General features: G+C 59.7%; 53 protein-coding genes and 1 rRNA gene (1 of these 54 running past the window's edge). 24 read left to right on the top strand and 30 right to left on the bottom strand.

Annotation, left to right across the window (positions count from 1 at the left end; translation table 11 throughout):
• Both NAT23_RS00270 and NAT23_RS00265 read left to right on the top strand, forming a co-directional pair.
• A protein-coding gene (locus NAT23_RS00270) for a multidrug efflux RND transporter permease subunit (protein WP_251924580.1) crosses the window boundary here: on the top strand, positions 1-431 show its final stretch. It extends 2686 nt beyond the left edge of the window; 431 of the gene's 3117 nt are visible here — the last part of the coding sequence; the start codon falls outside the window, past its left edge; the stop codon is at positions 429-431.
• Positions 428-3505 (top strand): efflux RND transporter permease subunit, encoded by a 3078-nt coding sequence (locus NAT23_RS00265; protein ID WP_251924579.1) that lies wholly within the window; start codon positions 428-430, stop codon positions 3503-3505. Before NAT23_RS00270 ends, NAT23_RS00265 begins: the two co-directional genes overlap by 4 nt.
• Before the next feature lie 153 nt (positions 3506-3658).
• Here NAT23_RS00265 and NAT23_RS00260 read toward each other — a convergent pair whose 3' ends face one another.
• On the bottom strand, positions 3659-4198 hold the full coding sequence (locus tag NAT23_RS00260) for a GNAT family N-acetyltransferase (RefSeq protein WP_251589446.1): 540 nt from the start codon (positions 4196-4198) through the stop codon (positions 3659-3661).
• 219 nt (positions 4199-4417) lie between these two features.
• On the opposite strand from NAT23_RS00260, the gene NAT23_RS00255 reads away from it, so the two are divergent.
• Positions 4418-5152, top strand: coding sequence for a glycerophosphodiester phosphodiesterase family protein (locus NAT23_RS00255; RefSeq protein WP_251924578.1), 735 nt, complete (start codon positions 4418-4420; stop codon positions 5150-5152).
• A gap of 95 nt (positions 5153-5247) precedes the next feature.
• On the opposite strand, the gene trpC is transcribed toward NAT23_RS00255, so the two are convergent.
• From trpC to NAT23_RS00230, 5 genes are all read right to left on the bottom strand, one after another.
• Positions 5248-6045 carry an indole-3-glycerol phosphate synthase TrpC gene (gene trpC, locus NAT23_RS00250; protein ID WP_433962185.1) on the bottom strand — a complete coding sequence of 266 codons (798 nt, stop codon included), beginning with the start codon at positions 6043-6045 and terminating at the stop codon, positions 5248-5250.
• The gene (gene trpD / locus NAT23_RS00245; protein ID WP_251589443.1) at positions 6038-7069 is read right to left on the bottom strand and encodes an anthranilate phosphoribosyltransferase; all 1032 of its coding nucleotides are present in this window, start codon (positions 7067-7069) and stop codon (positions 6038-6040) included. The genes trpC and trpD overlap by 8 nt, the downstream gene beginning before the upstream one ends.
• A gap of 35 nt (positions 7070-7104) precedes the next feature.
• Complete coding sequence (locus tag NAT23_RS00240; protein ID WP_491015945.1) at positions 7105-7737, bottom strand: anthranilate synthase component II; 633 nt, start codon at positions 7735-7737, stop codon at positions 7105-7107.
• Between the two features lie 235 nt (positions 7738-7972).
• A complete protein-coding gene (gene trpE, locus NAT23_RS00235; RefSeq protein ID WP_251924576.1) occupies positions 7973-9457 on the bottom strand; it encodes an anthranilate synthase component I in 1485 nt (494 codons plus the stop codon).
• A 194-nt stretch (positions 9458-9651) separates the two neighbouring features.
• Positions 9652-10329, bottom strand: coding sequence for a phosphoglycolate phosphatase (locus NAT23_RS00230; RefSeq protein WP_251924575.1), 678 nt, complete (start codon positions 10327-10329; stop codon positions 9652-9654).
• A 158-nt stretch (positions 10330-10487) separates the two neighbouring features.
• Between NAT23_RS00230 and NAT23_RS00225 the strand changes: the two genes are divergently transcribed.
• On the top strand, positions 10488-11789 hold the full coding sequence (locus NAT23_RS00225; RefSeq protein WP_251924574.1) for an NAD(P)/FAD-dependent oxidoreductase: 1302 nt from the start codon (positions 10488-10490) through the stop codon (positions 11787-11789).
• A 7-nt stretch (positions 11790-11796) separates the two neighbouring features.
• Here the strand turns inward: NAT23_RS00225 and NAT23_RS00220 are convergent, their stop codons facing one another.
• The 4 genes from NAT23_RS00220 to NAT23_RS00205 all read right to left on the bottom strand — a co-directional run bounded on the left by NAT23_RS00220 (position 11797) and on the right by NAT23_RS00205 (position 14096).
• Complete coding sequence (locus tag NAT23_RS00220; RefSeq protein WP_251924573.1) at positions 11797-12696, bottom strand: ketopantoate reductase family protein; 900 nt, start codon at positions 12694-12696, stop codon at positions 11797-11799.
• 170 nt (positions 12697-12866) lie between these two features.
• Positions 12867-13139: a GIY-YIG nuclease family protein gene (locus NAT23_RS00215; protein WP_350028293.1), complete on the bottom strand. Its 273-nt coding sequence runs from the start codon at positions 13137-13139 to the stop codon at positions 12867-12869.
• A complete protein-coding gene (gene rpe / locus NAT23_RS00210; protein ID WP_251924572.1) occupies positions 13136-13822 on the bottom strand; it encodes a ribulose-phosphate 3-epimerase in 687 nt (228 codons plus the stop codon). Before rpe ends, NAT23_RS00215 begins: the two co-directional genes overlap by 4 nt.
• Positions 13823-13904: 82 nt before the next feature.
• On the bottom strand, positions 13905-14096 hold the full coding sequence (locus tag NAT23_RS00205) for a hypothetical protein (protein WP_251924571.1): 192 nt from the start codon (positions 14094-14096) through the stop codon (positions 13905-13907).
• Positions 14097-14251: 155 nt separating this feature from the next.
• On the opposite strand from NAT23_RS00205, the gene ggt reads away from it, so the two are divergent.
• Positions 14252-15985, top strand: a complete 1734-nt coding sequence (gene ggt / locus NAT23_RS00200) for a gamma-glutamyltransferase (RefSeq protein WP_433962184.1) — start codon at positions 14252-14254, stop codon at positions 15983-15985.
• A 133-nt stretch (positions 15986-16118) separates the two neighbouring features.
• On the opposite strand, the gene NAT23_RS00195 is transcribed toward ggt, so the two are convergent.
• The 5 genes from NAT23_RS00195 to NAT23_RS00175 all read right to left on the bottom strand — a co-directional run bounded on the left by NAT23_RS00195 (position 16119) and on the right by NAT23_RS00175 (position 20647).
• Positions 16119-17108, bottom strand: a complete 990-nt coding sequence (locus NAT23_RS00195) for an asparaginase (RefSeq protein WP_251924570.1) — start codon at positions 17106-17108, stop codon at positions 16119-16121.
• Between the two features lie 58 nt (positions 17109-17166).
• The gene (gene aspA / locus NAT23_RS00190) at positions 17167-18585 is read right to left on the bottom strand and encodes an aspartate ammonia-lyase (RefSeq protein ID WP_251924569.1); all 1419 of its coding nucleotides are present in this window, start codon (positions 18583-18585) and stop codon (positions 17167-17169) included.
• A gap of 117 nt (positions 18586-18702) precedes the next feature.
• The gene (locus NAT23_RS00185; protein ID WP_251924561.1) at positions 18703-19362 is read right to left on the bottom strand and encodes a class I SAM-dependent methyltransferase; all 660 of its coding nucleotides are present in this window, start codon (positions 19360-19362) and stop codon (positions 18703-18705) included.
• Positions 19363-19477: 115 nt separating this feature from the next.
• Positions 19478-20053, bottom strand: a complete 576-nt coding sequence (locus NAT23_RS00180) for a TIGR04211 family SH3 domain-containing protein (RefSeq protein ID WP_251924558.1) — start codon at positions 20051-20053, stop codon at positions 19478-19480.
• 267 nt (positions 20054-20320) lie between these two features.
• The gene (locus NAT23_RS00175; RefSeq protein WP_251589427.1) at positions 20321-20647 is read right to left on the bottom strand and encodes a DUF1820 family protein; all 327 of its coding nucleotides are present in this window, start codon (positions 20645-20647) and stop codon (positions 20321-20323) included.
• A 291-nt stretch (positions 20648-20938) separates the two neighbouring features.
• Here NAT23_RS00175 and miaB point away from each other — a divergent pair, with 291 nt between their 5' ends.
• From miaB to NAT23_RS00145, 6 genes are all read left to right on the top strand, one after another.
• Positions 20939-22282, top strand: coding sequence for a tRNA (N6-isopentenyl adenosine(37)-C2)-methylthiotransferase MiaB (gene miaB, locus NAT23_RS00170; RefSeq protein ID WP_251589424.1), 1344 nt, complete (start codon positions 20939-20941; stop codon positions 22280-22282).
• A gap of 124 nt (positions 22283-22406) precedes the next feature.
• A complete protein-coding gene (locus NAT23_RS00165) occupies positions 22407-23417 on the top strand; it encodes a PhoH family protein (protein ID WP_251589422.1) in 1011 nt (336 codons plus the stop codon).
• The gene (gene ybeY, locus NAT23_RS00160; protein ID WP_251589420.1) at positions 23414-23869 is read left to right on the top strand and encodes an rRNA maturation RNase YbeY; all 456 of its coding nucleotides are present in this window, start codon (positions 23414-23416) and stop codon (positions 23867-23869) included. Before NAT23_RS00165 ends, ybeY begins: the two co-directional genes overlap by 4 nt.
• A gap of 30 nt (positions 23870-23899) precedes the next feature.
• A complete protein-coding gene (locus NAT23_RS00155) occupies positions 23900-24811 on the top strand; it encodes a CorC family transporter (protein WP_251924556.1) in 912 nt (303 codons plus the stop codon).
• 124 nt (positions 24812-24935) lie between these two features.
• Positions 24936-26444 (top strand): apolipoprotein N-acyltransferase, encoded by a 1509-nt coding sequence (gene lnt, locus NAT23_RS00150; protein WP_251924554.1) that lies wholly within the window; start codon positions 24936-24938, stop codon positions 26442-26444.
• Positions 26441-27172: a YdcF family protein gene (locus NAT23_RS00145; protein ID WP_251924552.1), complete on the top strand. Its 732-nt coding sequence runs from the start codon at positions 26441-26443 to the stop codon at positions 27170-27172. Before lnt ends, NAT23_RS00145 begins: the two co-directional genes overlap by 4 nt.
• A 20-nt stretch (positions 27173-27192) precedes the next feature.
• Here NAT23_RS00145 and NAT23_RS00140 read toward each other — a convergent pair whose 3' ends face one another.
• Positions 27193-27699, bottom strand: a complete 507-nt coding sequence (locus NAT23_RS00140) for a zinc ribbon-containing protein (RefSeq protein WP_251589414.1) — start codon at positions 27697-27699, stop codon at positions 27193-27195.
• 206 nt (positions 27700-27905) lie between these two features.
• Between NAT23_RS00140 and leuS the strand changes: the two genes are divergently transcribed.
• The 3 genes from leuS to holA all read left to right on the top strand — a co-directional run bounded on the left by leuS (position 27906) and on the right by holA (position 32192).
• Complete coding sequence (gene leuS / locus NAT23_RS00135; protein ID WP_251924549.1) at positions 27906-30485, top strand: leucine--tRNA ligase; 2580 nt, start codon at positions 27906-27908, stop codon at positions 30483-30485.
• 77 nt (positions 30486-30562) lie between these two features.
• Positions 30563-31156: an LPS-assembly lipoprotein LptE gene (locus NAT23_RS00130; protein ID WP_251924548.1), complete on the top strand. Its 594-nt coding sequence runs from the start codon at positions 30563-30565 to the stop codon at positions 31154-31156.
• Positions 31137-32192: a DNA polymerase III subunit delta gene (gene holA, locus NAT23_RS00125; RefSeq protein ID WP_251924546.1), complete on the top strand. Its 1056-nt coding sequence runs from the start codon at positions 31137-31139 to the stop codon at positions 32190-32192. Before NAT23_RS00130 ends, holA begins: the two co-directional genes overlap by 20 nt.
• A gap of 27 nt (positions 32193-32219) precedes the next feature.
• Here holA and NAT23_RS00120 read toward each other — a convergent pair whose 3' ends face one another.
• The 6 genes from NAT23_RS00120 to NAT23_RS00095 all read right to left on the bottom strand — a co-directional run bounded on the left by NAT23_RS00120 (position 32220) and on the right by NAT23_RS00095 (position 39335).
• Positions 32220-33275, bottom strand: a complete 1056-nt coding sequence (locus NAT23_RS00120; RefSeq protein ID WP_251924544.1) for a LacI family DNA-binding transcriptional regulator — start codon at positions 33273-33275, stop codon at positions 32220-32222.
• Positions 33276-33339: 64 nt separating this feature from the next.
• The gene (locus NAT23_RS00115; RefSeq protein ID WP_251924542.1) at positions 33340-34953 is read right to left on the bottom strand and encodes a glycoside hydrolase family 13 protein; all 1614 of its coding nucleotides are present in this window, start codon (positions 34951-34953) and stop codon (positions 33340-33342) included.
• A 163-nt stretch (positions 34954-35116) separates the two neighbouring features.
• A complete protein-coding gene (locus tag NAT23_RS00110; RefSeq protein WP_251924541.1) occupies positions 35117-36214 on the bottom strand; it encodes an ABC transporter ATP-binding protein in 1098 nt (365 codons plus the stop codon).
• Between the two features lie 29 nt (positions 36215-36243).
• Positions 36244-37086, bottom strand: coding sequence for a carbohydrate ABC transporter permease (locus tag NAT23_RS00105; protein ID WP_251924539.1), 843 nt, complete (start codon positions 37084-37086; stop codon positions 36244-36246).
• Positions 37083-38054, bottom strand: a complete 972-nt coding sequence (locus NAT23_RS00100; RefSeq protein WP_251924537.1) for a carbohydrate ABC transporter permease — start codon at positions 38052-38054, stop codon at positions 37083-37085. Before NAT23_RS00100 ends, NAT23_RS00105 begins: the two co-directional genes overlap by 4 nt.
• A 21-nt stretch (positions 38055-38075) precedes the next feature.
• Positions 38076-39335, bottom strand: coding sequence for an ABC transporter substrate-binding protein (locus tag NAT23_RS00095; protein WP_251924535.1), 1260 nt, complete (start codon positions 39333-39335; stop codon positions 38076-38078).
• Positions 39336-39576: 241 nt separating this feature from the next.
• Between NAT23_RS00095 and NAT23_RS00090 the strand changes: the two genes are divergently transcribed.
• Positions 39577-41166: a carbohydrate porin gene (locus tag NAT23_RS00090; protein WP_251924533.1), complete on the top strand. Its 1590-nt coding sequence runs from the start codon at positions 39577-39579 to the stop codon at positions 41164-41166.
• A gap of 144 nt (positions 41167-41310) precedes the next feature.
• On the top strand, positions 41311-41832 hold the full coding sequence (locus tag NAT23_RS00085; protein WP_251924531.1) for an anthrone oxygenase family protein: 522 nt from the start codon (positions 41311-41313) through the stop codon (positions 41830-41832).
• Positions 41833-41875: 43 nt separating this feature from the next.
• Here NAT23_RS00085 and fadA read toward each other — a convergent pair whose 3' ends face one another.
• Positions 41876-43051 (bottom strand): acetyl-CoA C-acyltransferase FadA, encoded by a 1176-nt coding sequence (fadA, locus tag NAT23_RS00080; RefSeq protein WP_251924529.1) that lies wholly within the window; start codon positions 43049-43051, stop codon positions 41876-41878.
• Positions 43051-45219, bottom strand: coding sequence for a fatty acid oxidation complex subunit alpha FadB (gene fadB, locus NAT23_RS00075; protein WP_251924527.1), 2169 nt, complete (start codon positions 45217-45219; stop codon positions 43051-43053). The genes fadA and fadB overlap by 1 nt, the downstream gene beginning before the upstream one ends.
• A 227-nt stretch (positions 45220-45446) precedes the next feature.
• Between fadB and NAT23_RS00070 the strand changes: the two genes are divergently transcribed.
• Both NAT23_RS00070 and slyA read left to right on the top strand, forming a co-directional pair.
• Positions 45447-46538, top strand: coding sequence for a DUF5924 family protein (locus tag NAT23_RS00070; RefSeq protein WP_251924526.1), 1092 nt, complete (start codon positions 45447-45449; stop codon positions 46536-46538).
• A gap of 97 nt (positions 46539-46635) precedes the next feature.
• A complete protein-coding gene (slyA, locus tag NAT23_RS00065) occupies positions 46636-47115 on the top strand; it encodes a transcriptional regulator SlyA (protein WP_251924524.1) in 480 nt (159 codons plus the stop codon).
• On the opposite strand, the gene NAT23_RS00060 is transcribed toward slyA, so the two are convergent.
• A complete protein-coding gene (locus NAT23_RS00060; RefSeq protein WP_251924522.1) occupies positions 47097-47558 on the bottom strand; it encodes a hypothetical protein in 462 nt (153 codons plus the stop codon). The two genes, slyA and NAT23_RS00060, sit on opposite strands and share 19 nt — an antisense overlap.
• Positions 47559-47677: 119 nt before the next feature.
• On the opposite strand from NAT23_RS00060, the gene NAT23_RS00055 reads away from it, so the two are divergent.
• Positions 47678-48133 carry a universal stress protein gene (locus NAT23_RS00055; protein WP_251924520.1) on the top strand — a complete coding sequence of 152 codons (456 nt, stop codon included), beginning with the start codon at positions 47678-47680 and terminating at the stop codon, positions 48131-48133.
• A 61-nt stretch (positions 48134-48194) separates the two neighbouring features.
• Here the strand turns inward: NAT23_RS00055 and NAT23_RS00050 are convergent, their stop codons facing one another.
• A complete protein-coding gene (locus NAT23_RS00050) occupies positions 48195-50114 on the bottom strand; it encodes an ATP-binding cassette domain-containing protein (RefSeq protein ID WP_251924518.1) in 1920 nt (639 codons plus the stop codon).
• Positions 50115-50227: 113 nt separating this feature from the next.
• On the opposite strand from NAT23_RS00050, the gene NAT23_RS00045 reads away from it, so the two are divergent.
• Entirely contained in the window at positions 50228-51067 is an 840-nt protein-coding gene (locus NAT23_RS00045; RefSeq protein ID WP_251924509.1) for a TatD family hydrolase, read from the top strand.
• A gap of 2 nt (positions 51068-51069) precedes the next feature.
• Positions 51070-51558 carry a hypothetical protein gene (locus NAT23_RS00040; RefSeq protein ID WP_251589385.1) on the top strand — a complete coding sequence of 163 codons (489 nt, stop codon included), beginning with the start codon at positions 51070-51072 and terminating at the stop codon, positions 51556-51558.
• A gap of 12 nt (positions 51559-51570) precedes the next feature.
• Here the strand turns inward: NAT23_RS00040 and NAT23_RS00035 are convergent, their stop codons facing one another.
• Positions 51571-52128 (bottom strand): elongation factor P hydroxylase, encoded by a 558-nt coding sequence (locus NAT23_RS00035; protein ID WP_251924507.1) that lies wholly within the window; start codon positions 52126-52128, stop codon positions 51571-51573.
• An 86-nt stretch (positions 52129-52214) separates the two neighbouring features.
• Here NAT23_RS00035 and NAT23_RS00030 point away from each other — a divergent pair, with 86 nt between their 5' ends.
• The 3 genes from NAT23_RS00030 to NAT23_RS00020 all read left to right on the top strand — a co-directional run bounded on the left by NAT23_RS00030 (position 52215) and on the right by NAT23_RS00020 (position 55949).
• The gene (locus NAT23_RS00030) at positions 52215-53612 is read left to right on the top strand and encodes an MATE family efflux transporter (RefSeq protein WP_251924505.1); all 1398 of its coding nucleotides are present in this window, start codon (positions 52215-52217) and stop codon (positions 53610-53612) included.
• 180 nt (positions 53613-53792) lie between these two features.
• A complete protein-coding gene (locus tag NAT23_RS00025; RefSeq protein WP_251924504.1) occupies positions 53793-54488 on the top strand; it encodes a hypothetical protein in 696 nt (231 codons plus the stop codon).
• 213 nt (positions 54489-54701) lie between these two features.
• A complete protein-coding gene (locus NAT23_RS00020) occupies positions 54702-55949 on the top strand; it encodes a polysaccharide pyruvyl transferase family protein (RefSeq protein WP_251924502.1) in 1248 nt (415 codons plus the stop codon).
• Positions 55950-55959: 10 nt separating this feature from the next.
• Here NAT23_RS00020 and tusA read toward each other — a convergent pair whose 3' ends face one another.
• The 3 genes from tusA to rrf all read right to left on the bottom strand — a co-directional run.
• Positions 55960-56205: a sulfurtransferase TusA gene (gene tusA, locus NAT23_RS00015; RefSeq protein ID WP_251924500.1), complete on the bottom strand. Its 246-nt coding sequence runs from the start codon at positions 56203-56205 to the stop codon at positions 55960-55962.
• A gap of 42 nt (positions 56206-56247) precedes the next feature.
• Positions 56248-57321, bottom strand: a complete 1074-nt coding sequence (gene rlmM, locus NAT23_RS00010; RefSeq protein ID WP_251924498.1) for a 23S rRNA (cytidine(2498)-2'-O)-methyltransferase RlmM — start codon at positions 57319-57321, stop codon at positions 56248-56250.
• A 238-nt stretch (positions 57322-57559) separates the two neighbouring features.
• Positions 57560-57671: ribosomal RNA gene (gene rrf, locus NAT23_RS00005) — 5S ribosomal RNA — on the bottom strand; the annotation flags it as partial.

Here is a 57671-nt window from a genome sequence, read left to right as displayed (position 1 = left end):
TCGGCGCCCTGCTGGCGCTGATGCTGTCCGGATTCGAGCTGGGCATGGTCGGTATCGTCGGTATCATATTGTTGATCGGTATCGTCAAGAAAAACGCGATCATGATGATTGACTTCGCGCTGGACGCGCAGCGCCGTGACGGCCTGAGCCCGAGCGAGGCCATCTACAAGGCCGCCTGCCTACGCTTTCGACCGATCATGATGACCACCTTTGCCGCCCTTCTCGGGGCACTGCCGTTGATGTTCGCCTCGGGCTACGGCGCCGAACTGCGCCAGCCGCTGGGCATCGCGATGGTCGGCGGGCTCCTGGTCAGCCAGCTGCTGACCCTGTTCACGACGCCTGTGATCTATCTGTTCTTCGACCGACTTTCCGGCGGCGACCCCACCGCGCGCAGGTCGAACACTGACACCACCGAGGAGGTGGCAAGGTGAGCCTGTCATCGCCCTTCATTCGGCGCCCGATCGGCACCCTGCTGCTGTCGCTTGCCGTTATCCTTGCCGGCACGCTGGCCTACTTTCGCCTGCCAGTCGCGCCGCTGCCCAACGTGTCGTTTCCGGTCATTCTGGTCAGCGCAAGCCTCTCCGGTGCAAGCCCTGAAACCATGGCCTCAACGGTGGCCACGCCGCTTGAGCGCTCACTTGGTGAAATTGCCGGCATCGATCAGATGACCTCCTCGAGCTCCCAGGGCTCGACCCGAATCATTCTTCAGTTCGATCTGGACAAGAACGTCGATGACGCCGCCCGCCAGGTGCAGGCCGCCATCAACTCCGCCCAGGCGCTTTTGCCAAGCGCCATGCGAAGCCCGCCGACCTATCGCAAGTTCAACCCGGCCTCGGCGCCGGTCTTCATTCTGGCGCTGACCTCGGACGACATCGATCAGGGCACGCTCTATTCGATCGCCGATGAGCAGGTCGCGCCCAAGATTGCTCAGGTCAACGGCGTCGGCAGCGTCTCGGTCGCCGGCAGCTCGTCACCGGCCATCCGGGTCGATCTCGACCCTGACGCGCTCGATCACTCAGGCATCGCGCTCGACGATGTCGCCACCGCCATTCAAAACGCCAACAGCAATTCCCCCAAGGGGTTTCTGCACAGCGACCGCTACCGCTGGGAAATCGACGCCGACAGTCAGATGTTCGATGTGGCGGGCTACAAAAGACTGGTGCTCAAGGACGACGGCAACGGTCAGATCACCCGGCTGGGCGATGTCGCGACCATCGAAAAAGGCGTCGAAGACCTCTATCGCACAGGCTTTGTCAACGACCGGAAAGCCATCCTGCTGATCGTCAAGACCGTCAGCGGCGCCAATGTGGTTCAGACCATCAGCGACATCAAGGCGCGCCTGCCAGGCGTCGAGCGCGCCCTGCCGCCGGGGGCGAAACTTGCCACCATCATGGACCGCTCCCCCGGCATCAAGGCCTCGCTCAACGAAACCCAGTTCACGCTGATCATCGCGGTAATTCTTGTGGTGATGGTGGTGTTCGTATTTTTAAGAAGCTTTCGCGCCACCCTGATCCCAAGCGCCACGATTCCGGTGTCGGTGCTGGGCACGTTCGGCCTGATGTACCTGCTCGGCTACTCACTCGATAGCCTCTCGCTCATGGCATTGATCGTTGCGATCGGCTTTCTGGTCGATGACGCCATCGTTGTGACCGAGAACATCGCCCGACACATCGAGCGGGGCGAGCCGCCCTTCCGCGCCGCCCTGCTTGGCGCCCGGGAAGTCGGCTTCACCGTGATGTCGATGAGCATCTCGTTGATTGCGGTGTTTATTCCGCTGCTGTTGCTCGGTGGCTTCATCGGGCGACTGTTTCACGAGTTCGCCATGACGCTCTCAATTGCGGTGCTGGTGTCGCTTCTAGTGTCGCTGACACTGACGCCGATGCTCTGCGCGCGCTGGCTTCGCCACGATCCCCAGACCGAGAATCGAGCGCGCTGGAAACGCGCCATCGAACGGCTGGGCGAGTCGATCGCGCGTGGCTATACCAGAACGCTCGATATCGCGCTCAATCATCGATGCCTGACGCTTCTTTCTCTGGTCGCGGTAATCGTTTTCAACGGCTATCTCTATACCGCGATCGACAAGGGACTGATTCCCAATCAGGACACCGGGCGGCTAATGGGCAGCGCTCAGGCCGATCAAAGCATTTCCTACGACGCGCTCACCAACAAGGTCAACGCCGTTCGAACGCGGCTGCTTGCCGACCCCGACGTCGAGCAGGTGCTCGGTATGCTCGGCGGCAGCGGAGGCCCGGGCGGTGGCGGCAGCAGCTCCGTCACGATGTTTGTGACGCTCAAGAAAGACCACGCCGCCTCGACTGACGCCGTCGCCAACCGGTTGAGCGGCATGTTCAAGGATGAACCCGGTCTCAACGTCTACTTTCGGGCCATGCAGGACCTTCAGTTCGGCGGCCGGGAAAGCAACGGCCAGTTCGAGCTGACGCTCAAGAGCGACGACCTTGATGAGCTTGGCGACTGGACCTCGACCGTAAGCGAGGCCATGCGCGAGGTTAAAAGCATCACAAGTGTCAGCAGTGACAGTCAGACGCAGGGGCTTTCAAGCGTCGTGCGCATCGACCGCGACCGCGCCAGCCAGCTCGGCGTGAATGTGGCGATGGTGGATACGCTGCTGCAAAACGCCTTCAGCCAGCATCAGGTCGCAAGCATCTACCAGGGCGTCAATCAGTATTACGTCATCATGGGGCTTGCGCCCGACCACCGGCGCTCGCCGGAGGTGCTGTCGACGCTTCACGTGATTGGCAACGACGGTCAGCGCATTCCGCTCTCGGCCTTTACCCGCATCGAGCGCGGCAACACGCCGGTAAGCGTCAGCCATCAGGGCCAGTTCGCCGCCGCCACGGTCTCATTCAACCTGCGCGAGGGAGTGCCGCTGAGTCAGGCCACGGCCGATATCAATGCACGCCTGGACCAACTGAACCTGCCCACCTCGATTCAGTCGAGCTTCGAAGGCAGCGCGGGCACCTATCAGGACAGCGCGCTGACCATGCCGCTTCTGATTCTGGGCGCGCTTTTGACGGTCTATCTGGTGCTCGGGATCTTGTACGAGAGTTACGTCCATCCGCTGACGATCCTGTCGACGCTTCCTTCCGCGGGCATCGGGGCGCTGCTGCTTTTGATGGTGTTCGGCAAGCCGTTCACCCTGATCGCCGCCATCGGCATCATTTTGTTGATCGGGGTGGTCAAGAAAAATGCCATCATGCTGGTGGACTTCGCGCTCGACGCCGAGCGTCGCCTGGGGCTTTCACCACTGGACGCCATTCGGGAGGCGGCCATCGTTCGCTTCCGACCGATCATGATGACCACGCTCGCCGCGATTCTGGGCGCCTTGCCGCTGGTGTTCGGCACTGATGAAAACGCCGACATCCGCGCACCGCTTGGCATCGCGATCGTGGGCGGGCTGATCGTGAGTCAACTGCTGACGCTCTACACCACCCCGGTGGTGTATCTCTACATGGACAAGCTGCGCCGCAAAAAAGCGAAACACTGATCGAGTGGGTGCGGATGGAGGGACTAGTGGGGATAGACGGAGGGACTAGTGGGGATAGACGGAGGGACTAGTGGGGATAGACGGAGGGACTAGTGGAGATAGATGGAGGGACTTGAGCGCGCCCTAGGCGCGCTCAAGTCATCGAGCCAAGGATCAGGCAGACGCCGGCATCAGCTCGGGGGCGCGCGCAAGCGCATCGGTGAAGCGCTGCTTGTAGGTCTCGAACAGATCGCTCTTGTGCTTGAAGCTTCGAATGATCGCGTCTTCATCAAAGCGTGAGGGCGCCGGTGCATCCCCAAGCGCCGTGACCTTGGCAAGCGCGTTGAAGCCCACGCGGGCCCCGGTGTCGGCGTAGAACCACTTGTTGAACCCAAGCCCGAACAGGAACTGCTCAAGGCGCGGGTCACGTGTTTCGACGCGAAGGCTTGTGGTCGCGGTCAAACGCTCGACCAGCTCACGGGCGTACCCCTTGCCTCGCAGCCGCTCGGGCGTGGCGAGCATCTGAAGCTCGAGCCCATCGCCTTCACTGTCGAGCGCCAGAAGGGCCATGCTCAGAATTTTCTGATCACCGTCAAGCAGCGCCACCACGCGCGCCACCTCGTTATCAATGAACGCGGCAAGCGTTCCGGTGAATACGACCAGCGGCTTGAGCCCCGCTTCCATGCCGTAGACATCAGCGCACAGCTGCGCCACACAACTTTCCCGCGCTGCAGGATCTTTTATTTCGGCCACTCTCATTCGGAGACTCATTGTTGACTGACATACGCCTGTGCCAACGGCACAATGTGGGGCGCAGACTAGCACAGCCGCAGGCCATCGCGCAGTAGCCAGCGAGGGCATATCCGACCAGAACAACTATACTTTGAGCGCGACACCCGTCGTGTCATACACGTTTTCGCAGGACCCCAAATCATGCTCGCTAAATTTATCGCACACCGTGGCTTAAGCGCTCAGGCGCCGGAAAATACCCGAGCCGCCCTCCACGCCGCCGCCGATGCCGGAATAAAATGGGTTGAACTCGATGTACAGTGCCTCGGCGACGGCACACCGGTGATCTGGCATGACAGCCACGTTCGCCGCTGCAGCGATGGTCAGGGCCTTTTGAGCGAGCTCACACTCGATCAGGCCAAGGCCCTCGACGTCGGCGCCTGGTTCGACCCGCGCTTTGAAGGCGAGCGCATGGCAACGCTTGATGAGGCGCTCGACACGCTCAACGAGCGCGGGCTCGGGCTTAATCTCGAATTGAAGATCGGCCAGCAGGAAGACCCGGTCAGTCTGGTCGAGCGTGTTCTTTCAACGGTGCGGGAGAAGGTGCCGGAAGAGCGTCTGCTGCTGTCGAGCTTTTCGATGGACGCGCTCGACCACATTCGAAAGCTGGACGATACCGCCCCGATCGGCATCCTGTTCGATGAAAAGATCCCAAGGAACTGGCACTGGGACGCCGAACGGCTGTCGCCGGTCAGCATTAATGTCGACTGGCGCTACATGAGCGAGGAGCGGGTCAAGGAAATACGGGAAGCGGGCTATCACCTGCTGTGCTTTACCGTTAACCAGCCCGAGGAGTTCGAGCCCTGGTGGGACTTCGGCATCACAGGCGTCATCAGCGATGACCCCTTGAGCTTTCCGGAATTCGACTCCGCCCGCTAGCTCCGTCAGCGACGGCCCACATCCAAAAACGCCCGCAATGCGCGGGCGTTTTTTTAGGCGTCAGACCAAATAAGCGTCAAACCAGGGCATGGCCCCTAGAAAAACAGTCGACGAAGCGCAGCACCCGGGTCGTCGTCACGCATGAAGCTTTCACCCACCAAAAATCCGTTAACGTCGTGGGCCTGCATGCGGTGCACGTCGTCTCGTGTGGCAATGCCCGATTCGGTAATGACCGTCACGCCTTCCGGCACCATCGGCAGCAAACTGAAGGTGGTATTGAGTGTGGTGTCGAACGTGTGCAGGTCACGGTTATTGATGCCGACCAGCTCGAGCTCGAGCGCCAGCGCCCGGTTGAGCTCATGCGCGTCATGCACCTCAACCAGGACATCCATGCTGAGGGCACGAGCCTGATCGTGAAGCGCCTTGAGCGTGTCATCGTCCAGCGCCGCAACGATCAACAGGATGCAGTCGGCACCGAGCGCGCGGGACTCAAGCACCTGATAGGGGTCGACCACGAAATCCTTTCGAAGCACCGGCAGCGCACAGGCGTCCTTCGCGGAGGCCAGATAGTCGTCATGGCCCTGAAAGAAATCGACGTCGGTGAGTACCGACAGGCAGCTCGCGCCGGCGTCTTCATAGGCCCTGGCGATCGCCGGCGGATCGAACTGCTCACGGATCACCCCCTTGGACGGCGAGGCTTTCTTGACCTCGGCGATCACGGCCGGATCACCGGCCAGCATGGTTCGCTCCAGCGCCTTGATGAACCCGCGAGTGGGTGAGCACTGAGCGATGCGCGCCTTGAGTTCGGCCTCACTGACCGCCTGACGGCGTTCGCTCACTTCCTCGCGCTTGCGCGCAATGATTCGTGCAAGAATCGTTGGCAGCTCACTCATCGCCATCTCCTTCGAAGACCGATGTGAAATGCGACAGTTCGCGCATCTTTTCATGGGCAAGCCCGGTGTCCATCGCGTCCTGCGCCATGGCGACGCCCTCCTTGATGGAGCCGGCGATCCCGGACACATAAATTGCAGCGCCTGCGTTGAACGCCACCATGTCGGCGGCGGCGCCTTCGCCCTTGAGGGCCTGCTTGACCATCACCAGGCTCTCATCGACATTATCGACCTTGAGCGCATCCAATGAATGGCGCGGCAAACCGACATCCTCGGGCTCGAGCGTGAAGGTCGTGATGGTACCGTCCTTGAGCTCGGCGACCCGCGAGGTGGCGGCGATGGAAAACTCATCGAGACCATCGGCGGCATGGACGATCAACGCGTGTGTGCTGCCCACGCGCTTCAGGACTTCGGCAAACGGTGCGACCAGTGATTCATCATAGACACCGATGACCTGCTGCTTGGCCCCGCTCGGATTGGTGAGCGGGCCCAGGATATTGAACATGGTGCGAACCCCGAGCGACTTGCGCACCGGCACCGCGTGGCGCATCGCCGTGTGGTGGTTGGGCGCGAACATGAAGCCAACGCCCACTTCCTGCACGCAGCGACCGATTTCCTCCGGCGCCAGATTGAGCGTGATGCCGGCGCGGGCAAGCAGGTCGGCGCTGCCGGAGGTGCTGGAGACGCCCTTGCCACCGTGCTTGGCTACATGGGCACCTGCGGCGGCGGCCACGAAGCTGGACGCGGTCGAGACGTTGAAAAGGCCCGCCCCATCCCCGCCAGTGCCCACGATATCCACGATGTTTTCGGCCTCGATGTGTACAGGCGTCATCAATTCCCGCATGACCTCGACGGCTGCGGTAATTTCATCGGTGCTCTCTCCCTTCATGGCCAGGGCGATCAAGAGCCCGCCCATCTGAACCGGGTCGGCCTCGCCGCTCATCATCTGACGCATGGCCGAGCGCATTTCATCAAGGCTCAGGTCTTCACGCCGGCTTACTCGGGCAATGGCTTCTTTAAGCTCCACGTACACGACTCCCGTTCTTGGATCGAATGAAACGCTCAGGCAATAGCGCGTGTGTCGGCCACCGGCAGGACATCGAGCGGATGCTCCCCCCGGCGCAGAAAGTTTGCCAGCAGCTGATGCCCCTGGTGGGTCAGGATCGACTCGGGGTGAAACTGAACGCCTTCAATATCAAGCGTCTTGTGACGAAGCCCCATGATCTGACCGGGGGTAACGTCATCGTCACCGGTCCAGGCCGTCACCTCGAGACACTCAGGAAGCGTTGCTCTGTCGACCACCAGCGAGTGATAGCGCGTCACTTCCAGCGGATTGGAAAGCCCGTCGAACACGCCGTGACCTTCATGATGGATCAACGACGTCTTGCCGTGCATCACTTCAGGCGCGCGCACGACATCGCCGCCGTACACCTGACCGATGGCCTGATGGCCAAGGCAGACGCCAAGAATCGGCACCTTGCCCGCATAGGCCCTGATCAGATCCATCGAGATGCCCGCCTCGTTCGGCGTGCAGGGCCCCGGGGAGATGATCAAGTGGGTGAACGACGTCTCGGCCACCTCTTCAAGCGTCACCGCGTCATTTCTAAGCGTTGTAACCTCGGCCCCCAGCTCGCCCAGATACTGAACGATGTTGTAGGTAAAGCTGTCGTAATTATCGATCATCAAAACGGACACGTATTATCTCCTTACTCGACAAACGTGCAGGCCACCGCGCGGCGGACACTCATAAAAATGCCGCCTGAGCGGCGGCTTTTTTAGGGTATTCATAGCCTACGAACACACCGGGGCCGCCTCGCGTTAGAAAGGCCACCACGTTGACACTGCGTCGGTGCGTACGTCATTTATCGGCATCATGTACATCATAGTGTGTTGCCCTCACCCACACTGTCAAGCGCAGGAACGCGGACAGTTAGAGGTTGTCGAGGCCCTTCTCGGCCATGGCTACTGCCCGGAACATCGCCCGGCGCTTGTTGAGCGTTTCGTTCCACTCATCATCGGGGTCGGAGTCGGCAACAATCCCGCCACCGGCCTGCACATGAAGCTCGCCACGCTTGATCACGGCGGTGCGAATCGCGATCGACATGTCCATGTTGCCGGACCAGTCCAGATAGCCCACGGCGCCGGAATAGATACCGCGCTTGACCGGCTCGAGCTCGTCGATGATCTCGAGCGCCCGAATCTTCGGCGCCCCCGAGAGCGTGCCGGCCGGAAAGGTCGCGCGCAGCACATCGAGCGGCCCAAGCTTCGGTGAAAGTCTCCCGGTCACGTTCGAAACGATGTGCATGACGTGCGAGTAGCGCTCGATCGACATGTTCTCGGTCAGCTCGACCGAGCCCGGGGTGCTGATGCGCCCCACGTCGTTGCGTCCAAGATCAATCAGCATCACGTGCTCGGCGCGCTCTTTCGGATCAGCCAAAAGCTCCTCGGCAAGCGCCCGGTCCTCTTCAGGCGTTGCACCGCGATGGCGTGTTCCAGCAATCGGTCGCAGCGTGATTTCCTCACCCTCGAGCCGCGCCAGAATTTCCGGGGAGGCGCCAACCACGTGATGATCGTCGAGATTGAAAAAGAACATGTAGGGCGATGGATTCAGGTGGCGAAGCGCTCGGTAAAGATCGAGCGGTGGCGCGCTGAAGGGAATCGACATCCGCTGGGACGGCACGCACTGCATGACATCGCCTGCGCGCACGTAATCCTTGATCCGGGCGACCGCGTCCTTGTAGCCCTGCTCGGAAAAGCTTGCAAAGAAATCGTCCTCGCCGATTTCATCGCGCCCAGTGCCGGGGCTCGAAGCCGACAACACCGCCGCGCGCAGCTGCGCCTCGAGCACGTCGAGCCGCTCTCGCGCCTGTAAAAGCGCGTCAGGCGTTGCAGGGTCTGCGTGCACCAGAAGCGTCAGCTTGCCGGAGAGGTTATCGAAGACCACCACTTCCTCGGCCACCATCAACAAAATGTCCGGCACGTCGATCGGGTCGGGCTTCTCGACGCCTTGAAGCCTGGGCTCGATATAGCGAATGGTGTCGTAGCCGAAATATCCCACCAGTCCGCCTGAAAAGCGCAGATGGTTGTCCTCTTCCGGCGCCTTGAAGCGCTGCCGGAAGGTATCGATCCATTCAAGCGGATCCTCAACCTGAGTGGCGCCAGCGTCGTGGCCGTCAATGATGTGGCGAATGGTGAAACCACGCACTTCAATGCGCTCGCGGCACGGCAACCCGATGATGGAATACCGCCCCCACTTCTCGCCGCCCTGGACGGATTCAAGCAGAAAGGTCCACGGCTCGTTGGACAGTTTCAAATAGGTGGAAAGCGGTGTGTCCAGATCCGCGAGAATGTCGCGCGAAACCGGGATACGGGTATAGCCGGCGTGTGCCAGCTCATCAAAGCGTTCGGGTGTCATGGGGTGACCTCAAGGCAGTTGCGCTGGGCGCATCATTGCAACAAAAAGCCCGGTGGGCTCAAGCGTCGTACGAGGGTGGGCGTCACCATCGCCAGCGTAATACCTTTTGCATCGATTCGGGCACCGTGGGAGTCATGGGTAGGCTCAACGCACATTAGAAATTAAAAAAAGCCGTTTCAGACGGCAAATTTACCCTAAACGAGTTGTGCAAGCGATTCAATAACGAGCGTCGCGCCCGCCTCGTCAATGGGTTGCCCGTGATTATAGCCATAGGTAAGCGCCACGCTTTGACAGCCGGCGGCCTGGGCGGCGCGTATGTCATTGATCGAGTCACCCACCATCAATGTGCGCTCGGCGGGCACTGAAAAGGCCGCCATCGCATGCTCGAGGGGGCCAGGATCGGGTTTTTTGACCGCAAGCGTATCGCCGCCGACCAGCAGATCGAACAAACCGCCAAGCTGAAGGCCTTCAAGAATCGGGGTAATGAACAGCGCCGGCTTGTTGGTGACCACCGCCAGACGGCGCCCGGACTGTTTGAAGGCGGCGAGACTTTCTCGTACGCCGGGATATACGTCGGTGTTGCGGCAGAGCCGTTGACCGTAATGATGAAGAAAGCGCTGATGGATACTGTCGACGGTCGCCTCGTTAAACGGCGAGATCAGCCCCTGATCGCGGGCGGCGTTCAAGGCCCGCTCAACCAGCACATACGAGCCGTTGCCGACCCAGTCACGCACGGCCTCAAGCCTGGGTGCCGGATAGCCTCGCTCGCTCATGGCCTCGGCAAGGGCGCCGCCGAGATCGGGGGCGGAATCCACCAGCGTGCCGTCCAGGTCGAACAGAATCAGATCGATCGAGTCAAGTAAGTGATGCATTGAGTCTCCATAGGCCGGGAAATGCGAGGCGCTATCATCGCCTTGCCGCGCACGCTATTCTACCGATACACATTTTCAGGTTTGAATCTTTTCAACTTAAGGCGCAGGTACAGCGTAGCGCATAAGCGCCGCGCAGCCTGCCCAATTCGGGAGCATCGATGAAACATCCGCGAATCGTGGTCGTCGGCGGCGGTGCCGGCGGCCTGGAGCTGGTCACCCGGCTTGGCAAGAAACTCGGCAAGCGCAACAAGGCCGACATCGTGCTGGTCGACCGGGACCCGACGCACATCTGGAAACCGCTCTTGCATGAAGTGGCGACCGGCAAGCTCGACTCCGGGCTCGATGAAGTGTCCTATCAAGGCCATTCGCGCCATAACGGCTACCGCTTTCAACGCGGCACCATGACCGGGCTCGACAAGGAAAACCGCCGCATTCAGCTCGGCGCCATCATCGATGAGGACGACCATGAAATCCTGCCCGAGCGAACGCTTGATTACGACTACCTCGTGCTGTCACTTGGAAGCGTCTGCAACGATTTCGGCACCCCGGGCGTAGCCGACCACTGCTACTTTCTGGACAGCCCCAAGCAGGCCGAAATCTTTCGAAAGGCGCTTTTGAACACCTTCCTGCGTCACAATCACGATCAGGAAACCCAGTCTACCCGCCCGCTCAGCGTTGCAATCGTTGGCGCCGGGGCGACCGGGGTGGAACTCTCTGCGGAGCTTCTGGACGCAAGCGACATGCTCAACAGCTACGGCGTCACTCGCATGGACCGCCATAAGCTCACGGTGCATCTGATTGAAGCGGCGCCGCGGGTACTGCCGGCTCTGCCCGAGCGCATCAGTGCCCCCGTGCATCGCCAGCTCGAGCGCATCGGCGTGCGTATCCACACCGACACCAAGGTCACTCAGGCCGATGACGGCGGCTTCGAAACCGCCGACGGCACGCACATCGATGCCGATCTGACCGTATGGGCGGCGGGCATTCGCGGCCCGGCCTTTCTCTCGGAGCTGGGGCTTTCGACCCAGTCCAACCATCAGGTCATGGTCAATCAGACCCTTCAAAGCGTCGACGACAGCAATATCTTCGCCATGGGCGACTGCGCGGCCTGCCCCCAGCCCGGCGGCAAGCTTGTGCCTCCGCGGGCTCAGGCGGCTCACCAGCAGGCCAGCCGCCTCTACAAGAACCTTCTGGCGGCAATCGACGACAAACCCCTGAAGGAGTTCAACTACCGAGACATGGGCTCATTGGTGTCGCTATCGCATTTCGACGCCGTCGGCAATCTCATGCGCAGCAACTCCTCCAAGGGGCTGTTTGTCGAGGGCAAGCTCGCGAAACTGTTCTACGCCTCGCTCTACCGAATGCACCAGCAAACCATCCACGGTACCGCCAAGGCGGGCATGACCATGCTGGTCGATGGCATCAATACCTGGATTCGACCGCGCATGAAACTGCACTGAGACCGGCTCAGGCGCTCGGCATCTCGAGCGCCTTGATCAAAGTGTAGAGCGTCGTGTTGATGGGCGTGGGCACACCGTGCTCGCGCCCTTTTTGCATCAAAAACCCGTTGAACTCATCGACCTCGGTCGGTCGGCCTCGCGCCAGATCCTGCGCGGTGGAGGAGCGCTGATGCGCCATGGCCTGCATGAGCTCGAGCACGTCATGTTCAAGCGTTGCCCCTACATCGACGCCGCATGCGCGGGCCACCTCCACGCACTCCCTGATCAGCTCACCAAACCACGCACCGAGTGATGGCACCTCAAGCAGCGCCCCATAGGTGGACTGGCTAATGGCAGAAAGCGCGTTGAGGGCGCAGTTGACCAACAGCTTGTGCCAGCGCATCGCCTCCATGTCGGCATACAACTGACACTCGATCGCACTGCCTGACAGCACATTGAAAAAGGGCTCGATTCGACAGCGCGCGTCCAAACACAACCGCTGCCCGCCGCGATGCGCCACCACACCCGGCTCATTCATCCCGACCGCGGCGTACACCAGTGCCGGCCAGACAGGGTTGTTTGGCAACGCCTTTCGTAACCGCTCGGCACTTGTCAGCCCATTTTGAAGGCTCAGCACCGGCACATGCGCATGTAACCGGGAGCCAAGATGCTTTGCGGCCTCATCTATCTGCGCGCTCTTGGTGCAGCAGAGCACCAGCGAGGCTCCTTCAAGGCATTCAAGGCCGGTACTTGCGGTGATGTCTCGGACCCAGCGACGCCCTGAGGCCGTCTCGATCCGAAGCCCCTCGGCCTGGATGCGTTCAACATGACGCGCCCGGCCGATCAATGTCACCGAATGCCCGGCCTCGGCCAAAAGCCCGCCAAAGAAACAGCCGACCGCTCCGGCGCCGAACACGACTGTGTTCATGGTCTCATCACGTTCAACACACACGTTCAATACACCCAGGCCATGAAAACGGCACAAAAAAACGCCACCCGGTACAACCGCGTGGCGTGCTTCTCATCAAGTACTCTACGGCACCCTATCGATTTTAGCCCCACTCGGTCCAATCGCGGGGCACCTAAATATTAACACGCTCAACGCACCGCGTCAGCGGATGACCGCGCCGCAAGCCAGCGGCGTTTTTCGAGCGCGGAAAGGCGCTTGATCGAGGCCTCCAGGCGCAAGGCCTTGCCGTGATCACCGACCCACTCCCAGTGCATGAGCACCAAGGGCCCCTTGCCGCGAAGCGCCTTGGCCCCTCGCCCGGCCTCATGCTCGGCACATCGGCGTTCAACGTCGGTGGTAATGCCGGTATAGAGCGTACCGCGCCGGGTTTGAAGCATATACAGGTACCAGTCGCGGCTCACGCCTTGGCGGCCTCGGCCTTCAAGTCGCGGATGACCGAATCGTAGCCGTTCGGGTCGTCGTCGCGGCGGTGATTGAAGATTGCCGAGCCCGCAACGAATGTATCGGCGCCGGCGGCGGCAATCTCCTTGATGTTATCGACCTTGACGCCGCCGTCGACCTCGAGCCAGATGTCCCGGCCGCTTGCGTCGATGCGCGCGCGCGCATCGCGGAGCTTATCAAGCGCGGTAGGTATGAAAGACTGACCGCCAAAGCCTGGATTGACGCTCATGATGAGCACCATATCGATCTTGTCCATGACGTAATCCAGGTACGCAAGAGGCGTCGCCGGGTTGAACACAAGACCTGCCTTGGCGCCGCCCTCCTTGATCAGTGAGAGGGAGCGGTCAATGTGGGCGCTCGCTTCCGGGTGAAAGGTAATGATGTCGGCGCCGGCATCGAGAAAATCGCCGATCAACCGGTCAACCGGGTCGACCATCAGGTGAACGTCAATGGTCGCGGTGACGCCGTAGTTTCGAAGCGCCTTGCACACCGGCGCACCGAAGGTCAGATTCGGGACGAAATGGTTGTCCATTACATCGAAGTGGATCATGTCCGCGCCACTGGCAAGCACGTTTTCCACCTCAGCCCCCAGACGTGCAAAATCAGCAGACAGGATGGACGGGGCAATACGGCAATCGGTCACAAAACACTCCTATAGATCCGACATCGAAAGGAAAAAAGTATAACAAAGAAAAGGCGGCCGAAGCCGCCCCAGTCACTGCACGTTATTCCGCGTTTTCGTAGCGATGCTTGGCATCTTCTGCGTCTGCAAGATCCTCGTATTCGCTGAGCAAAATACCGTCTTCGGGCGTAACACCTCGAAGTTCGTACACATACACTGTCTCGCCTTCCGGCGTGACACCACGCTCGACCTTTTGAATTTCGGCCTTACGGGGACCTGGCGCTCGATCCGGCATTGCTCACCTCTCTCATCAAGTCACGTTCACAATCAAAGACCCGTGTCATCCATTTCGTCAACACGTGCTCTGAAGATATAGCAGACCGTGCACGTGTGCAGCAGCTGCTAAAGTGAAACCACGTCAACGTTCAACAACAACCAAGGAAAAAAGCGATGCGTCGATCCATAAAACGCCCCGGCACGTGGCTTGCACTAGTCACCACGCTTTTGATGTCAGGCCCTCAAGGCGTTGTGGCCAGTGAAGCGATCCTCGAAAGCGAACGTTTCCAACCGGAACACGGCACTCACGGCATGGTCTCGACCAGCCACGAGCTTGCAAGCGAGGTCGCGCGAAACGTGCTGGCAGAGGGCGGTAACGCCGTCGACGCCGCAGTGACAGCAGGTTTTGCCCTGGCGGTCACTCAGCCGCGCTCGGGCAATATTGGCGGCGGCGGGTTCATGCTGATTTCCGATGACGCGCACGACAAGGTCATCGCGATCGATTATCGCGAAACGGCGCCGAGTGCGGCCTATCGCACCATGTTCCAGGATGATGACGGTAATGTGGTCGAGGAGCGTTCGCGCTTTTCCGCCAACGCATCCGGCGTGCCCGGCACGGTCGCAGGCCTTGCACTCGCGCTTGACCACTACGGCACGTATTCACTGGCCAAGGCACTGGCGCCTGCCATCACGCTGGCCGAAGACGGCTTCATCGTGCCCAAGCGGTTCTCCGATGGCCTGATCGAGGCCAGAGAGCGGCTGACCAAGTGGCCGGAGAGCACCAAAACATTCTACAAGCCCGATGGCAGCGCCTATCAGGCCGGTGAACGCTTCATCCAGCCGGAGCTGGCCGCCACCCTCAAGCGCATTGCCGCACATGGGCCAGAGGAGTTTTACACCGGCAAGACCGCGGACTACCTGATCGACACCATTCAGGCCCACGGCGGGATGATGACCAAAGACGACCTGGCCAACTACACGCCCAAGGTACGCACGCCGGTGCATGGCACCTACCGCGGCTATGACGTTTACTCGATGTCGCCGCCCTCCTCGGGCGGCGTCCACATCGTTCAGATACTCAACATACTTGAAGGCGATGACATCGGTGCGATGGGGCTCAACTCGGCCGCAACGATTCACGTGATGAGCGAGGCCATGAAACGGGCCTACGCCGACCGTTCCAAGTACCTGGGCGACAGCGATTTTGTTGATGTCCCGCTCAAGGCGCTGACCAGCAAGGACTACGCCAAGACGCTTCGCGCCGAGTTCGATCTCGCCCATCCGACGCCCTCAAGCGACATTGGCCCCGGCCCGGTTCAGCGTTATGAATCCAACGAAACCACACACTTTTCGGTGGCCGATGACTCGGGGCTTGCCGTATCCAACACCTACACCCTGAACTTCAGCTACGGCTCGGGGCTGACCGTTGCCGGCGCCGGTTTTTTGCTCAACAACGAAATGGATGACTTTTCATCGAAGCCCGGCGTGCCCAACGCCTACGGCCTGATCGGTGGGGAAGCCAACGCCATCGAGCCCAACAAGCGCATGCTGTCGTCGATGTCGCCGACCATCGTCAAGAAAGATGGCAAGAACTTTCTGGTCACGGGAAGCCCCGGTGGTTCGCGCATCATCACGACCACGCTTCAGGTCATCATGAACGTGATCGATCATGACATGAACATCCAGTCCGCCGTAAGCGCGCCGCGCATTCACGATCAGTGGCTCCCGGAAGAGCTTCGCATCGAACAGGGCATCAGCCCCGACACCGTGCGACTGCTCGAGGCGATGGGGCATAAGGTCGAGACCAAACCGGCCATAGGGGCCAGCGAATCGATTCTGATTGAAAACGGCCAGTTCCAGGGCGGCGCTGACCCGCGCCGAGCCACCTCAAGCGCCATGGGCCTTTAAAAAAAGGCTTTTAAAAAAATAGCGCCTTTAAAAAGTAAGACCTTTAAAAAAACAGAGCTTCAAGCACAGAACCTTCAAGCACAGGCGCGTGCCCTGAACCGCGCTCGAGGTGACGTCTGCATGAGAGGCGGCGTCAGATCGAGCGCTCCCCGCACACATTCATATCGATCAATTCAGCCTGCTCAAACGCGGACAAATTGCGTTGAGCCAGCACGAAGTGGAGCTTGGCGTAGGCCGCCTCTCGGGTCATGTCACCGCCCGAGAGCACGCCGACGTCTTGCAGCACCTGTCCGGCCTCATAGGTCGCAAGTGCAACACCGCCCTGCGCGCACTGACTGATCGCGACGACCAGGACGCCTTCGGCGTGGGCACGCTTGAGCGCCGCCATGAAGGCCCCGTTCTCGGACGGCCCGGTGCCGCTGCCGAAGCACTCAAGCACCACGGCATCGAGGCCTGTATCTAACATGGACTCAAGTAACGCCGGGTCAACGCCTGGATAGAGTGGAAAAACACCGACCTTCGGCATTGTTTCGGGCAGTTCACACGTGACAGGGACCTGAGTGCGCGCCTGCGCCTTTACCTGATCATCGGCGTAGGGCACCGCCTGAAACGCCTGCCAGCCGTGGCTTTTCACCTTACGCGTACGCGTGGCCGGCATCAGCGTCTCATGAAAGAACAGGCTGACGCCGTTGGGCGCGCGCTCAAGCGCCTGGAGGCTTCCGAAGAAGTTCGGCCAGGCGTCGCCCCCCTCGACACCTGCCGGCCACATCGAGCCGGTGATGATCACCGGAAGGTCGATGTCCTTGAGCCAGAACGAAAGCGCCGCCGCGCTGTAGGCAAGCGTGTCGGTACCGTGCAGGACGACCACACCGGAGGCGCCCGCGCGCGCGCTCGCGCGCACGGCCTCGATCACCCGCCGCCAGTGCGTCGGGGTCATGTTGGCGCTGTCGATCAGGGGCGCGAGTGCATGAAATGACCACGCCGGCAGCGGCGTGGCCCACGTCGACTGCGCCTGATGGTTTTGGGCCAGCCGGTCCAGCCCATCGGCCGGCGCCAGCCCATTGGGGCCTTCACGCATGCCAATGGTGCCACCGGTGTACAGAATATGGACGCTTCCCGTCATAGGGCGGTCTCCAATCGATGCGTTGAACCTAATACGTTGAACCCAAGATACGTTGAACCTAGGGCGCCAGCGGCTTCAAACGTGGCGCGATCATGTTTTCAGGACGCAGGATGTCGGCTAGAACAGCCTCGTCAAGCAGCCGCTCTTCACGGACGAGCTCCAGCACGCCACGACCGCTTTCAAGCGCCTCACGCGCGATGCGGGTCGCGTTCTCATAGCCGATGTAGGGATTGAGCGCCGTGATCAGCCCGATCGAGTGCTCTACCTGGCTACGACAGTGCGCCTCATTGGCGACGATCCCCTCGATGCAGTGCGCGCGCAGCATGGTCATGGCCCGGCTCAAAAGACGCACTGAATCGAACGTGCGGTAGGCGATCAAGGGCTCCATGACGTTGAGCTGAAGCTGCCCGCCTTCGGCGGCCATGGTGACGGCCAGGTCGTTGCCGATGACGTCGAACGCCACCTGATTGACTGCCTCGGGAATGACCGGATTGACCTTGCCCGGCATGATGGAACTGCCCGGCTGGCGGGCCGGCAGGTTGATTTCGTTCAACCCGGTGCGCGGGCCGCTGGAAAGCAGCCTCAGGTCATTGCAGATCTTTGAAAGCTTGACCGCCAACCGCTTGAGCATGCCTGAAATCAGAACGAATGCGCCCATGTCCGACGTCGCCTCGATCAAGTCAAGTGCGGGACGAAGCGGCATGCCACTTATCTCGGCCAAACGCTCAACGGCCAATCGCTGATAGGCAGGGTCGGCGTTGATGCCGGTGCCGATCGCGGTGCCCCCCAGATTGACCTCGACCAGAAGCTCAGGGGCCATCCGCTCCAGATGCTGGAGATCTTCGCGCAGCGTGTTGGCAAAGGCGTGAAATTCCTGGCCAAGGGTCATCGGCACCGCGTCCTGAAGCTGGGTTCGACCCATTTTCAGGACGGAGGCGAACTCATCGCCCTTTCGACCAAGGGCGTCACACAGCTCGGACAGACTATCGAGCAGGGACTGATGCCCTAGAAGAAGGCCGACTCGAATCGCGGTGGGATAGGCGTCATTGGTCGATTGAGCCATGTTGACGTCATTGTTGGGATGCAGGTAATGATACGCACCCCGCTCGTGCCCCAGGCATTCAAGGCCAATGTTTGCGATGACTTCATTGGCGTTCATGTTGGTCGACGTACCGGCACCGCCCTGGATCATGTCGACCACGAACTGCTCGTGAAACTCCCCATCGATCAGCTTCTGACACGCCTGGGTGATGGCGCCGTGCTTGGTATCATCGAGGTAGCCAAGCCGATGGTTGGCATCGGCTGCCGCATGCTTGACCATTGCCAGTGCGACAACGAACTTCGGGTAGTGCGACAGCGGAACGCCGGTCAGATTGAAGTTCTCGACCGCGCGCAGGGTTTGAATGCCGTAATAGGCCTCTCGAGGGACGTCCTTTTCACCCAATAAATCTTTTTCCAAACGAAAGGCAGCATTCATGACGGTATCCGGTTGCGATTAGACAGGACCGCCAATCTACGGCCGCGCGCAGGTGCCGTCTAATGCCCGCCGCTTCTGACTCATGCCAAACTCGAATGGTGTCCGACGAGGCGGCGCTTAACGCTGCACCTGAACCTCATCATCGACGGGCCCCTTGCGCACCAGCTGCCAGATGTCTTCGCGCTCACCGTCGATGGCGGTAAATTCGCCCAGCCAGGTACGCTCGAAGTTGGCATCGAACAGATGCTCAAGCTCCTCTTTTGACACGTGAAACGGTGGGCCGTGCTTGATCGCCTCTCCGGTTTTCTCAAGCGTGATCAAGAGTCCGGCTGCACCGGGCGGCAGCAGCTGCGCCAGATGAAAGGCGTAACGCTGACGCCTGGCCGGCGGCAAGGCAATCAGGGCGGCGCGGTCGTAGAAGGCGCCGAACGGGCCGCCGTGGTCGCGCCGGAACTGAAAGAAATCCCCACACAGGATTTCGACCCCGCTTTGGCGAATCCCCTTGAACCCATCGCGTGAGACATGCTCGACGTCATCGTCGCTGCCCTGGGTGAACTGCAAAAGCGCCGCCTGGGCAAGCTCGACCCCAACGACCGGATGCCCCCGATGGGCAAGCCAGCGCATGTCGACGCTCTTGCCGCACAGCGGCACCAGTACGCGTGCATGCCGCGCAAGCGCGAGCTCTGACCAGTAATCGGTCAGCCCCGTATGAGGCGCGTCGAGATTGAACCCGATGCGCCCCTCGTCCCAGCGACTGAGCCAGGCATCGTTGGTCATTCGATCGTCCTTAGTGCAGTGGTTGAACGTCTACGTCAGTGGTTGAACGTCATACCAAGACGTGTGCTGACGTTTGACGTGTCCTGACGCCGCCTGGGCGACAGCCGCCGGGCAATTAGAACCAGCGGTCGCGTTTTTTCCGGCGGCGCGGCAGATGGGGCACCATCAGTCCGACAAGAAGCCCCGCCCCGGCGACGCTTCCGCCATACACGAAATAGCGCATCAGCAGGTCGTCACGCTCGCTGTCGAGCCGAGCCTTGTAGGTACGAAGCTGCTCCTGGGCCTGACTGAGTTCCTGGTCGAGCTCGCCATTTTGCTGCTCGAGGTCGGCGATGCGCTGCTGACGCGTATTGAGCAACTGCGTCGAGCCCGAAACCTTGTCTTCCCAGCGATTATTGACGGTGTCGAGCTTCTGTTGAAGCGTGGCCACTTTGTCCTTGAGCGCGGGCACCTGCTCGGCATCGCTTCGCTGAGCCTGAAGGTCGCTGCTCATTATCCACACGGTGTCGCCGCCTTCGCTTCGAACCTGACTGTAGTCACCACTGGTTTGCAGTAATGTGACCTTATCCCCAGAGGTCAGGGTACCCACGATGCGGTATTCATCGGTCGGCCCGCTTCGAACATAGGCGGTCAGATCGTCGCTGACCCAGCGCGACGGCTCGGCGTGGGCGACACCCGCAATCGAGAGCATCACCGCACCTATTGTTAAGCGTTTGATTTTAGACATGATCACATCATCTTCTCGCCGTTGGAGCTGCCTGTACCCTCGTACCGGACAGCCTGTACCAGGTGGCGGTGAGCGCAGGTCCCACGCCACGTTTTTTATCGAGGTGTTTAATCCACACATTCTGTGGATAACATTTTGGACAACAGGTCGTCGGACGTTTTTAAAGTGCCGAATGCTCTATGATCACAACAGATTGTTCACTTTTTAACCACCAGCATGCCCGCTGCCATTCTAGTCGTCTCGCTGTCCCCAGTTCGGTGGCGTCGGAAACGGCGCGACATTGCCGCTGGCCTTGACCGCGCGCGCCTCGCCCTCACGCTCGACCTCATCGATCCGAACGATGGCGTTCATGGGAATGTAGCTTCGTTGAACGCCCTCGAAGGCCTTCTTGAGCTTTTCGGCGCTCGGGTCGACCACGACCGAGGACGTGTCACCGAACACTACCCCCTCGACCTCGAGAAACCCCCACAGGTCGCTTTGATAGATCTCGCGGGCGTAAAGCTCCCAGACCTCGTTTTGTTGATGAAAGATGACTCGATACACCGATTTGGCTGGCATCCGCGCCTGCCCCTCCCCGCACTGTCATGGGTTGACGACACAAAAACCGCGAGTCTACCACAGAGTCACGACACTGCACTGCGCCTCTGGTCGTGGGCCCGATAGCTCCGTATAATACCGCGCAAACGCCAAACATCGACGATGCACCCATCCGGGCCAAACCCGCACGTTCACCGCTTTTTCCTTACCTGATGCCCTCTGACCTGGCTCTAGGCCGGTGATCGATCACGTCGTCGTCGATCGACCCTGACATGCAACAAGGCCTACGCCTTCAAGAGAACGACTTCGATCATGACGAAGAAACTCTTCATCAAGACCCACGGCTGCCAAATGAACGAGTACGACTCCGACCGGATCGCGGATCTGCTTGGCGACTCGCATCAGATGGAGCTGACCGACGACGAAACCGAGGCTGATGTGGTCCTCCTGAACACCTGCTCCATTCGTGAAAAGGCGCAGGAAAAGGTGTTCCATCAGCTCGGGCGCTGGAAGAAACTGAAAGAAGCCAACCCGAACCTGGTCATCGGCGTCGGCGGCTGCGTGGCAAGCCAGGAAGGCGCCAACATCAACAAGCGCGCGCCGCACGTTGATCTGGTGTTTGGCCCACAGACGCTGCACCGCGTCCCGGACATGCTCAACACTCGCGCCGAAAACCAGATTTCGGTGGTCGATGTGACCTTTCCCGAGATCGAGAAGTTCGACCGGCTGCCCAAGCCAACCTCCGACGGCGCTACCGCGTTCGTGTCCATCATGGAGGGCTGCTCGAAGTACTGCAGCTTTTGCGTGGTGCCCTACACCCGCGGTGAGGAAATCTCGCGCGGGTTCGAAAGCGTCATGAGCGAGGTGGTGCATCTGGCCGATCAGGGCGTCCGCGAGATCAACCTTCTCGGTCAGAACGTCAACGCCTATCAGGGCCTTGATCAAAACGGCGACGAGATCGACCTGGCCGAGCTGATCGGCTGCGTCGCGGCCGTGGACGGCATCGACCGCATTCGCTTCACAACCTCGCACCCGGTCGAGTTCTCCGATAGCCTCATCGAGGCCTATGGCGAGATTCCAGAGCTTGTAAGTCACCTGCACCTGCCGGTGCAGTCAGGCTCCAACCGCGTGCTTGAAATGATGAAACGCGGTCACACCCGAGACGAGTACATCGAAAAGATGGAGCGCATTCGCGCGCTAAGGCCCGACATCAGTTTTTCCTCGGACTTCATCATCGGCTTTCCCGGCGAAACCGAGGCCGACTTCGAAGACACTATGGATCTGATTCATCGCATCGGCTTCGACATGTCGTTCAGCTTCGTGTACTCGAAGCGCCCCGGCACGCCGGCGTCCGATCTTGAGGATGACACCCCCGAGCAGCTCAAGAAACAGCGCCTTGCCATCCTGCAGGAGCGAATCAACCAGCAGGCGATGGCGATTTCACGGCGCATGGTCGGCAATACCGAGCGCATTCTGGTCACCGGGTTTTCGCCCAAGGATCCGGGCGAGCTCTCGGGCCGCACCGAGAACAACCGCGTGGTCAACTTCCGGGCCGCCAACCCGATCGAGCTCATCGGCCATTTCGTCGACGTTACCATCACCACGGCCTATCCGAATTCCCTGCGCGGTGAACTGATTTCCGACGCACGCCATTGATCTTGCCTGCCACGGGCATGGAGACGAGGCTAATTCTCCATGCCCTGCCTGATGTTATTGCCCCTCGTGCATGCATCGCAGTAAGCTGGCCGCATACATTCAGCAACCAGCATGGACACGCATCTTGACCCAAAACGCCGGTAACGCGCACCGAATTATCCAGCTGTCGCTGGAACCCAATGACCCGATGCGGCTGTCGAGCCTGTGCGGTCAGCAGGATGAACACTTAAAGCTCATCGAAGGCCGACTCGACGTCACCATTCGAAACCGGGGCAATGCCTTCCAGATTGCAGGCCCCAACGCCAAGGCCAAGATTGCCTCAACCCTGGTCGAGCATCTCTACCGCGAAACCGCCACCAGCGAGCTGACGCCTGAAGCCGTGCACCTCTATCTGCAGGAATCCGGCATGGAAGCGCTCGAAGAGGAAGAGAACGAGGAAGGCGCTGGCAACGACGCCGAGGGCGGCGGCGTGATCATTCGCACCCCGCGGGTGATGATCAAGCCTCGAGGCCTCAATCAGCAGGCCTACGTCAAAAGCATCCACGAAAACGACATCAACTTCGGCATCGGCCCGGCCGGTACCGGCAAGACCCACCTGGCGGTGGCTGCCGCCGTCGAGGCGCTCAACCAGCAGCAGGTGCGGCGTATCCTTCTGGTACGCCCGGCGGTCGAGGCCGGTGAAAAGCTCGGGTTTCTGCCAGGCGATCTCGCCCAGAAGATCGACCCCTATCTGCGCCCGCTTTATGACGCCCTGTATGAAATGCTCGGGTTCGAGCAGGTCGGCAAACTGATCGAGCGTCAGGTGATCGAGATTGCCCCGCTTGCCTACATGCGCGGACGTACGCTCAACAACGCCTTCATCATTCTCGATGAAAGCCAGAACACCACCCGCGAGCAGATGAAGATGTTCCTGACGCGCATTGGCTTTGGCTCCACCGCCGTGATCACCGGCGATGCGACCCAGGTCGACCTGCCCAAGGGGCAGAGCTCTGGATTGATTCACGTGATGAACATCCTGAAGGACGTACCCGGCATCGGCATGACCCATTTCGCCGCCAAGGACGTCGTTCGCCACCCCCTCGTTCAGCGCATCATCGAAGCCTATGACCGCTTCGAGGACTCGAGCTACCAATGAGCCAGGTGATCGTCGACCGCCAGGTGGCAACGTCGGCCGAGACGCTGCCCGAGGTGGCCCAGCTCGAGCGCTGGCTTGATACCGTGACCGAGCGCCTCGAACTCGAGGCGCCCGAGCTTACCGTCCGGTTCGTCGATGAACCGGAAAGCCGTGAGCTCAACCACACCTATCGCGACAAGGACAAAAGCACCAACGTGCTCTCCTTTCCGTTCGAGGCCCCACCCGGCATTGAGCTTCCCCTGCTGGGCGATCTGGTCATTTGTACTCAGGTCGTTGAGCGTGAAGCCGTTGAACAAACCAAACCCTTGATGGATCACTACGCCCATTTGGTGATACACGGGTGCTTGCACCTGCTTGGCTATGACCATATAGATGACAGCGAGGCCGAGGAAATGGAGCAGCTCGAACGCGAACTGCTAGCCCGGCTCGACATCAGTGATCCGTACCGTTAATCACATCAAAGAGGATGAGAGACAACTCGCATGAGCGATGACCGATCGAGTAGCCAGGGCAGCAAGTCCTGGCTTGATAAGTTGCTCGGTGCCTTTTCAAACGACAGTGAAGAACCCAGCTCCGTCGATGAGCTGAAGAACTTCCTGCGTGACGCCGGCACTCGGCTAAGCCTCGATCAGGACGGCATGACCATCATCGAAGGCGCGTTCGAAATCAGCAGTCAGCAAGCTCGGGAGGCGATGATCCCTCGCTCCCAGATCGTTGCGATCAGCGCTGACCAGCAACCGGACGACTTTTTGCCCATCATCATGGAAAGTGCACACTCGCGCTATCCCGTGGTCGATGACAATCTCGATGAAATCATAGGCGTTCTGCTCGTAAAGGACCTGCTGCCCCTGATCATGCAAAGCGCTGAGCAGCGCGCCCTGTTTGATATGCGCAAGCTCATGCGGCCCGCCATGTTCATTCCGGAATCCAAGCGGCTAAACAATCTGCTCAAGGAATTTCGCGATACCCGCAACCACATGGCGATCGTTGTGGATGAGTATGGCGGCACCGCTGGACTGGTCACGATCGAGGACATCCTCGAACAGATCGTGGGCGACATCGAGGATGAGCACGACATCGAGGATGAGGACGACATCCGCGACCTCGGCGATGGCAGTTTTGCCGTCAAGGCACTGACCCCGATCGAAGACTTCAACGAGCGTTTCGAAACCCGGTTTTCAGATGACGAGTTCGACACCGTCGGCGGGCTGGTCATGCAGCGGTTCGGGCACCTGCCGAGACGCCTTGAGTCGACCGATCTCGAGCAGTGGCGTTTCACGGTCATGAACGCCGATAATCGACGTATTCGCCTGCTCAAGGCCACACCGCTCGGCAAGGGGTATACCGCCGACGACGATGAGCACGCATCAAACGCTCAGGATACGTCCTACTAAGGCCAAGGCGCCGTCCTAGGCCGGCGCCGCCCCTGTCCTTTCGATCCCGTCAAAGGCCTGCGCTCATCCCTGGCCCTCGGGTGCATCGCACCGCGCCCTTTCGCCCCGTGCAACAAGGAATGCCATGAAGACATTGACTTCGCCCCTTCATGATCGCCCCTGGCTCAGCGATCTTCTAACGCTGGGTGCCGGGGCAGCCATGACGCTGACGTTCGCGCCCTTCAACGCCTGGTGGCTCGCACCGCTTCTGATGGCGCTCGTCTTTACCTGTGCTCAGCGCGCCCGCGTCAAGCGCATGCTCTGGCGCGGCTGGCTGTTCGGGGTGGGCCTTTTTGGCACGGGCACCTCCTGGGTGTATGTGTCGATCCACGACTTTGGCTACACCGGCGCGCCACTGGCCCTGTTTCTGACGGCGCTGTTTGTGGCAACGCTTGCACTTTTTTACATGGCGATGTTCGGCCTTTACCGCTTCTGTCGCCCCCGGGGCCTGCTCAATGCCTGGGCGTTCGCCGGCATCTGGGTGATCGGCGAGTTGTTTCGAAGCTGGGCCTTCACGGGCTTTCCATGGCTTTATCTGGGCAGTGCTCAGGTCGATTCGCCCATCAACACGCTGGCGCCTCTTGGTGGTGTCTACCTGTTGAGCTTTGTCATCGCGTTGACCGGTGGTCTGATCGCACGACTTGTGGAGCGTCGCTCCTGGGTTGCGGCCGTTATGGTCGCGCTCCTCTGGCTTTCACCGTCGGCGCTGCCGCTCGAATGGGCCGTACCGCTCGACACTCCCAAATCCGTGGCGCTAGTCCAGGGCGATCTGGCCCAGCTCGATAAATGGACACCCAGCGGCCAGCGCCAGGCAGCCAACACCTACGCCTCCCTTACCCGGCGAGATGCCGATAACGCCGAGATCATTGTCTGGCCGGAAACGGCGCTGCCGATGCTCGAGCAGCAGGCGATTCCGTTTCTGGAGCGCATGCAGGCAACGCTTGATTCCGACACCACGCTCATTACCGGGCTCGTTCAGCAGGACGCCAAGGGCCATTATTTCAACAGCGTCATCACGCTTGGGGACGGCCACGGCGTCTACAAGAAGGCCCACCTGGTGCCGTTTGGCGAGTACCTGCCGCTTGATTCGCTGCTAAGAGGGCTGATCGATTTCTTCAATCTGCCAATGTCGGACTTCAAGGCAGGTCCAAGCGACCCCGAGCCGCTTCACGCCGACGGTGTCTCGCTGGGTGTCGCGATCTGCTATGAAATCGTCTATCCCGACCTTGTTCGGCAGCGCGCCCATTCAAGCGACGCCCTTTTGACCGTGTCCAATGACAGCTGGTTCGGCCACTCCATCGGCCCGCTCCAGCACATGCAGATGGCGCGTCTGCGCGCGCTTGAAAATAACCGGTATCTACTGCGCGCCACCAGCAACGGCCTGACCGCGATCGTCGATTCCACCGGCAAGATTACGGCCAAAGCCCCTCGCTTCGAACCGGCCGTACTGACCGGCATGGTCTATCCGATGAAAGGCATGACGCCCTTTACAGTGTTGGGCTCCTGGCCTGCCGGTATTCTTGCCGCGCTAATGGTGCTTACCGGCGCACTGGTGCGCCTTGTCCAGAAACGTAAAGAGGCCTCTGCCGCATGATCTCGTTGATCAAGGTATTCATCCTGCCACCGGGGTTATTTTTGGTGCTGCTGCTGGGCTTTTTGATGTTGATGCCCCGCTATCCGAAACTCATGCGCTGCCTGAGTGGCGCAACGCTTGCCGTGCTGTGGCTGATCTCGACACCGGTGGTCTCGAGCCTTCTACTGGGCCCGGTCGAGCGCGTGATGCCCTCGACGCCGGCGCAGTGGGAAAGTGCCGGCGCCATTGTCGTGCTCGGCAATGGCCGGGATTACGGCGCCCCGGAACTGAACGGGCGTGACCGCACCAACCCCCTGGCGCTGGCGCGTCTGGCAGAAGGCGCACGGATTGCTCGAAAGACAGGACTGCCGATTCTGTTGACCGGCGGCAAGGAGCCCTGGAGCCGTGCCTCAGAGGCCGAGCTGATGCAGCGAAGTTTGACCGAGGAATTCGGACTCAAGGCAACGTGGCTTGAAACCAAGAGCGCCGACACCGAGGAAAATGCCGAGTTCAGTGCCCGGCTTCTCAAACGCGATGGCGTGAACCGCGTCGTTCTGGTGACGACCGCCTTTCACATGGCCCGCGCTCAGCGTGATTTCGAGCGTGCAGGCCTTGACGTCGTGCCCGCCCCGACAGGCTTTGGCAGCGACATTTCCGGCGGTTGGCTCTGGTGGGCGCCCCAGTTCGACAGTCTCGAACGGAGCCGGTGGGCCCTGCATGAGTACATGGGCTGGATAGCCGGCCACTAGGGCCGGCCATCGTTGTCTGGTCAGGCGCGGGCACGTTTGAAATAGCGATGCCCGCACGCATGACAGGGCTCGATCATGCTCGAGGTGGTCAGGGTGACCGGATGATCACAGTGCACGCAGCGCATCCGACCCGGCAGCGCAAGCTCGCCTTCACAGTAATCGGCCTGTGCCGCTTCCAGATCATCCTCGAATCGGAATTGATCCACCGCAGTGCGATCGGCAATCGAAAACAGCGCCGTGCGCACGCGCTCGGACAAATAGTCGAGATCGATGCCCATCCACTGCGCCACGCCTCCCCCGCCTTCGGCCATATAGGAGCCGAACGCCTTCAGATCGCGCTCGAGCCAGGCTTTTAAAAGCGCCGCTTCATCCTTGGTAAACCGTTCAAGATCGGCCTCGAACTTGACGATTTCATCGAGCTCTTCCTCAAGCCCCCGCGTGTCGCGCGCGTGCTCTCGCGTACCGACTCGGTCGAGCGCGCGCTCATAGGCCTCTTTCAATCGCTGATAACGCTCGGATTCACTCATGGCATCTACTCCCAACGGTTGCTCCCCTACCTGTTGCCAGGCGTCTGGGGTATGCTTATGGCCCAGTTACGCGTCAACAAACGCCTACCCGTCCTCTGGGTATAGACCCTAATCCGCAAGACATCCTCCGGGACATCCGAGGCGGGTGGGTAGGCCGTTCGTTATCACCGCACCCCAGAATACGGCAAGGTAATCAAGCTATCACGATGGATGCACAATATTCCCCCCACGATGTAGAGCGCAGTGCACAAACCTTCTGGGCCAAGAACGCATGCTTCAAGGCCATCGAAGACGCCAACCGCGAAAAATACTACTGCCTGTGCATGTTCCCCTACCCCAGCGGCAAGCTGCACATGGGGCACGTCCGCAACTACACCATCGGGGATGTGGTCGCTCGCTTCCAGCGCATGAACGGCCGCAACGTGCTTCAGCCCATGGGTTGGGACGCCTTCGGCATGCCAGCGGAAAATGCCGCGATCAAGAACAACGTGCCGCCGGCCAAATGGACGCATGAGAACATCGACTACATGCGCGGCCAGCTCAAGGCGCTCGGGTTTGCCTACGACTGGGATCGCGAATTTGCCACCTGCGACACCGATTACTACCGCTGGGAGCAGTGGTTCTTCGCTCAGCTGGTTGAAAAGGGCCTGGTCTACAAGAAAATGTCCACGGTCAACTGGGACCCGGTCGATCAAACCGTGCTTGCCAACGAGCAGGTGGTGGATGGCTGCGGCTGGCGCTCCGGCGCACCTGTCGAGCGTCGGGAAATCCCGCTGTGGTTTTTGAAGATCACCGACTACGCCGAAGAGCTTCTGACCGATCTGGATCACGTCGACTGGCCCGAGCAGGTCAAGACCATGCAGCGCAACTGGATCGGCAAGTCCAAGGGCGTCGAGCTTGAATTCGGTGTCAGTGGCAGCCGTGAACTTTCCGAGCTGACCGTCTACACCACCCGGCCGGATACTCTCTTCGGCGTGACGTATCTCGGCATCGCGGCCGATCACCCGCTGGCGATCGAAGCGGCCAAAACCGTTGACGGTCTGGAGGCCTTCCGCCAGGAGTGCCGCCAGGGCGGCACCTCGGAAGCCGACATGGCGACCATGGAAAAACGCGGCATGGACACCGGGTTCACCGCGGTTCACCCCTTGAGCGGCCGTGAAGTGCCGATTTTCGTTGCCAACTTCGTGCTGATGGAATACGGCACCGGCGCCGTCATGGCAGTGCCCGCACATGATCAGCGCGACTTCGAATTCGCAAGAAAGTATGGCCTGGCCATCGAGCCCGTGATTGCCGACGCCGAGACAAAAACCGCACCGGATCTGAGCGAGGCGGCCTTTACCGACCACGGCGTTCTGATCAACTCAGGCGAGTTCGACGGGCTCGAATTCCAGGCCGCGTTCGACGCCATCGCCGCCAGACTCGAAGCGCTCGGGAAAGGGACGGTCAAGACCAACTTCCGCCTGCGCGACTGGGGCGTGGCCCGCCAGCGCTACTGGGGCGCGCCGATTCCGGTCAAGTATGGCCCGAACGGCGAAACCAAGGCCCTGACAGATGACGAACTGCCGGTTGCACTTCCCACCGAAATCGAAATCGACGCCACCGGCTCGCCACTCAAGAAGTCCCCGGCGTTTTATGATCTCGGCGACGGCTGGGTCCGCGAAACCGACACGTTCGATACCTTCATGGAGTCGAGCTGGTACTACGCTCGCTTCTGCTGCGCTGATAACGACAGCGCCATGCTCGATGAGCGCGCCAACTACTGGCTGCCGGTGGATCTTTACATCGGCGGTATCGAGCACGCGATCCTGCACCTGCTTTACGCGCGCTTCTTCCACAAGCTGATGCGTGACTTCGGCCTGGTCGAGAGCGACGAGCCGTTCAAGCGGCTACTGACCCAGGGCATGGTCATCGCCGAAACCTTCTTCCGCAAGAACAGCAACGGCAGCAAGGAGTGGTACAACCCGGCCGACGTCGAGGTCGAGCGCGACGACAAGGGGCGCCCGATACGAGCAGTACTGATTTCAGACGGTCAGCCGGTCGAGATGGGCGGCGTCGAGAAGATGTCGAAGTCGAAGAACAACGGCGTCGACCCCCAGTCCATGATCGACCGCTTCGGCGCCGACACCGTGCGTCTTTTCATGATGTTCGCCGCGCCCCCCGAGCAGTCGCTTGAGTGGTCCGACAGCGGCGTCGAAGGCGCTCACCGCTTCCTGAAGCGCCTGTGGCGCCTGGTGCATGACCACCTCGCTCAGGGTACGCCGGCCACGCTTGATACCGAACGCCTGAGCGATGCCCAGCGTGAGCTTCGCCGCAAGACTCATGAAACGATTGCCAAGGCCAGCGACGACATTGGCCGTCGTACAACGTTCAACACCGCCATTGCCGCGGTGATGGAGCTGACCAATGCCATCGCCCGCTTCGACGACGACAGCGCCGAAGGCCTGGCCGTTGCCCGCGAGGCGGTGGAGGCAAGCGTTCTGATCCTGGCGCCGATCGTGCCTCACATCACGCATCAGCTCTGGGTAGCGCTGGGTCATGACACCCCCGCCATCGACGCCGAGTGGCCCGCCCTCGATGAGTCGGCACTCAAGCGCGACAGCATCACGGTGGTGGTTCAGGTCAACGGCAAGGTACGCGACCGGCTCGATGTCACTCCCGATGCCGACAAGGACGCGATCGAGGAAAGCGCGCGCGCGCTTCCAAACGTTGCCCGCCACATCGACGGCAAGACCGTTCGCAAGGTCATCGTCGTGCCCGGCAAGCTCGTCAACATCGTCGCCAACTGATCGGCCAAAAGCGCCGATCGATCTGACCCTCAAGGACCGGCGGGCATACGGCCCGCCTTCACTGCCAGGAGGCCTTCGTGAAACGACGCGCCCTTTTAAGCACCACCCTCGCCCTTGCCGCCACTCTGACGCTGAGCGCCTGCGGCTTTCAGCTTCGTGGCTATCAGGACACCACACTGCCCTTCTCGACGCTGACCGTGAACTCAAGCGACGGCGGCGGTACCCGCGACCTGGCCTATCAGGCCGTGACCCGCGCACTGAAAAACGCAGACGTTACGCTCGATGCCACCGCACCGCTTCGCCTGAACCTCGGCAAGAGCAGCTTTGACGAGCACGAACTGACCTTCGGCGACGCCGGCAGTCAGGAACGCCAGGTCGTGTTCACTCTGCCCTACTCGGTACAGCGCACACGCGATGGCGCCTACCTCGAAGACCAGCAAAGCGTCGAAACCAGCGGCACCTACACCACCAGTGAAGACCGCCTGCTCAGCCGAGACAGCCAGCGAAGCGATCTCGAGGACGACCTTCGCCGCGAGGCCGCACAACAGCTGATCGAGCGACTGCAGACGCTCAAGCCAAATGCACAGCGCCTTGAGTCCGTTGAAACCGGCAAGAGCGACGCATCAGGGACCGATCAGCCTCAGGCAGATAATGAAAGTCTTTCCCAATAAGCTTGACCCGGCGCTCGCCAAATCGCTCGCCCCCATCTACCTGGTGGCGGGCGACGAGCCGTTGACCCATATGGAAGCCTGCGACAGTATTCGGGCCGCCGCGCGGCGCGAAGGCATCGACGAGCGGGAAGTGCTTCACGTGGACAACAATTTTGCCTGGGGGCAGGTGATTGAAAGCGCCAATGCGCTGTCGCTTTTTTCGTCGCGCAAGCTGATCGAAGTGCGCCTTGGCACCCAATCGCCCGGCCAGGAAGGCGCCCGGGTTCTGACCGAGTACGCGCAGTCCACCCAGCACGACAACGTGCTTTTGATTACCGCCGGCAGGCTCGACCGCAAGGCCCAGCAAAGCAGCTGGTTCAAGGCCCTCGACAAGGTCGGCGTGTTCGTACCGGTCTGGCCGGTGGACACACAGCGCATGGGCTACTGGATCAAGGACCGGGCCGAGCGCCACCAGCTCGAACTGACCAGCGAGGCCGCGCAGTTGCTCGCCGAGCGCGTCGAGGGCAACCTGCTGGCCGCCGATCAGGAGCTTGTAAAGCTTGCGCTGTATCACCCCAAACGCACACGCCTTGACGGTAACGCCATCGTCGATAACGTCGAGGACAGCGCCCGCTTTGACGTTTTCAGCCTGACCGACGCCTGCCTTCGAGGCGAGCCGACCCGGGCCGTACGTATCGTTGCCGGCCTCAAGGGCGAAGGGGTCGAAGCGCCGGTGGTGCTTTGGGCGCTGACGCGGGAACTGAGAACGCTTTTGTCGCTCAGGCAATTGCTTGATCAGGGACAAAGCGTCGAGCACGCCTGCAAGGCGCAGAAGCCGATGATTCCGGAAAAGCGCCGCCCCTATTATCAAAACGCGCTGGCACGCCTTCCCCACAAGCGTCTGAACAAGCTTTTGATGTTCTCACAGCGCATCGATCAAGCCGTCAAGGGCACGCATGCACTGCCGCTCTGGGATGGCCTGACCGATCTGTCACTGACGCTTGCCGGTGGCAAGGGGCTGCTGGCGGAGTGGCCGGGCGCCTACCGAAGCGCCTGACGCGCCATTACTCGAATCGCCGGTTGCTCAACAGGTATCACCATGAATCAGCCAGGTGGGAAGCGTCGCGTCGTGCTCAGTGATCTGATCGAGAATCATCCGCGCGGCCAATCGCCCTTTTGCCCGGTTATCCTGATAGACGGTCGTGAGCATCGGCCGGCGCTGCTGGCCCTCCGGCGCACCATCAAATCCCGTGATCGTAAGCGCTCCCGGTACGTCAAGCCCACGCTGCTCGGCAACCGCCAGTGCCGCCAGCGCCAGCTGATCGGACATGCACAGCAGCGTGTCTGCGGTTGAACCGTCAAGAAGCGCCTCGATCACAGGCACCGCCTGATTGAAGGTGTTGCCATCGACGTTCCAGATCGGCACCGACGCAGGATCGATGCCGGCCGCTGTCAGGGCATCATCAAACCCACCCAGTCGAGCCTGTGCCATGGCATTGAACTGACGCGGGCGCGCCTGTCGCTTGAACGGGCCTGGAGGAGCATCGAGTGTCATTCGAAGGGCAACAATGGCCGGGCGTCGTTTACCCTTGGCAAGCGCCAGTTCGGCGACGCCGCGACTGGCTGCGCGGTCGTCGATGCAAATCGTCGGGTAACTGCCGTAGGTCTTGTCGATGGTCACGGCCGGGCTGAACTCACCCTGCTGCAACCGCTCGGTGGTGCCGTCGGGCATGGTGCCGTACACCAGGTACCCATCGGCGACGCCGTTGAAGTTTTCCCGTTGCGCCGGTCGGGCCGACTGGGGCAACAGCAGCATGCGGTAGTCGTGCTCATCGAGCACTTCAGAAATCCCGGACAGCAATTCGCTTGCGACGCTGTCGCTCAAGCTGAAACTCAGGGTATCCCAGAGCATGACACCGATGATTCGGCTATGGCCGGTTCGAAGGCTACGAGCCCGGCTGTCCGGGCCACGATAGCCAAGTGCTTTCGCCGCCGCCAGAATCTCCTGCCGGCGCGTTTTCGATAACTGATCCGGGCGGTTGAAGGCATTGGAGACCGTTGCCGTCGACACGCCCAAATGTTCGGCGACTTCCTTGAGCGTCAGCGACTGACCCGACGCGCCTGTTTCACGCTTTTTCACACCATCCTTCCTCGATGATCAAACGAACCTGGGCGCCGGATCAGCCTCTTCGCTTAAAAAGTCGTCAGCAGGCAAGCCAGACAGCGCTGTTGGCCGGCACTACCTGCCCATTGCCAATGCCCGGGATACTTTCGACGATTACGTCGCCCTCGGGCCGCTCAACGTCACGGTCGCTCAGATTGAGCACCACCGTTATGGCGCCATTGGTCAGAGACAGCACATCAGACCGCCCGGTCTCGTTCCAGACGATACGCCCACGGCCAAGCGCGTGCTCGGCGCGCTGCGTCAAAAGCGTACGATACAGGGCAAGCGTCGAGTCGCTCTGGTCGAGCTGAGCGTCCACGGCGTAGCGGGCGTAGTTCTCTGGCTGCGGGAGCCAGGTCTGTTCACCGCCAAACCCGAACGCAGGCTGACTCGCGTTCCAGGGCAGCGGCACTCGACAGCCATCGCGCCCGGTCTCTTCGCCATTGGTGCGATGAAACGTCGGATCCTGACGGTACTTGGCGTCCATGGTGGTGTGATCCGGCAGGCCAAGCTCTTCCCCCTGATACACATACGCCGAGCCCGGCAGCGCAAGCGTCAACATGATCAGCGCGCGAGCGCGACGAAGGCCAAGCGCTTCATCGGGCTGTTCGTCATTGGCGGTCAGTCCGTTGGGCCGACAGCCCGGATCAGCAAGCCCCAAGCGGGAAGGATGCCGTACACCGTCGTGGTTCGACATCACCCAGGTCGGCACCGCACCCACACTGTCGGAGTGCATGATGGAGGTGTCGATCACGCGCTTGAGCGCATCGGCGTTCCAACGCGCGAGCAGGTAATCGAAGTTGAACGCCTGCTGCATTTCATCGGGGCGGACATAGCGCGCCAGCCGCTCCTGCGGCTGCACCCAGGCCTCGGCCACCATCATCCGGTCACCGTCGTACTCATCGAGCACCCGGCGCCAGGCGCGATAAATCTCATGGACGCCGTCCTGATCCCACATTGGACCGACGTTGCCCCCCTCGATCATGCACTGGCTCTGGCCGAAATCGGGCAGCCCTTCCGCCTTGATCATGCCGTGAGCGACATCGACCCGGAAACCGTCGACGCCCCGGTCCAGCCAGAAACGCAGCACGTCTTCGAACTCGGCGCGCACCTCCGGGTTTTCCCAGTTCAAATCCGGCTGCTTGCTGTCAAAGAGGTGAAGATACCATTGATCCTCGCCCTCGACACGGGTCCAGGCCGGGCCGCCGAACACGCTCTGCCAGTTGTTGGGCGGAAGCTCCGCGTGTTCACCCTTGCCGGTGCGGAACATGTAGCGGGCACGCTCGGGGCTTGCGGGGTCTGCGTTGAGCGCGGCCTTGAACCAGACGTGCTCATCGGAGGTGTGGTTGGGCACCAGATCGACGATGATCTTGAGACCGCGCGCGTGGGCGCCTTCAAGCATCGCATCGAAATCGGCAAGCGTTCCGAACAAGGGGTCGACGTCGCGATAATCGGCGACGTCATAGCCCGCATCGGCCTGCGGCGAGCGATAGAACGGCGACAGCCACAGGGCATCGACACCAAGCTCTGCCAGATAGTCGAGCTTTGACGTCACACCCGGCAGATCACCGATGCCATCGCCGTTATTGTCCTTGAAGCTTCGCGGATAAATCTGATAGATCACCGCATCGCGCCACCATGCCTGCGCACTCATTGCTGTCTCCTTGAACCGTCGTTGAAACCATCTTTGAAGCTGTCTTAAAAAGTATCTTTGAAACTGTCTTGAAAACCGCCTTTGAGCCGTTTTCAAAAGGAGCCTCGGCCACCGCGCCGGTCGACCCGGTGGCCCTACTTCTTTTCATTTGATCGCATGTTTATCAGGCGCTGTCTTGAGCTCGCACCAGCGCCTGGCCGTGCTCATCGAACAGGTGCGCCTGAGCGGTATCGATGCGCAGCGAAACCGTGTCATTGCGGGCAATCGAGGTATCGGCCTCGACCCGACACGTCAGAAACTGCTCGGCGTCGCTGTCGACGTACACACAGCACTCGTTCCCAAGGTACTCGACGTTGATGACCTCAAAGGCGTCGCTGCCCGTTGCCTGTACCGGCGTCAGATGCTCCGGGCGAATGCCAAGCGTAATCGGGCTGCCCACGGCGTTTGAGTCGACGCCGTACGGCAGCACCACCTCGCCAAGCGCCTTGAGTTCGACTCTTGTTTCACGGGCATCGGTAGACCGGCAGGTCCCTTCGAGGAAGTTCATCGACGGCGAACCGATGAAACTCGCCACGAACTTCGACGCCGGGCGTTCATACAGCGTGCGCGGGGAGCCGACCTGCTCGATATGGCCCTTGTTCAGCACCACGATCTTGTCGGCAAGCGTCATGGCCTCGACCTGATCGTGAGTGACGTACACTATGGTCGAGCCCAGGCGTCCGTGCAAACGCGCGATCTCGTTGCGCATCTGAACGCGAAGCGAGGCGTCGAGGTTGGAGAGCGGCTCATCGAACAGCAGAATGTCCGGCTCGCGGGCAATCGCCCGCCCCATTGCCACGCGCTGGCGCTGCCCGCCCGAGAGGGCCTTGGGCTTGCGTTCGAGCAGCGCTTCAAGCTGAAGAATACGGGCGGTCTCCTTGACGCGCTCGGCCACGCTTTCGCTTGAGGCCTTGCCGAGTTTCAGCCCGAACGCCATGTTTTCATAGACGCTCATGTGCGGGTACAGCGCGTAGGACTGAAACACCATCCCAACGCCCCGCTCCTGCGGCGACAGCTCGTTGACGCGTTTGTCGCCGATCATCAGATCACCGTCACTGATCGATTCAAGCCCGGCGATGAGGCGCAAAAGCGTGGATTTGCCGCAGCCCGAGGGGCCAACGAACACCACGAATTCGCCGTGATCGATGGACAGCGACACCTCGTCGATAACGTGGGTACTGCCGAACCGCTTGCTGACCCGCTCCAGTTGAACGCTGGCCATAGATGCTCCTTGTCTGTCGGTGTGCATGTTCATCCCTTGACGGCGCCGGCGGTCAAACCGGAGACGATGCGGCGCTGGAAGATCAGCACCAGAATCACCAGCGGGACCGTGACAATGACCGAGGCCGCCATGATCGGGCCCCAGGGCAACTCGTACTGGCTGCCGCCTGAAATCAGGGCGATGGCCACCGGCACGGTGCGCTCGGAGTCGGTCAGCGTGAACGTCAGGGCGAACAGGAATTCGTTCCAGGCGGCGATGAACGCCAGAAGACCGGTCGTAGCCATCGCGGGCCACAGAAGCGGCATGAAAACCTTGGTCAGGGTGACCCAGGGCGAAGCGCCGTCCATGATGGCGGCCTCTTCGAGCTCATCGGGCAGTTGGCGCATGAACGTGGTCAGCACCCACACCGTGAACGGCAGCGTGAAAATGGTGTAGCTCAGAATCAGCCCGCCCGGCGAGTTGTACAGATCGAGCACGCGAATGACCTCAAAGAGCCCCGAAAGCACCGCCACCTGCGGGAACATGGAGACCCCGAGCACCAGCATCATTACCCGAGTGCGGCCCTTGAAACGGACCCGCCCAAGCGCGTAGGCCGCCGTGAGGCCAAGCAGCAGCGCGATCGCGACTACGCTCAGAGCGACGATGACCGAGTTGGCAATGCTCTGCACGAACGCCTTCTGCGACAGCACCGCCACATAGTTCGACCAGTCGACGGAATCGATCCAGTAGCCGACCTTGAACATCTCGCTTGACGGCTTGAGCGAGGTCACCACTGCGTAATAGAACGGAAAGGTGGCGTAGACGACCAGGGTAATGACCATCAGCCAGAACCCGAGCTTCAATACAGCGCGCTTCAAGTGCGTAAGCGTCATTGTTCACCTCCCAGTTGCCGCCGACCGAGGTAGAGATAGACGATCGTGAACAGCGCGATGATCAGGAACAAAAGCGTCGAGGCCGCACTGCCGTAGCCGACGTCCTGAAACTCGACCAGCTGCTGACGCGCGTAGATCGACATTGTCATGGTCGACGAGGCGTTCGAGGTCAGCACGTAGATCACATCGAACACACGAAGCGCATCGAGCGCACGGAAAATAACCGCGACCATCAATGCCGGTGCGATCAAGGGCAGCGTGACCTTGAAAAAGACCCGAACCGGTGAGATGCCATCGACACGAGCCGCCTCGTAGCAGTCCGACGGCAGCATCTGAAGGGCCGCCAACACCAAAAGCGCAACAAACGGAGTAGCCTTCCACACGTCAACGATGATCACCGCCCACATGGAGAGATCGGCATCGGCGGTCCAGGCAAGCGGCGCCGAGATAATGCCAAGCCCCATCAGCATGTGATTGAGAATGCCGAACTGGTCGTTGAGCATCCAGGCCCACATCTTGGCCGAGACAATGGTTGGAATTGCCCAGGGGATCAGCATTGCGGCCCGAACCACCATGCGGCCACGAAACTTCGCGTTCAGCACCAGCGCAACGATGACGCCCAATACGGTTTCAAGCCCGACCGATATGACCGTGAAAAAGAGCGTATTCCAGACCGATTGCCACCAGAGCGGGTCAGCAAGCAGGCCGTACCAGCCCTCGTCGTAGACCAGATAGTTTTCGACACCAATGAAGTTGGCACTGCCCATCTGGCTAAGGCTTGCGTCGGTAAAGCTGAACCAGATGGTTCGAAGAAGTGGCCAGCCGGCCACCAGCGCAAGCACCACCAGCATCGGGGTCAAAAACAGCCAGGCCGCCCTCACCCGGCGCCGGCGTACCTTGGTGCCGCGTGCATCCTGCCGGGCCTTCTTTGGCCCGGCGGTCGCCGTTGTCGTTTCGTGAACAGTCATGACACGTCCTTTGCTTAGCGCTTACCAGTGACGACGCTTGATCCGCTTCAGCTCACCTTCAAGCGACGAAAGCCCCTCTTCGGCAGTGACTGAGCCTGAAAGCACTTCGTGTACGGTATTGAAGAACGCGTTCGAGACACGGGGATAATTGTCACCTGTCACGGCAGACGGCCGAGCGACGGCAGAGGTAAACGTCTCGTAGAGCGTGCCGAAAAACGGCGTGGCGTCCAGGATCTCCTGATCCTTGTAAAGCGAGGCGATGGTCGGGTTGTAGGCGCCCTCGAGCGCGCGGCGCTTCTGCTCTTCCGGGCGTGTCAGAAACGCGACCAGATCTGCGGCAAGTTCGGGGTTGTCACTGTAGCGCGAGACCGCCAGATTCCACCCGCCGAGCCCGGCGGCGTGTTGACCGTCACTGCCCCCCTTGGGCAGCTGGGTCACGCCGACCTTATCCTTGATGTCGCTGCTGTCGGCCTGAGCCAGAGACCACGCGTAGGGCCAGTTGCGCATGAACACCGCGTGACCGGACTGGAACACGCCCCGCGCTTCTTCTTCGGTGTAATTGAGTACGCCCGGCGGCGAGATGGTATCGACCCAGCCGTGCGCCATCGTCAATGCCTTGGCGGCCTCGGGAGAATCGACGGTAATGTCGCCCTGATCATCAACGATGGTTCCCCCATTGAAACTTGCAAGCCACTCAAGCGCATTGACCGTCAGCCCTTCATACGCGCGGCCCTGGAAAACGTAACCCCAGAAATCGTCGTTTCCGGCCTTGCGCTCAGCCTTTTGGATTTTATCGGCCGTGTCGGTCAGCTCGCCCCAGGTCTCCGGCACCTCGGCGTCGTATTTTTCGAGCAGATCCTTTCGATAGAACAAAACGCCTGCGTCGGTGAACCAGGGAATCGCGACCTGACGGCCCTCGACGTTGGTGCTATCGATCAGCGGCTGAAATACGCCCTTTGTCGCGGACTTGGGCAAGTGCTTGTTCAGGTCGAGCAGATGAGGGGCCAGCATGCCGGGCCAGACGATATCGATCTGCATGATGTCGATGTCACTGGAATGCGCGTTCAGAATCTGCTGATACAGAGAAAGCCGCTCGGTGGACGAGTTGGGCGTCGACACAACGTTGACCGTATGCCCGGTCTTGTCTTCCCACTGCTTGACGCCCTCCTTGCAAAGCGTCAGTTCCGCGCCGACGGCGCCGCAGGAAATCGTTAGTTCGGCGGCCATCGCCGGGCTTGCCATCGCCAGAAGTACACCGGCGGTCATCAACTTGAGCTTCATGGGGCATCCCCTCACGTTAAGTACTGTTCCAAGAAAAACTGCACTTCTTAATCGATTAAGTTAGATCAACATAAGGATCACACATCACTAAATCCATTAGACATTGGGCGCTCATCCCTAAGGTCTATCGACTATTGGCTAGGTGGTTTTTCCGGGCTTAAACGATTAAGTTGCGGAATCGTGTCACCAAGCGATAACCGTTCAAAAAATCGCCAATAAAAATGTCAGGGAACACTCCAAAATGGCCAAGAAACCGACTCGCACGCCGATCGCGCTTGCCGTAGCGCTCTCGCTCGGCACCACTACCGTGTATGCCGCGCCGGGCACCGATACCTCCATCGAGGATCGACTCGCTGCGCTCGAAGCCCGCGTCGCAGCCGCCGAAGCCCGCGCCCAGAAAGCCGAAGCCACCGTCGAGCAACTGACGACCTCACAGCAAACCGCCTCTTCCGAGACACGAAGTCTCGGCGACAGCAGCGCACCCTCCGCACCGAGCGTGGGCCCGGCCGGCGATGCGCCGAGCATGGAACAACGCGTGGCGAAGCTTGAAGGCAATGCGGACAAGAAGCTCGGTCTGACGCTCAACGGCTACGCGCGCGCAGGACTTTTGTTCGATGACGAGCTGACCGGCACCGAAGGCGGTCCGTACATCACACCGGCAGGCTCGGTTGGCGGCGCGGTTGGCCGTCTTGGCAACGAAGATGACAACTACGCAGAAATCGTGCTCGAGCACCGCGCCGAGTACGAGAACGGCTCGACCTCGCTTTACAAGATCATGCTGGCCGACGGTGTTGAAAGCAGTAATGACTGGACCGGTGGGGACAGCAGCCTCAACGTGCGCCAGATCTTTGCCGAGTTCGGAAGCCTTCCCGATTTCGGCGGGCCGCTTGAAAACGCCTCGATCTGGGCCGGTAAGCGCTTTGACCGCGACAACTTCGACATCCACTGGCTCGACAGCGACGTCGTCTTCCTTGCAGGTACCGGTGCCGGTATCTACGACATCAAGGTCGCCGACGACTGGACCAGTAACGTCTCCATCTATGGCCGCGATTATGGCTACATCGGTGACGAAGGATTTGGCGATGAGGTCGAGAGCTACATCTTCACCCTCAACAACCGCATCGGTAACTGGCAATGGATGCTCAACGGGCTGTCGGCCAAGAACAACGACGACCGTGAGCTAGACCCGGGAATGCTTCCGCCCGACCCGCGGGCCGATCTGGCCGAGCACGGCGCCCACACCATGGTGGCCTACCACGGTGAGAGCTTCTTTGGCCTTCGTGACGGCACCTACAAGGCTGCGGTTCTTTACGGACAAGGCCTTGGTGCCGAGGTCAAGAGCCTGGGCTCTGACGGCAACCTGACCGAAGACGCCGAGTCGGTGCGCCTTGCCGTATACGGTACGACCTACCTGACGCCCAGCTGGCGTTTTGCGCCGTCGCTTCTGGCCGAGCACAGCAAGGACCGCTACGTCAGCGGCGACAGCTATAAGTGGCTGACGCTGAACGCGCGCGTGGCCAACGAGCTTTCCGAGAACTTCGAGATGCAGTATGAAGTGAGCTGGCAGACCATGGACCTCGACCCGCAGGGGTACAACAGCTTCAACTCAGTCGATGGCGACTACACCAAGTTCACCATTGCACCAACGTTCAAGCCGCAGGTCGGCGGATTCTGGGTTCGCCCCGAAATCCGTCTGTTCGCCACCTACGCCGATTGGGACAGCGACCTCAACAACTACGCCTCCGGCAACAGCGACGTAAAATCACTTGGAACCAACGGCTACACCGGCGGCGAGTGGAGCTTCGGCACCCAGATGGAAATGTGGTTCTAAGTCTATTTAGCTAGACTTGATCACTCAAAGCCCGGCATACGTCGGGCTTTTTCATGGCAAATTCAAAACGAACCTACACCCGCCCCCCACTTTATGGTTTGATTGCTCCCCACCGACAATTCATTTTCGATTCAGGGAACACGCATGTCTTCACGCGCGGGCTATACCTTCGCCGACAACCTGCCCTTGATGCTGGCGGTCATGACAACCGGACTGATCACCGGCTACTTCGCCATGCACTGGGTAACCCTCCAACCCGCCATGATGAACATGGGCGCCGACATCTACGGCACCGTTCAAGCCGAGATCACTCACGATCTTCGAAACCCGTTTTTTCTGTTCATGTTCTTTGGCGGCGCGGCGTTTCTCGCGTTGAGCGCGGCGTTTGACATCACGCGCTGGCGAAGCCCATCGTTTGTACTGACGGTACTGGCCCTGATCGTCTATCTCGGGGGCATCGTTGCCTACACCAAGTTGGTGATGGTACCGATCAATCATGACATTCAGGCGTGGAATCCGATCGCGATGCCGGGTGACTGGGTCGACATTCGAGCCCTCTGGCGCGAGCGCAATGAGTACCGCCTGATTGCGGCCCTGAGCACCTTTTTGCTCGCCATTGCGGCTCTGAGTATCCGCACCACGTCAAAACCCACCCCATCGACCTAAAAAAGCCCGCGATGCGGGCTTTTTTGTGACAAGGCTTTAAAGCTCAGGGGCGTTCAAAAATGGTCGCCACCCCCTGCCCCATGCCGATGCACATGGTGGCAAGGCCAAGCGTTGCCTGCTTATGCTGCATCACGTTCATGAGCGTGGTGCAGATCCTCGCCCCGGAGCAGCCCAGCGGATGGCCGAGCGCGATCGCTCCCCCAAAGAGGTTTACCTTGTCATCGATCACGCTTTCCAGATCGAGCGACTGAAGTACCGGAATGGCCTGTGCGGCAAAGGCCTCGTTGAGCTCAACCACATCGATGTCGCGCATGCCGAGCCCGGCGGCCTTAAGCGCCTTTTGCGTGGCCGGCACCGGCCCAAAGCCCATGACCGAAGCATCACAACCTGCCACCCCGACCGAAATGACGCGCGCCAGAGGCTCGAGACCCAGTTCCTGCGCTTTTGAATACCGCATGACCAGAAGCCCGGCCGCCCCGACCGACAGCGCCGAGGATGTCCCCGCCGTGACGGTGCCGCTTTTGGGGTCGAAGGCCGGCTTGAGCTTGGCCATATCCTCGATGTTGGCATCCTCTCGAATGACCTCATCGCGATCGACACGGACTCGAAAGCCATCGGCGTCGTGACCATCGACACCGATGATCTCACGGTCAAAATGCCCGTCGCGTCGCGCCGCCGCGGCCCGCTCGTGGGAACGAACGCCGAAGGCGTCCTGCTGGGCCCGGCTGACGTTATTGAGCTTGCCGAGCAGCTCGGCGGTCAGCCCCATCATCATGGCCGCCTTGGCGGTGTGTCGGCTCACGGCCGGATTGACGTCCACCCCGTGGGTCATCTCAAGATGCCCCATGTGCTCGACGCCGCCGACAAGGTAGTGATCCCCAAGGCCTGCCTTGATGTTGGCGTACGCCGAATGCAGCGCCGTCATCGACGAGCCGCACAGCCGATTGACCGTCTGGGCCGGCACCGCCGGTGGAATCCGGGTCATGAGCGCGGCGTTGCGGGCCACGTTGAACCCCTGCTCGAGGGTCTGGTTGACACAGCCCCAGATCACATCGTCGATCAACGCCGGGTCAAACGCCTCGTGCCGCTCAAGAAGCGCAGTCATCACCGAGGCCGAGAGGTTCTCGGCGCGTACATTACGAAATGCGCCGTCGCGGGCCTTGGCCATGGCCGTTCTCAGCGCATCGACAACTACGACATCATCATCATGGTAGCGCATCAGGTGGTCTCCTCGGCGGTGTCATAAAAAGGCGTCTGTTCGTTGGCGCGCGCCAGCAGTTTGGGCGTCGGCGCGTACAGCGCGCCATAGCGCTGAGCGAGCTCGGCTGCCTGATCGACAAACGCCTTGACGCCGACCTGGTCGATGTAGCGAAGCGCGCCGCCTCTAAACGGCGGGAATCCGATGCCGTAGATCAACGCCATGTCGGCCTCCTGGGGGGAGCCCACGATGTTTTCTTCCAGCGCACGCACGGTTTCAAGACACAGAGGCGTCATGAGCATGGCGATCAGAGTGTCGTCGTCGATGTCGGTGTGGCGCTCGGCGTGCCCCTCGAGCAGGCGGGCCACGGTGTCGTCGGATTCCTTGCGCGGCTTGCCCTTCTTGTCCTCGCTGTACTTGTAGAATCCAAGCCCGTTCTTCTGACCTTTTCGATCCTCATCGAGCAACTTCTCGATGGCGGTCTTGCCTTCGATCTTCATGCGATCGGGATAGCCTTCAGCCAGCACCTGGGCGGCGTGGTCGGCAGTATCGAGTCCAACGACATCCAGGAGATACGCCGGGCCCATCGGCCAACCGAACCCCTCCATAACCTTATCGATGCGCGCCATATCGACGCCTTCACGCAGCAGGAACTCGAAGCCTTGCAGGTAAGGGAACAGCACCCGGTTGACCAGAAAGCCCGGGCAATCGTTGACCACGATCGGCGTCTTGCCCATGTGGCGTGCGTAGGCCACCACGGTCCCAATGGTTTCATCGCTTGAGCGGCTGCCTCGAATCACTTCCACCAGCGGCATCCGGTGTACCGGATTGAAGAAGTGCATGCCGCAGAAATTTTCAGGGCGCTTTAACGCGCCGGCCAGCGCATCGATCGAAATCGTCGACGTGTTAGAGCAAAGGATGGCGCGGTCATCGAGCGACTGTTCCACCTCCGAAAGCACCGTGCTCTTGACCTTCTGGTTTTCGACAACGGCTTCAACAATTACGTCCACATGTTCGAAATCCCCGTAGGAGAGCGTCGGTCGAATGCGTCCGAGCACGCTGGCGCCCTCCTCGGCGGTCAGCTTTTCGCGCGAGACCTGCTTACCCACCAGCTTGCGCGCTTCCTTGAGCCCGAGCTCGATCGCCTCGTTGTTGATGTCTTTCATCAGAATCGGAGTGCCTTTGTAGGCGCTTTGATAGGCGATGCCGCCGCCCATGATGCCAGCACCAAGCACGCCGCTGAGTGTTATTTCACGCCCCTGTTTCTCGTAGCGCCCGGCCTGTTTCTTGACGAACTGATCGCTTTCGAACAGGCCGACCAGCTGATAACACACCGAGGTCTGCGCAAGTTCTGCAAACGCATGGGTTTCGATGGCCTGCGCCCGCAGGCGCGCCTCACCGGCCCCCTTCTGAACGACCTCGACCGCCCGCACCGGCGCGGGGTAATGCTTGCCCGCCTTGGAGGCGATGTAGCCCTTGGCCGTTTCGAACACCATCATCTGATCGACGCTATTGAGCATCAACGGTTCGGTCTTGAGCGCACGGCGCGACTGCCAATCGAACTCGCCTTTTACAGCGCGCCCCAGAATGTCGCGGGCGGCGTCGGTCAGACGCTCACCCTCGAGCACCGCATCGGCAAGACCGACCTTAAGCGCTTCATCGGCCGGATGCTGGCCGCCGCCTGCGATCCACTCAAGCGCATTGTCGGCGCCGATCAACCGGGGCAGTCGAACGCAGCCGCCCCAGCCGGGGATGATCCCGAGCTTGGTTTCTGGAAGCCCGACACGACACGATTTATCCAGCACACGAAAATCACAGGTCAGCGCGAGTTCGAGCCCGCCGCCCAGCGCCATGCCATTGATGGCCGCGACGGTCGGAAACGGCAGATCCTCGATGCGATTGAAAAGCGCATGCACACGCTCGCACATGGTTTGAATGGCCTCGGAGCCGCCTGCGAAGACACCGTGGAATTCCTTGATGTCGGCACCGACAATGAACGCCTTTTTAGCGCTCGAAAAGACCAGCCCCTGACACTCCGTTTGACTCTCCAATGCGGTCATGGCCTCATCGAGCTCGCCTACAACGGTCTGGGAAAGCGTATTGACGGAGCCTTGGCTGGCGTCGAAGACCAGCCACGCCAATCGATTCTCATCCATCTCGACGCTTAAGGTCTGTCCCTGGTAGAGCATGAGCACTACTCCTGAGTGATAGAGTCCTGAGTGATAGAGGCGATGTATGACCGCAGCCGCCAATTTAAACGAGTGTTTGAATCCTTATCGTCGGCGAGTGCGAGCAACGGGTCAAGTCGGCCAAGATGAACCTTGGTCTAAGACCATGGTCAAGCACAGGGTCATGTTTACCGATGTATCACGTATACGTTCATTCACCTTACCGACTCAAGGGCCTACTTTAGCTCATGGTTAACGAACTCGCTCTTCCCGGCTGGCTCAAGGCCTGGATGGAACGCCTCCAGCGCTATCACTATCTGTGGCCGATTGTCAGCTTCGCAAGCGGCGTCATCAGCTTTTTCTTGGTCACAAGGCAGCAGTCGCTCGGGGGCTTTCTGGCGGTGGCACTTCTTGGCACCTGGGTTCTTTTGATCGGCGAAAACGTCTGGAGCAGCCTGCGCCAGCACCGTGCGAAATCCCGGCTTCCTCGGCTGGTCGCGACCTTCGTCACCCAGCTGACGCATCAGGAAACGCTCTGTTTTTGTCTGCCTTTCATTCTGGTCACTACTGCCTGGGGAACAGGTCAGGCGCTGTTCGCGGTCATTCTGGTTGGCTGCGCGCTGCTTTCCGTGATCGACCCACTCTACTTCAAGCTCGCCGAGCGGGTACGCTGGCTCTATTTCGCTTTTCACGGCCTATGCGCGTTCGTGTTGATTCTGGTCTCGGCGCCGCTTTTATTGCATGTAACGACCGGTCAAAGCTTTTTGATGGCAACGCTTGCGGTCCCCATCCTGAGCCTTCCGAGTCTGATGACGCTGTTTCAGGGGCGAGGGGTACTGGACTGGCTTGCAATGATCGGACTTGCCGTCGCGCTAAGCGGTGCGGCCTGGATGGGGCGCACCTGGATTCCACCCGCAACGCTTTGGATCACAAGCAGCGCGCTGTCGCCTGCGTTCAACCGCGCCGAGCGTGCCCCGATGGGCAATATCGCGTTGACCAACACTGCGCTTAAGTCGAATGGGCTGTATGCGTACACCTCGGTGCACGCGCCACGAGGCTTGAACGAGACCATTTACCACGTCTGGCGCCATGACGGACGCGAGGTGGATCGCATCAAGCTGACCATTCGCGGAACCGGTGCTGACGGCTATCGGGCCTGGTCACACAAGCTGCATTTCCCGGCAGATTCCACCGGGCGGTGGCAGGTTGATGTCATGACCGCCACAGGGCAACGGATCGGTGTGATTCGCTTTGATGTCAATAACGATGCCTCAAGTGCCGAACGTGCTGATGGCGAACAGCGACACACTCCGGGTATCGGGTGGCTCAATACCGACTAGAGAGGCGCTCATTCACGGCTTGCCGCGAGATTACGCTTGCATAAGCCAGACCAGATTCGGACAATCTTTGAAAACACTACTCTGACGTATCTTTTAAATGAATGAGACTCTTTGCCTCAAACTGACCCGCATTCCAAGGCTCTGGCGCGCCATCATCGATGAGCGCCTTGCGCCGCTGGGTCTGACACAGACACGCTGGACCACGCTTTATCATCTGTCGCATTACGGTGAAGGGCTGCCTCAGTGCGAGCTTGCCAAGGCAATCGGCGTCGAGGCGCCCTCGCTTGTCCGCACGCTCGACCAACTGACGCAACAGTCACTGATCGAGCGCCGTCCAAGTGAAAGCGATCGCCGAACAAAACTGGTGTATCTCACGCCGAACGCCATGCCACTGCTCAAGCAGATCGAGTCGGTGGTCCAGCAGGCGCGCGTTGAAATGCTCGCAGGGCTCGACCAGGAGACGCTCGATCAGTTTGACAGCATTCTCGATGCCATCGAGAAAAACGGTCAAAAGCTTCTGTGCGCCGAACAGGGGGCGACCTGCGACGCCGACGAGCCTCAGCCGGTCTCCTCATAAGGGGCGATGGCCTGGCGCAGCTCAAGTAGCCGCTTTGCGACCGCTTCGAAACGCTCGAGTTCATCTCGCTCCTGCCACCAAAGCGTCAGTGTGGCCGTACCCGAGGTGAGCAAGAGCGTATCCTGAGGCAGAGCGTCGATAACCTGATCCAACAAGGCCCGCTGGTTCGAATCAAGCGCGCCCTCTTCCTCCACGAGGCCCTCATCGGGCGTCCAGCGAAACGCAGGCCCCTGACGAACTCCCAGATACATCAACCGATACGCCAACACATCTCGCTCGGACGCGTGCGGGCGGCCCGGCGGATTCAGCTCCACTCGAAACCCCAACACGCGCGCCCGATCTCTTAGCGCGACCATCTGACGCTGTCGCCGTGAGGGGTTCAGACTGATCACCGGCGCCAACGCCACGAAAATCAAGCCGGCAATAATCCAGAAAACGGTCATGACTCTCTCTGCCCGAGTTACCGCACTGCGCCAAAGTAACGCGTCAAATGCGATTGTGTATGGTAATGGCGCGTTCTAAAGTAGAACCGCTTCTCTTTTTACGGCCATGAGGACACGCCATGAGCAACGAATACCGCCATATCCTGGTCGCGGTCGATCTCACCAAGGATTCACACCTGGTGCTCAAACGCGCCTTGCCGATCGCTGAGCGAAACGGGGCCAAGATCTCGATCATGCACACGCTGGAGCCATTGGGGTTTGCCTACGGCGGTGATATACCGATGGATTTGACCAGCATTCAAGAGCAGCTCGATGGCCACGCACGCGAGCGCTTGAGCGACATCGCCACACCCCATGGCATCAACGCCGCCGATCAACACGTCGTGGTCGGCATGCCCGACTCCGAAATCCAGCGTTTTGCCAAGGAGCGCCAGGTCGATCTGATCGTGGTCGGCTCTCACGGGCGTCATGGGTTCGCTCTGCTGCTCGGCTCGACCTCAACCGGCGTTCTCCACGGTGCGGAGTGCGATGTACTGGCGGTACGCGTCGGCAACGACAAGACCGCCGCCGAGTAATCGCACAAGCTGAGTGTCGCTGCCTCGCCCACAACCGACACAGGGCGAGGCAGCATTAATCTCAGTCGTTTTGCTGGGCTTCCAGCTCCATCCAGCGCTCCATCGCCTCATCCAGCTCGCCTTGAGTCTTGCCAAGCGCCTCAAGGGTTTCTGAGACCGTACTAGCGTCCTGACCGTAGAAATTAGGGTCCGAAATCGTTGCCTCGAATTCGGCCACACTGGCCTCGAGTGTTTCGATCCGCGCCGGAAGCTCATCAAGCTCTCGCTGCAGTTTGTAGGAGAGCTTTTTAGGCTTTGCCTTGGCCACAGGTGCTGCCGTGTCCGCCGGTGTCTTGGCTGCCTTTTTGGCGTCAGACTTTGCCGTCGGCTCAGCCCCCTTGTACCACGGCGCCGGAGGAAGCGTGCCGCCCTGGCGCACCCAGTCGTGATAGCCCCCCACGTACTCACGGACCTGCCCCTCGCCTTCAAAGGCAATGACGCTTGTCACAACGTTGTCCAGAAAGTCTCGGTCGTGACTGACCAGAAGCAGCGTGCCCTCGAACTGCATCAGAAGTTCTTCCAGAAGCTCAAGCGTTTCAACGTCCAGATCGTTGGTCGGCTCATCCATCACCAGCACGTTGGCCGGCTGAGTGAAGAGCTTCGCCAGCAGCAGCCGGTTTGACTCCCCGCCGGAGAGCGCCTTGACCGGCTGACGCGCACGCTCGGGAGTGAACAGAAAATCCTGCAGATAACTGATGACGTGGCGATCCTTGCCGCCGACCGTCACGCGATCGCGCCCCTGAGCGACGTTGTCATACACCGTCTTTTCAGGCTCGAGCCCCGCGCGAAGCTGATCGAAATAGGCCACCTGCAAATTGGTGCCCATATGAACCTGGCCCTCGCTCGGTGCCTGCTCGCCAAGCATGATCTTCAAAAGCGTGGTTTTTCCGGCGCCGTTTCGACCGATAAACCCGATGCGGTCACCGCGCTGGACTTCGAGCGAGACGTCCTTGAGTACAGCCTCGCGCTCGAAGTACTGACTGACGTGCTCGAGCTCGACCACACGCTTGCCGCTTCGGTCGGCGTTATCGACGTTAAGGCGCGCATTGCCGGTCTGATGACGGCGCTCGGCGTGCTGAGCACGCATGCTTTCAAGGGCACGCACGCGACCTTCGTTGCGGGTGCGGCGCGCCTTGATGCCCTGGCGTATCCACTTCTCTTCCTGGGCCAGCTTCTTGTCGAATTCGCGCCGTTCGCGCGCTTCAGCGTCAAGTTCAGCGTTTTTCTGTTGCTGATACTTGTCGTAATCGCCGGGGTAGCGCCCAAGGCGCCCGCGGTCGAGTTCGAGAATGTGCGTGGCCAGCTTTTTCAAAAAGGCCCGGTCGTGGGTAATGAACAGTACCGCGCCGTTAAACTGAAGAAGCTGCTCCTCGAGCCAGAGAATGGTGTCCAGATCCAGATGGTTGGTCGGCTCATCGAGCAGCAGTACATCAGGGTCGGTCACCAGTGCCCGCGCCAGCGCCACGCGCCGGCGCCAGCCGCCTGAAAGTTTGCTCATGGATTCATCGGCCGGCAGCCCGAGCCGAGTCAGTACCGTGTCAATGCGCTGATGATAGGACCAGCCGTCGCGGGCCTCGAGCTCGGATTGAAGGCTTGAAAGCCGCGTCATGTCCGGATCCGACGAGGCAACGAGCTGATCGTACTCTGCAAGCAAAGCACCGACTTCCGGCAGCCCTTCGGCCACCACATCGAAGATTCGTCGGCCTTCGGCGTCGGGAAGGTCCTGCTCGAGCACCCCGATACGAAGGCCCGGTGCGCGCCAGATCGTGCCGGAGTCCGGGTCGACCTTGCCAGAGACCAACGACAGGAGCGTCGATTTACCCGCGCCGTTGCGCCCGACCAGCGCCAGTCGCTCGCCCTTTTCGATCGTGAGTTCGGCGCCATCCAACAGCACGTGTGTGCCGTAGGCCAGATGAAGTTGTTCCAGTCGCAGCAGCGTCATGTGCCGCCTCCCGCAGAAAATGTCAGCGCGCTAGTGTAACGCATAGCCGGGGGTTTTCGGGGCCGTTACAATGCACGACCTCAAATTCGCTTCCGATTTCCTAAAGGACCGTCATGTTACCGGACGCCCTAACCTTTACCGCGCCCGCGCCGCTGGTCGATATCGGTGCCAACCTGACCCATGAGAGCTTTGCAGCCGATCTGGATGCCGTGCTCGAACGTGCTCGCTCGGCCAATGTGACCACGCTCATTTTGACCGGCACGGAGCGCGCCGCCATCGAGTCAGCCCTTGAACTTTGCGAGCGCGACTCACCTGTGGCGCTTCATACCACGGCTGGCCTGCACCCCCATCACGCAAGCGAGTGGACCCCAGCCTTTGCCGACTGGATGGCGAGCGCTGCCCAGCATCAACGCGTCAAGGCCATTGGCGAGTGCGGCCTGGATTACAACCGCGACTTTTCGAGCAGAATCGATCAGAAACGGGCCTTCGAAGCGCAGCTCGAACTTGCCGCACGCACGCAAAAACCGCTGTTTCTGCACGAGCGGGACGCCGGCGTCGACATGCTCGATATGATCAAGCAGTGGCGTGATGATCTTGGCGACGCCGTCATTCACTGCTTTACCGGTGAGAAGGAAACGCTTTACGGCTATCTGGATCTTGATCTGCACATCGGGCTGACCGGCTGGCTGTGCGATGAACGTCGGGGGCACCACCTGCGCTCGCTGGTTCGAGACATTCCGGCGAATCGACTCATGGTGGAAACCGATTGCCCGTATCTGCTGCCCCGAAATTTGCCGGCAAAGCTCAAGGGACGTCGTCATGAACCGGCGCTATTACCCTGGATCGTGCGCGAGATCGCCCATTACCGAGGCGAAAGCGAGCATGAGCTCAGCGTATCGAGCACGGAAACCGCTCGTCGCTTTTTCAATCTGCCCCTGACCGAGGACGCGTAACCATGGCCGATCTGCCTGGATTTATTGCCATCGAAGTCGGTGATGAGGACCTCCCGGTCGCCATCGCCTGGACATTGCCCGATGGCCAGCTCAAGCACACCCTCATTCAACCCGATCCGGATTGGCTTCAACGAAGCGACGCCTCACTTGGCGACTACACCGAAGACGAGCTGAACATGATGGGGGTCAGCCCGATCGATGTGCTGCGTGAGCTTGAAGAGGATCACTACAACGAAACGCTCTACAGTAACGGCTTGGTCGATGACGAACAGGCGCTGTCGTGGCTATTTGATGAGTACGGGATGGATCCATTCATTCAGCTTGCCCCGGCCGACAGCCTATACGAGCACCTGACGCTTGGTGAGTGGCATCGCCAGCGCAACGATCTCTTCAATGAACTTGGCCTTGAGCCGTTCAAGCCCGAAGACGAGCTGCAGGTCATGCTGACGCTGCACATGCGGGCGCAAAGCGAGGCCGAGGATCAGGCCTGAACCGGGAATAGATCAGCTCTGAATCGAGAATAGCGCCGCGCGACCATGTTCAATCGCCTGGTCAAGCGGTGTCTGCTGCTGATAGAGCGCCGTAAGCGCATCACACAGCGCCCGCGGGCGCGGGGCCAACCCCTCATTTAAATAGCGCTCGGCTCGAGCGCGCACCTTGGCCTCGAACGCGTAGCGGTCGATCTCGGCGTCGCCGTCGAGGTTATCGACGCTTACGTTAAAGGGATGGTCGCAGGCAGCGCACAGCAGGGATTCAAGCGCCTGAGGCGCGACTTCGACCTGCTCGAAGGCGTGTTGCTGGGATGCGTCCCGACCATCTGGTATGTACCAGTAGCCGTAATCCTCCTTCAGTCGTCGCTCGGCGCCGGCAATGCACCAGTGACTGATTTCGTGAAGTGCACTGGAAAAGTAGCCGCGGGCAAACATGATCCGATGATACGGGCAGCCCGTATCGGCCGGCAGGTACAGCGGCTCATCCGCGCCAAGGACCAGCCGAGTATGAAAGGTGTCTGCGAACAGGCCATCGAACAGGGCCATCAACTCAGTCGGGTCGTGTTTCATGAACTAACGTACTCTTTCGCTATACTCGCGGATTGATACGGCGCTATTGTGCGCTCCGTCTTCTTTTTTGCAACGCGTGATCTTCAATGCCGACCTTGATTCGGCGCAGCCTATATGAGGCGCGCCCGCTGATTCGATTGACCATCCCCATTTTTGGCGCCCAGCTCGCCCAGGCCGCCATGGGCACCGTGGATGTCATGATGTCGGGGCACAAGAGTGCCTCGGACCTGGCCGCGGTATCGGTTGGCACCAGCCTGTGGGTGCCGTTGATTTTGCTGATTACCGGCACGCTGATGGGGCTGACGCCGATTGTCGCCCACTGTGTCGGTGGCAAGCGCCATTCAGAAGTCTCAAACTACAAGGGCCAGAGCCTGTGGCTTGCGCTGTTCATGGGCGGGCTCGGCGTACTTCTTCTCACACTGCTGCCCGAGCGAATCTTTGGCTGGATGGACGTGCCTCAAGAGGTAGCCAGGCTTTCGACAGACTACCTACAGGCGCTTGCGTTCGGCTTACCGGGACTTGCCCTCTATCAAGCCCTTCGTGCCTATTCTGATGGACTCAACCATTCACGACCGGCGCTCTTGTTCAGTCTATTGGGGCTTGCTGTCAATATTCCCGCCAACGCGTTGCTCATCTTTGGCTCAGACGCCGTGGGGCAAGCGCTTGGCATGGCGTGGCTTGGCGAGGCAATCGGCCTGCCGGCACTCGGCGCCCAGGGATGCGGCATCGCAACGGCCATCTCGATGTGGGTCATGTATGGCGGAATGTACGCCTACTGCCGACGAGCCTCTGCATACCGCTTCGTGAAACAGGGGCTCGGTATGCCTCGACCGGATATAAAGCGTCTGGGCGAGCTTGCGCATATTGGCGTACCGATCGGGGTGGCAATCTTTACCGAAACGACACTGTTTACACTGATCGCACTGCTTATCGCCGGCATGGGTGAAATCGTGGTCTCGGCGCACCAGATTGCCTTGAACGTGACCTCGCTGCTATTCATGCTGCCGCTGTCGATCGGCATGGCCTTAACGGTGCGAGTCGGGCAGGCGTTGGGGGAAAATACCCCTGAGCGTGCGCGTTTCGTCGCCTACAATGGCATTGCGATCTCGCTGTTGTCGGCTCTGCTCAACGATGTGATTCTGTGGCTCGGTCGCCACCAGTTGCCTGAACTCTATACCGGCAACGAGTCCGTTCAAGCACTCGCCTCCTCCCTGATTCTGATCGCAATCGTCTATCAGGTTTCTGATGTGCTACAGGTCAGCATGGCCGGAGCGCTTCGAGGTTATAAGGATACCCGCGTCATCATGGGGTGCACCCTGATCGCCTACTGGGTGATTGGTCTGGGCAGTGGCGTGGTGCTAAGCGAAACCTTCGGTCTAGGCGTCTACGGATACTGGACAGGCTTGATAATCGGGCTTTCGGCCGCGGCGCTCATGCTCGGTGTTCGCCTAAAGCATCGTGCGTGCGCAGCCGTCTCAAGGTAATGTCTAAATAATCGCTGTATTTGCCGATTATTCATTGTATGAACGCTTTGATCGATCTGGTCTGATCGAGGGGTGATTAACCTTCGAGAGAAGTTGTGCTACTAATTGAAGAGAGCCACGCGTTAAGGACCTTTTCACAGCAGCATCGCTGTAAGGAAAATAAGTCGATAAGGAGGCATTATGGGCGCAATCATGCAACGTCAGCCTGCCAAGGTGATCGACCTTAGTGAAATGCGTGAGCGGTACAAAGCTCAGCACCATATCGTTCGATTGGCACCCGAGCTCGACGGCCTTCAAATGGTCTATCAGGTTGCCTCGGACCCCGATGCTGCCTATGCCATGCCAATTCTTGGGTGGGCCATGAAATCAAATGGCGATGTTGTCGGCGTCGTCCCCTGGCTCGATTCATTAGTGGATTGCGAAACCATAGACGACCCTGAGCATGGCGTTTTCCTAGGCTATCGCGACCCTGAAACCGATGACGTTTTCGACGTCGCGCCGTCACACAAGCAAATGGAGCTCGAGCACTCGGCGGCCTACTTCGATTACGAGCCTACCAACGAAAAAACCCTCCTTCAGAGCCTGCCTGACACTCAGGGAACCCATGCGCTTTGCGTGGACGAAAGCGATGGCCCGTGGCAGCTCAAACAGGTTTACGGCTGGCAGCTTTATAATGACGGCAGTATCGAAGCACTCCTTGTCGATGATGAGGCCGTGCAACACACTCCGATCCTTCTGGGTGACGACTGTCTTTACCCCGGTAAAAGCCGCCACGAGATGATTTATTTCTTTCAGAGAACGATCGCCAATCGCATCAAGGAACAGGACCCGGATACCATGAACGCTCTAGCAATCATGGTACATACCGGCACTTGAACCCCATGATCGGGCAAAAATACATATTCGCTTCACGTAAAAAAGCAGCGCATGGCGCTGCTTTTTTACGTGCGGCTTATGTTTTAAGTAAAACTAGAAACTTAAAGACTGGTTATAAAAACTTACTCAAGTATTAGTTTGGGCACAATAACCTACACTGATTGCCATTGGTTTTTACTACTATCCCCTTTTACCCATTGATACTGGTCGTCTATGCCCACCAAGAATATTCTACTGATCGGAAACCACTCCTGCTCGAACCGAGGTGACGCTGCCATTTTGAGAGGATTGGTCGAGGTACTGGATCTTAACAAGTTCAACGTGGAAATTGCTTCCCGAGACCCACTCAGCACGGAGATCGTGCTCTCGGAGATCAACGTGCCGGTTATACCAGACATGTTTGAGGAGGCGCGTCAAAAAACGCTTCAAGTGCCTTTTTACAAACGTAAGGTAATGCCGAGATACCTTAACGGCATAATGTACCTTTCAAGCACTAAAAACTGGGGCATCGAGCAGACACGAAAACGCTTACCCAAGGCGTACAATGAAGCCATCGATGCGCTGGAGAAATACGATTACATTATCCAGGTAGGCGGCTCGTTTATTGTCGATGCGTATGGGTTCACGCAACTCGACATCATTTTCGGTGCAAAAATGGCACAAAAACCGGTCTATCTGATTGGACACAGCGTAGGACCGTTCGAACATCAGAAATTTCGTGAATTATGCCAGAAGCTGCTGCCCTACCCGGAGGTCGTTTATCTTCGCGAACATGTTAGTGACCAAATTTTAAGCGACGCCGACATTCGTCTTGATAATGTCCAGCATGGTGCAGATACAGCCTGGCTGCTGCCGGATGCTCAGCATTACGACATCAGTGCACTCAACCCTGAAAGAAAACCGCTTGTCGCGATTACCGCACGTCGCCTCGCCCCGTTCGATCGAACTCTCGGCGTTACTCAGGAGGAATATGAAACTCAGATGGCCTCTACGTGTGACACACTGATTGATCAGGGGTACGTGATTATAGGTGTATCGACGTGTACCGGGCTTAACGGCTATCACCGAGATGATCGTGTCACGCTGCACAATATCCGCAAGAAAATGCGACATCCGCATGCCTGCCATGTCATTTTCGATGAGCTGAGTGATCTTCAGCTTGGTGGTGTGCTGGCGCAGTGCCGTTTCACTATTGCGACTCGCCTTCATAGCGGCATTATCTCAATGCGCTACGGTACTCCAGCATTGGTCATTGCCTATGAGCATAAAAGCCAGGGCATCTTGAACGATATGGAACTGAACGCGCTCTCCTTGAGCATGCAGGAATTCATTCAAGGAGAAACACTTAATCGCGTGGAAACGCTCGAAGGTGACTTCGAGCGCACAGTGGCTCATATGCAAGCCCAGGTCACACGCCATGCATCCCTCGCGCGTGAGCAAATCGAAGCAATCTTTCAGTGAAGCGTGTGCACTAACGGTTGATACGTATGAAGTAGTTGAAGCTATCCGACAGGGTATCCTGTTGGATCAGCTCATGACCCAGGTAATGGCAGAACTGCGGGATGTCGCGCTGAGTTGCCGGGTCCGTTGCAACTACGTGCAGAATATCGCCACTGGCCATATCCGCGACACGTGTATGCATCATCATGATCGGCTCAGGGCAGTACAGTCCTGTCGTATCCAGTATGCCATCTGCCTTTAAGGGCTCATCAGACATATCAGTCTCCTTTTAACCTCACGTTAGTACCTGACTCGCTTTTCACTCTTTTAGCCTTATATAGACGGTGATCTCTTCACGATCATGGTAGAGATGTCGAGCGAGACACTCATAAGCAATATTTTCATCATTCAGTCGTTGCTCTAAGTACTCAAGGCACCGTTTAACTTCTTGCCATCGCTTTTTCATGGGCAGTTTTAGGTTGAATATCGCATGCCGGCACCATCTATTAACCAACCACCGCTCAACCATCTCTGAAACACGAACGGGTCGATCAACGATGTCACACACAAGCCAGTCCAACGGGTAAGGCGGCGACCACGTAAATCCATCCTCTCGCAAATGCTCTATCTGACCGGTTCGCATGAGCTCCTCGCTCATTGGCCCATTATCGATCGCATAAACGTACATGCCCTGCTGAACCAATTGATACGTCCAGCCTCCTGGCGCCGCACCTAGATCAGCCCCCTGCATCCCGGCATTGAGCCGTCGCTCCCATTTATCGCTCGGAATGAAGGTATGCCAGGCCTCTTCAAGTTTTAACGTCGAACGACTGGGCGCACGTGATGGTGACCGCAGGTGCTTGATGCCGTTTGGCCACTCACTGCGGTTTTGAGGAAAACTCATCGCGAGCTGTACGGTATCACCAGAGGACCAGAACAGATGCAATCGACGTTTACCGGCCTTTCTTCGAAGAGCCTGGCGCTTTTTCAAGGTGCTTTCCAAGGGCCGCTGCAGAGACTTTTTAAGCCCGGCAAGCCCTTTGCCATCATTGGTGTCCGGAGATTCCTGCCAAAGCTCTTCGAAACTCCAGCCCGCAGCGACAACCTGCTCAATGATTGCGGTAATACGATCATTACGGTCAAGGGTATTGGGCTCAAAGGCCACAAGTATTTGGCGGGCAAACACCAAAGACGATAATTGCACTTCCTTGTGAAGCTCATTTGCGACCAGGTCACTGTCGATGACCACGCGCACATAACCACTATTGGTCGTGGCGACGGGATGCCAGGCACATTCCGAGTGCTCAAGCTTGTCTACAAGCTCATTCACCAAATCGGCTTCGAAACCGGGGCGACAGTAAAGAAGGAGTTCACCCGGAGCTGTGTTTGGCATACATTACCTTTGATCGAATAACCGTTTTTAAAGCTTGCCAAGCCTAGAGTGATCGCCCCTGTTTATCAATGTATGAACAGACGTTCTCTGACCTGAGGGGCAATAGCTATATACAGACAGTGATTTCGCGACCTGAGCTTTCTTAAAGCTTTATAAATGGCCATGAAGCTTTACGTACGGTCGTTTTCAGGCACAAAAAAAGGCCCCGATCGATTTGATCGGAGCCTTTGGTATAGATGCCTGACGATGACCTACTCTCGCATGGAGAAGCTCCACACTACCATCGGCGCGGGGTGGTTTCACTTCCGAGTTCGGCATGGGATCGGGTGGTTCCCACCTGCTATGGTCGT

The organism is Larsenimonas salina (genome assembly GCF_023736155.1).
In the GTDB taxonomy this organism is placed as follows: Bacteria; Pseudomonadota; Gammaproteobacteria; order Pseudomonadales; family Halomonadaceae; genus Larsenimonas; species Larsenimonas salina.
Note: the sequence above shows the minus strand (reverse complement) of the source record. Positions and strands in the feature narration are given on the sequence as shown.

Coding starts and splice junctions, on each gene's coding strand:
- NAT23_RS00090 (WP_251924533.1), top strand. CDS start 39,577: ATGGCCAAGAAACCGACTCGCACGCCGATCGCGCTTGCCGTAGCGCTC.
- NAT23_RS00055 (WP_251924520.1), top strand. CDS start 47,678: ATGAGCAACGAATACCGCCATATCCTGGTCGCGGTCGATCTCACCAAG.
- NAT23_RS00180 (WP_251924558.1), bottom strand. CDS start 20,053: ATGCTCTCGATTGCGGGTGTCGCCCACGCCGAGCCGTCGCGCTGGGTC.
- NAT23_RS00095 (WP_251924535.1), bottom strand. CDS start 39,335: ATGAAGCTCAAGTTGATGACCGCCGGTGTACTTCTGGCGATGGCAAGC.
- NAT23_RS00045 (WP_251924509.1), top strand. CDS start 50,228: ATGTTACCGGACGCCCTAACCTTTACCGCGCCCGCGCCGCTGGTCGAT.
- trpE (WP_251924576.1), bottom strand. CDS start 9,457: ATGACACCCGAACGCTTTGATGAGCTGGCACACGCCGGCTATACCCGT.
- NAT23_RS00195 (WP_251924570.1), bottom strand. CDS start 17,108: ATGACGGGAAGCGTCCATATTCTGTACACCGGTGGCACCATTGGCATG.
- NAT23_RS00060 (WP_251924522.1), bottom strand. CDS start 47,558: ATGACCGTTTTCTGGATTATTGCCGGCTTGATTTTCGTGGCGTTGGCG.
- tusA (WP_251924500.1), bottom strand. CDS start 56,205: ATGTCTGATGAGCCCTTAAAGGCAGATGGCATACTGGATACGACAGGA.
- NAT23_RS00105 (WP_251924539.1), bottom strand. CDS start 37,086: ATGACGCTTACGCACTTGAAGCGCGCTGTATTGAAGCTCGGGTTCTGG.
- NAT23_RS00030 (WP_251924505.1), top strand. CDS start 52,215: ATGCCGACCTTGATTCGGCGCAGCCTATATGAGGCGCGCCCGCTGATT.
- NAT23_RS00185 (WP_251924561.1), bottom strand. CDS start 19,362: ATGACCAACGATGCCTGGCTCAGTCGCTGGGACGAGGGGCGCATCGGG.
- NAT23_RS00225 (WP_251924574.1), top strand. CDS start 10,488: ATGAAACATCCGCGAATCGTGGTCGTCGGCGGCGGTGCCGGCGGCCTG.
- NAT23_RS00035 (WP_251924507.1), bottom strand. CDS start 52,128: ATGAAACACGACCCGACTGAGTTGATGGCCCTGTTCGATGGCCTGTTC.
- slyA (WP_251924524.1), top strand. CDS start 46,636: ATGAATGAGACTCTTTGCCTCAAACTGACCCGCATTCCAAGGCTCTGG.
- NAT23_RS00025 (WP_251924504.1), top strand. CDS start 53,793: ATGGGCGCAATCATGCAACGTCAGCCTGCCAAGGTGATCGACCTTAGT.
- ggt (WP_433962184.1), top strand. CDS start 14,252: ATGCGTCGATCCATAAAACGCCCCGGCACGTGGCTTGCACTAGTCACC.
- NAT23_RS00070 (WP_251924526.1), top strand. CDS start 45,447: ATGGTTAACGAACTCGCTCTTCCCGGCTGGCTCAAGGCCTGGATGGAA.
- NAT23_RS00145 (WP_251924552.1), top strand. CDS start 26,441: ATGATCTCGTTGATCAAGGTATTCATCCTGCCACCGGGGTTATTTTTG.
- NAT23_RS00115 (WP_251924542.1), bottom strand. CDS start 34,953: ATGAGTGCGCAGGCATGGTGGCGCGATGCGGTGATCTATCAGATTTAT.
- NAT23_RS00230 (WP_251924575.1), bottom strand. CDS start 10,329: ATGCATCACTTACTTGACTCGATCGATCTGATTCTGTTCGACCTGGAC.
- trpC (WP_433962185.1), bottom strand. CDS start 6,045: ATGAGTGAGCTGCCAACGATTCTTGCACGAATCATTGCGCGCAAGCGC.
- NAT23_RS00100 (WP_251924537.1), bottom strand. CDS start 38,054: ATGACTGTTCACGAAACGACAACGGCGACCGCCGGGCCAAAGAAGGCC.
- NAT23_RS00155 (WP_251924556.1), top strand. CDS start 23,900: ATGAGCGATGACCGATCGAGTAGCCAGGGCAGCAAGTCCTGGCTTGAT.
- lnt (WP_251924554.1), top strand. CDS start 24,936: ATGAAGACATTGACTTCGCCCCTTCATGATCGCCCCTGGCTCAGCGAT.
- NAT23_RS00140 (WP_251589414.1), bottom strand. CDS start 27,699: ATGAGTGAATCCGAGCGTTATCAGCGATTGAAAGAGGCCTATGAGCGC.
- ybeY (WP_251589420.1), top strand. CDS start 23,414: ATGAGCCAGGTGATCGTCGACCGCCAGGTGGCAACGTCGGCCGAGACG.
- NAT23_RS00040 (WP_251589385.1), top strand. CDS start 51,070: ATGGCCGATCTGCCTGGATTTATTGCCATCGAAGTCGGTGATGAGGAC.
- miaB (WP_251589424.1), top strand. CDS start 20,939: ATGACGAAGAAACTCTTCATCAAGACCCACGGCTGCCAAATGAACGAG.
- NAT23_RS00175 (WP_251589427.1), bottom strand. CDS start 20,647: ATGCCAGCCAAATCGGTGTATCGAGTCATCTTTCATCAACAAAACGAG.
- NAT23_RS00205 (WP_251924571.1), bottom strand. CDS start 14,096: ATGCCGGATCGAGCGCCAGGTCCCCGTAAGGCCGAAATTCAAAAGGTC.
- NAT23_RS00020 (WP_251924502.1), top strand. CDS start 54,702: ATGCCCACCAAGAATATTCTACTGATCGGAAACCACTCCTGCTCGAAC.
- rlmM (WP_251924498.1), bottom strand. CDS start 57,321: ATGCCAAACACAGCTCCGGGTGAACTCCTTCTTTACTGTCGCCCCGGT.
- NAT23_RS00110 (WP_251924541.1), bottom strand. CDS start 36,214: ATGGCCAGCGTTCAACTGGAGCGGGTCAGCAAGCGGTTCGGCAGTACC.
- fadB (WP_251924527.1), bottom strand. CDS start 45,219: ATGCTCTACCAGGGACAGACCTTAAGCGTCGAGATGGATGAGAATCGA.
- NAT23_RS00050 (WP_251924518.1), bottom strand. CDS start 50,114: ATGACGCTGCTGCGACTGGAACAACTTCATCTGGCCTACGGCACACAC.
- holA (WP_251924546.1), top strand. CDS start 31,137: ATGAAAGTCTTTCCCAATAAGCTTGACCCGGCGCTCGCCAAATCGCTC.
- aspA (WP_251924569.1), bottom strand. CDS start 18,585: ATGAATGCTGCCTTTCGTTTGGAAAAAGATTTATTGGGTGAAAAGGAC.
- fadA (WP_251924529.1), bottom strand. CDS start 43,051: ATGCGCTACCATGATGATGATGTCGTAGTTGTCGATGCGCTGAGAACG.
- NAT23_RS00255 (WP_251924578.1), top strand. CDS start 4,418: ATGCTCGCTAAATTTATCGCACACCGTGGCTTAAGCGCTCAGGCGCCG.
- NAT23_RS00220 (WP_251924573.1), bottom strand. CDS start 12,696: ATGAACACAGTCGTGTTCGGCGCCGGAGCGGTCGGCTGTTTCTTTGGC.
- leuS (WP_251924549.1), top strand. CDS start 27,906: ATGGATGCACAATATTCCCCCCACGATGTAGAGCGCAGTGCACAAACC.
- NAT23_RS00085 (WP_251924531.1), top strand. CDS start 41,311: ATGTCTTCACGCGCGGGCTATACCTTCGCCGACAACCTGCCCTTGATG.